The organism is Bacillus sp. FJAT-29937 (genome assembly GCF_001509555.1).
In the GTDB taxonomy this organism is placed as follows: domain Bacteria; phylum Bacillota; class Bacilli; order Bacillales; family Cytobacillaceae; genus Cytobacillus.
Genome location: NZ_LMAS01000012.1, coordinates 1 through 57,671, shown reverse-complemented (window position 1 = coordinate 57,671; position 57,671 = coordinate 1). Strand labels below are relative to the sequence as shown.

Here is a 57,671-nt window from a genome sequence, read left to right as displayed (position 1 = left end):
CACCGTTTAGTGCTGCTGCGAGAGGGGAACTTCGATTCATATTTAGCTAAGGCTCTTGGGGATGGCTGTGATGTGGCCACTTGCTTTGGCACTGTTTTTGTTTCGACTATGTATTGGAAGAATTTCTTTAAGTATCATTCCTTTTCCTACCGGCTGCAAGGGTTGGATGCTGGTGTGCTATTGGGGCAACTGCTGGAAGTATCGAACCGTTTTGGCTTTGCATCAGGGGTTTATTATCAATTTCTTGATCGGGCATTGAATCATCTGCTTGGCCTGCCCGAACAGGAGGAAAGCGTGTATGCAGTTATCCCTTTATCGATAGAACCAACCAATTGGACTTTGAACCTAGGAGAAAAGGATGGGGTAATTACTGCTGAAGAATTGTGCCGAGAGATGCCTGAGATTTATCCTCATCATTTTCAACGATCAAAGCGGCTTGCGGACTATTCAATGTTAACAAGAATAAATGAATTATCTATGATGGAAATAGCACAGTCGTTTCGGAAGATCGAGTCAAGAAATTATGTAGATCGAAACGGTCAAGAAGTGCCTTTGCCGCAAGTCGAACGTTTGTCTTATGACTTAGCTGCAATTTGTAAAAAGCGATATTCACCGGATATGGATTTCATATTAGGAAAAGTTAGCCCCCTTCAACTAGGCAATCTGCTGAAGGAGGCGGCTGCTTCCTTCTCGTATCGAAATGATTTGGATGAAATTCATGTAAGAAACAAGCCACGTGTTTCCTTATATGGCTGCTTTTATAATGTGGAAGGCATTCCAGATGGCGCTTATTATTATGACAGTAATCAACATATACTTCGATCGATAAATCCTGGAGATCACCGCTTCAGGCTGCAAAGCGGATTGACTGGACCCAATATTAATTTGTTTCAAGTGCCACTCTGCCTCCATGTAGTAGGGGATAAAGATCATTTAATTGAGGCAATTGGGTATAGAGGATATCGTATCCAGCAAATGGAAGCAGGTATGTTGGTACAGCGATTACTGATAGCGGCATTAGCCAACGGAATGGGAGGGCACCCGCTTCTCGGTTTTGATGCAAATGCATGTGACGAGATTTACCAGTTGGATTCAATTGGAAAAACCAGCCTTATTCAAATCCCTATTGGCCCCTATCGTGATCGGGCATGGTTAAAAGGAAGTTTGCAAAGTTAAGAAAAAATTAAGAGAAGCTACCCATTCGAATTGGGTAGCTTGTTATTGTTCTTCAACTATTACTAGTTTAACTTTGAGGATTCATTGTGACAAATTTACTAAAATCAACTGGCAAGGAAAGGCACTTAAAATAAAAAATTCTAACTGCGTATAAATTTAACATAAACCTATGACAATAGTTCTGTTTTGTCGTTTTAAATAGAATTCTCAAATGCATCATGTATAATAATAAGTTGCAAGAACACATTTAGGTAAGGGAGGTATAGAATGATGGGATGGGCATTAGCCATTTTATTTATTGCAGCAATTGTGCTGCTCATTTTATCGTTTTATAAATCAAAGCAATCATCAACAAGACTTGAACAACAAATAGATCATCTTACCTTTTCATTAATGGAAGAAGTGTATCAGCTTCAGCAGCAAATTAAAAGTCTTGAAATCGACGCTGAAATTACAGCAAAAGAAGCTGGTAATGAAACTATTCCTTATGAGAAAAGACTGTTGCTTCGAGAACTGATCGACTTACATAGGCGCGGGTATTCTTATGAAAGCATTGCTGAGGAAAATCAAATGAGTATAGATGAGGCCGAAAGCCTGCTAGCTCCCTTTATAAAGCAAAAAGAGGAAAGGGGCAAGGTCGACAATGACAGCTAAATCGATGCGCAGCTTTGCAGGTGGACTATTAGCAGCGGCGACCTTGTGCGGTATTGTGTACTTTAATGGTCCTGCCGAAGCGACTACAAATAATAAAGTTGAAAAACTATCGAATGAAGAGATGAAGGACAAGCTTACATCTGAAGGCTATGTGATTTATACAGAAAAAGAATGGGATCAGCTTGCAAATCAAGCAGAAAAAAAGGAACCCGCAGAAACTGAAAAAGATAACGGCAATAAAGAGGAAAAGGTTGTTTATCGCACAGTATTGAACGTTTCTTCAGGTATGACAAGCATTGATGTCGGAAGAAGTTTGGAAAGAGCAAAAATCATCGATCGTGCTAGAACATTTTCAAATGAAGTGGAAAAGCGGGGATTATCAAACAAGTTGAAGCCTGGAATCTATGAAGTCGAATCTGGAATGAATATGGATAAAATTCTATCTATAATTTTTCCTAAATAAACCTATTAAGATGCACCTTATGCAAGGATGCATTTTTTTTTCTGTTTCAAAACTAAATTGTCGTTGGATTTATTGAACAAGCCTTGATGTACGAAGAAATCACCAGCGCAGAGAAATGAAGCCAACGACATTACACTCTAGACTTCAATGTTTCGAACCATTTATAACAATCAATTTTTGACGAATTTTCAGAATAATTATTGTTTGTTTTGTCGAAATGTGTTATTTTAATAAAGTAATAAAAATGAAGTATAAACTTCATAATTTTTTCAAAATTAAGTCTACACTTCATTTTTAAGGGGAAAAACATGGAACTGAAAAAGATTATCCTTGCAAACTATAATAAGCTCTCAAAGGGACAGCAAAAAGTCGCTAATTATCTTCTTAAAGTGCCAAAGGACTTTGCTTTGAAATCTGCAAATGAAATCGGTTCCATTGTTGGAGTCAGTGAAACGACAGTTATTCGATTTTGTTATGCGATAACATTATCCGGCTATTCCGATTTGCAAAAGAAGGTCAGGGAACAGCTGCTTTATCAGGAGAGCAGCCTTGGGACATATCACACAACAAAGCTGCAGTTAGCCGAGGAGCCCAACTTTTTCTCAAAGGTTATGGAAAAGGATCGGGAGCGCATTAAAGAATTGATGTCGCTCGTCAATGAAGATGAAATGTCCCGAATGGTCGATCAGCTTGTAAATGCGGAAGCTATCTATATTTCAGGAATGGGAACATCATTCCCGGCAGCATATTGGCTGTCTTTTACACTTAGTTTAGTGAAGGATCGGGTTAAATTAGTACGTTCAGATTCAGATGATATTGTATTCACGTTAAGTGGAATGAATAGTCAATCTGTCATGATGGCCATCTCTTTTCACCGTTATTTAAAAGAGACGATCCAAATTGCAAAATTGGCAAAGCAGCAGGGTGCAACTATTATCGGGATTACAGATTCCCCTCAATCACCGATAAGTGAATTTTCCGACATGCTATTTCCGATTTTTCCTTTTAATAAATCTAGCATAGATACGTCAACAGCCCTATTTTCTTTCTTAAATGCTGTTGTTGCCGGTGTAACAGTAAAAAATTCAAATCGCTTTCAAAAACGCAAAGAGCAATATGAAGAACTATTTAAAGATTATTTCTTTATTGATGGAGGGGAAGTTACTTGAAAGAACACTTAGCACAACTTAAACCAACTATTAACTCCCTATTTGATTATTTTCATCAACATCCAGAGATTAGCTGGGAAGAGTACAAAACGACTGAATATATCCAAACATTTCTTGAGGAGCAAGGCTTTCATGTACAAACCTTTGATGATTGTACAGGTCTAGTTGCCGAAGTCGGAAGCGGAGATTTTTGTGTGGGATTGCGAACAGATATTGACGCTCTATGGCAGGAAGTGAATGGAACCTTTAAAGCAAACCATTCGTGCGGGCATGACTCTCATATGACGATGATCATTGGAACGATGCTGCTGCTTAAGAAAATCAACTTTCAGAACAAGGGAAAGCTTAAATTTATTTTCCAGCCTGCTGAAGAAAAAGGGACAGGGGCATTGAAATTGATCGAGAATCATGTGGTAGACGATGTTGACTATCTTTACGGTGTTCATCTAAGACCTGTTCAGGAGCTTGAAGATGGGTATGCGGTACCTGCCGTTTATCATGGAGCGGCTAAGTTTATTACCGGTGAAATAATTGGTGAAGATGCTCATGGAGCAAGGCCGCATCTAGGTCAAAATGCCATTGAAATTGGCGCCGCGATCGTTAGTGAAATAAAAGGCATTCATTTAAATCCAATGGTTCCGTATTCGGCGAAAATGACTAAATTCCATGCCGGCGGCGATTCAGGCAATATTATACCTGGTAAAGCATCCTTTAGCCTTGATGTACGAGCGCAATCGAATCAAGTAATGGACGAGCTTACGGAGAAAATCGAAAATATTTTTAAGCAAATAAGTTTATTGTATGGAGTAGACATTTCATACGAAACAAAAGCAAGTGTAGCTGCGGCAGAGGTTGATTTGGAAGCAGTGGAGTTTATGAAGCAGGCTATTATCGATACGCTAGGTGAAAAAGGGCTGAAAGAGCCGATTATTTCTTCTGGCGGAGAAGATTTTCACTTTTATACTTTAATGAGACCAAACATAAAAGCAACAATGCTAGGACTTGGCTGCGGATTAACGCCTGGCCTCCATCATCCGAACATGACATTTAATCATGAAGCGATGTTCTCAGGAATTGAAATTCTTACGAGAACCATTATGAACACATTTGCAGACAACTAAGAAGGTGATTATCTTGAATGGAAATTTTGAAATCCGGACTTTACACAGCAGCAATGAAATGAAGCTTGTTCAGAAGCTAGAAGAAGAAGTATGGAATATTAGTGCCATTCCAATTCATCAAACAGTTACGGCTGCAAAAAATGGCGGTATTATGTTAGGTGCTTTCGACCAAGAAGAACTAGTTGGATTCAGCTACGGATTTGCTGGATTTGATCAAAAGCAATCCTATCTCTGCTCTCATATGCTCGGAATCCACCCGGAGTATCAGGAAAAAGGGATTGGTGCACAATTAAAATGGGAACAAAAAAGAGTAGCTGCCGAAAAGGGATACGAATTGATCATTTGGACATTCGACCCGCTTGAAAGCAGGAATGCCTACCTCAATATGAATAAGCTTCGCGGCATCTGTTGCACCTATATTGAAAATTGCTACGGTGAAATGGAGGACGGACTGAATAGCGGGCTGCCGTCTGATCGGTTTCAAATAGATTGGTGGATTAATAGTGAGCATGTCGCAGACAATCAAAGTTTGAATGACGTTCAGTCCAGCGAAGGAATCCATTTGATTGAATGGGAGACAACAAGCAATGGCCAGCCAAAATTAGGAGATTTAGATCAAGAAATGATGACTAATTTAACTAATATCGATCACCCGCTGCTCGTACCAGTACCTGCAAATTTTCAAGAGTTGAAAAAAACTGATCATGAGCTTGCCATTGACTGGCGATTTAAGACAAGAAATGTTTTTCAGCAACTCTTTGAGTCAGGTTATGCTGTAGTTTCTCTGCAAAAAACAACAAATGAACCAGTTCATTATTATGTTTTAACGAAGCTTAGAAATCTAAGTATTAAATAGGGAAAAGGTGGATTCCAATGAAATTAAAAGAAATTACTTTGCGTCAATTAAAGATGAGAATGAAATCTCCTTTTACAACAAGCTTTGGAACAATGCAAGACAGGGATTTTATATTGCTTGAAGCAAAGGATGAAAATGGTAATAGCGGCTGGGGCGAATCGGTTGCCTTCCATTCGCCTTGGTACAGTGAAGAAACGCTAAAGACTAATTGGCATATGTTAGAGGATTTTCTTATACCAGAATTATTAAATAAAGAAATTAAACATCCCGACGAGGTATCGGAAATCTTTTCTTACATTCGGAAAAATAATATGGCAAAATCTACCCTTGAGGGAGCCGTTTGGGATCTTTATACTCAAGAACAAGGAATTTCACTAGCGAAAGCACTCGGCGGAGAAAAATCAAAGATTGAAGTTGGCATCAGTATTGGCATCCAAAATACAGTTGATGACCTTCTGAAATTGATTGATGAGTATGTAACGGAAGGCTATAAGCGGATGAAAGTGAAAATCAAGCCAGGCTGGGATGTAGATGTGATGAGGGAAGTCAGAAAGCATTTCCCTAATGTTCCGTTAATGGCTGATGCTAACTCGGCATACCGCTTAGAAGATATCGATCATCTGCGTGCCTTGGATGAATTTGATCTTATGATGATTGAACAGCCATTAGCATCTGATGATATTATCGATCATGCCACACTTCAGAAACAAATTAATACGCCAGTTTGCTTAGATGAAAGTATTCATTCATATGAAGATACTCGTAAAGCAATAGAATTAGGAAGCTGCAAAATTATAAATATTAAAATTGGCCGTGTTGGTGGATTGACAGAGTCAAAACAAATCCATGACCTATGTAAGCAGCATGATATTCCAGTTTGGTGTGGAGGAATGCTTGAATCGGGAATCGGCAGAGCACATAATATTGCACTCACAACTTTAGATAATTTCATACTGCCAGGGGATACGGCTGGATCTTCTCGTTATTGGGACAAAGACATCATTGATCCAGAAGTAGTTGTAAAGGATGGTTTTATCACAGTTCCTGATACACCTGGAATTGGATATAAGCCAAACAGAGATACAATCAAACAATATACAATTGCTGAAAAAGTTTTTTCCTAATTATTTTTAAAAAGGGTTGAAGGCAAAGGAACGCCTTCTGCTCCTTTATAAAATAAGTTTTCAAAAAATTCAATTATACGGGGGCCTTTATGAAAAAGAGTATTCAGATGGCAGGTGCATACATTGGTACAGTAGTCGGAGCCGGGTTTGCTTCTGGACAAGAGGTATTGCAGTTCTTTACTAGCTTTGGATGGTTAGGTTTTTTTGGAGCAATCTTGGCAACCTTACTATTTGCGTTTTTAGGAATGAATATTATTCAAATTGGGAGCCGTCTGCAAACAGATTCCCATAAAAACGTCGTATATAGTATTTGTGGAAAATATTTAGGAATTGCAGTCGACTTTATCATTACGTTCTTCTTATTTGGAGTAGCTGTAATTATGTTCGCTGGTGCTGGTTCAACATTCCAACAGCAATTTGGCATTCCAAGCGCAATCGGAAGTTTAATTATGGTGATTTTAACGATCGTAACTTGCTTCTTTAATGTGGAAAAGGTTCTTAATATTATTGGAAGTATTACTCCTGCATTAATTGTGTTAGTTTTAGTAATTGCTGCTTATGCGTTATTCACAATGGATACAAGCTTTGCAGAGCTAAATATAATCGCTGAAGGGCAGGATTCTGCTGCCTCAAACTGGTTCCTTTCAGGCTTATTGTATGTTTCTTTTAATATCACATGTGCGATTCCAATGCTTGCCGTTATGGGTGGTACGACAAAGAATTTGAAGATCTCAGGAATGGGCGGTATTCTTGGCGGAGTCGGTCTAGGTCTTATGCTAATTCTAATTAATGTCGGCATGTATACAAGACTGGACGATATTGGCGGTTTAGACATTCCAATGCTTTACTTGGCAAATGAAATTTCACCAATTGTCGGAATTTTGATGTCAATTGTCCTGTTAGCGATGATTTTTAATACGGCAGTAGGTATGCTTTATGGCTTCGCCGTACGCGTAATGAAGCCAGGCACAATGAAATTTAAAGGATTTGTCACAGCAATTGGATTTGCCGGATTTGCAGCAAGCTTCGTAGGATTTACTAAATTGGTTGGAACATTATATCCAATTACTGGTTATCTTGGCTTTGCTTTAATTGCAGCAGTTATTGTTTATTGGGTAAGAGGGAAAAAAAATAATAATCAGCAAGCGGAAAAAATCGCTTCTTAAAACAGGAGAACCCTTTGACATTACTAAACGTAATCTCAAGGGGTTCTTTCCTTTTTCAGAGGTGATTAAATTTTAGGCAATGAAACAAGCGTTTCATTAGAAATACACATATAGTAAGTAAAATGATGAAGGTGTGATGGTCATTGCCAATAGATTCTAGAAGAAATAAATGGGACAAGCATCAGCTTTTATTGCAATGTGAGGATTTGGCTCAATATTTGCCTGAAACCTATATATTTTCGATTAATCGATTTTGGGAGATGATGAATGCTTATAAAGAGGTCGTCATTAAGCCTTCCGGCGGAACTGCGGGCAGGGGGTTGATGAAGGTAATGGAAGCTAGTACAAATAAGTATATAGTCCATGTCGAGAATCGTGAAATCATCATCGAAGGAAAAAGCAAGCTTGAGCGATTTTTACAAAAAAGACGAATTGGGCGAAACTCACTTGTACAGTACTGCATCCCCCTAGCAAAAATTGACGGAAAACCAATTGATTTTCGCTATATTGTTCAAAGAAAACAAGAGGAAACTGAGTGGGTGATTACAGGGAAAAATGGAAAGGTGGCACAAAGTGGTTATTTTGTGACTAATTTAATGCAGGGGGCAGAGTTTCTTGCGGTTGATGAGACGCTATTAAATTCAAATATTCAAAACCTAGACTTAGTAAAAACGATGGCTGATTTAGATCATCTGGCCATAGCTGTCTCGAATTGTCTTCTGCACACATATAAAGATCAAGCTATTTGGGGGCATGATTTGGCGGTGGACGAATTCGGACGTGTTTGGTTTATTGAGGCTAATTGGGCACCGTACCTGGGCGGATTCAGCCGTTTTAGAGATTCGTCGATGTATAACAAGATTATCTCGTATAAGAACTATAATCGAAGGTTGAGAAGAAAAAGTAAGATTAGACCACAGGATTAAATATCAGTTGAGGAAATATGTTAAAAAAAGAGCCTAGTGCAGTCCATAAGGATTGGTTTAGGCTCATCTTCATGTTTCCAGCAGGATTATCGTCTGGACCCTAATTTTGCCGAAATACGCTTTCCGGTTTCAATCACTTTATTGATTAAAAAATCATGCCGGTTTTTAGATGCATTGAAATTAACATATCCAATACTGACGGCACCTATTAAATCATTCCATTGGTTGAAAACCGGTGCTGCTACAGATGATGTACCTTCCGTTCTTTCTCCATGGCTAATTCCGTAGCCTTGAGATCTGATTTGTTTGAGCATATTTAAGAAGCTCATCTTTTCTTCTTCTTTCACGATCATATTTACGATATTCATCATTTCCTCAGCAGGCATATGTGCAAGCATCGTTTTATTGGCAGCTCCGATATTCATCGGGATCCGTATTCCTAATTGATCATTAATACGAATCGGGTTGGTTGGGCAATCAATTCGTTCAACAACAATCGATTCCACTCCAATTGATTTACTATAATAAATACTCTCTTCTGCCTCTAGCATTAATTTCTCCATTTCTGGACGAATTAAATTAACAAAATCAAAACTGTCATATAGCTGCAACCCATATTCAAGCCAAGTGTTACCTAAAGAATATAGTTTTGAATCGGGATCTTGCTGAACAAGTCCGTGTTTTTTCATTGCTTGTAAAAGTCTGTGCATTGTACTTGCTGGCAAATCACACTCTTTTGATAAATCTGTTATGGACAGCCACATTTTATCCTGACTATTTGCTAAGGCGCTCGTTACTTGCATAGCACGGTCAATCGTTTGCATAATTTTGTTCTCCCATTCCATTTATATATTTCTATTATATATAAAATATTGAAAATTAAAAGATTCCTTCAATTCGAAAAATATTGACATGTTCCTTTTTCTACTATAATATCAGAAATATACAATTCCTAACAGAGGAATTAAATTCCGATAGGTGGAAAAAGGAGGGGTTCGAGTGGATTACTGTCAATCTATGTACAAACAACTTAGATCCGTAGTAGTAAAACACCCAAACGATGCTTTCATTAGCCAAGAAAACTTAAGTAAGGAATGGGAGAGATTTAATTACATAGAGGAACCCAATTTTGCCGAGGCACAGAAGGAATATGAAGAATTCCTTTCCATCCTTAGCAAGCATGTCGAAAATATTGAATATTTACCTGCTTCAGGTCAAGTTGGCCTAGACTCCATTTATGCCCATGATCCAGTCAAATTTACAGGTAAGGGTGCAATTATTTTAAAATCAGGGAAAAAACTCCGTCAAAGTGAAGCACTGGTCTATAAACAATTCCTTCAGGAAAAGAACATACCAATTATTGGGGAGCTAACAGGGAATGCAATGGCAGACGGAGGAGACATTGTCTGGTTAGATGACCGTACACTTGTTGTAGGCCGTGGCTACAGAACGAATGATGAGGCCATACGCCAGATTAAAGAAATGACGAAGGATTTGGTAGATGACTTCATTGTTGTTCAACTCCCGCATGATCAGGGGGAAGCAGAGTGTCTGCACCTTATGTCTTTTATAAGCATGGTAGATGCCAACTTAGCTGTAGTTTATTCAAGATTAATGCCGGTATTCTTTAGACAATTGCTTATCGAGAAAGGTATTCAATTAATTGAAGTTCCTGAAGAGGAATATCATAACCTTGGCTGCAACGTGTTAGCATTAGCACCTAGAGTTTGTATGATGGTTTCTGGAAACCCTTCCACGAAGCAACAATTAATTGATGCCGGAGCAACAGTTTATGAATACAAAGGCCGTGAAATCTCTTACTTAGGTACAGGCGGACCAACTTGTCTAACTGGCCCTGTTATCCGTAACTAACCGACTTTTAGGAGGAAAAATGATGTTTAAAAATACAATCGTAAAAACACCTGGTGAAACGTATGTAAATGGCTTAACCACTTCAGATTTAGGTACACCAATCTATGAAAAAGCGTTGGAACAGCATGAAGCTTATATAGAAGCGTTAAAAAAATGTAATGTGGAAGTACATGTCATGCCAAAGAATGCTGATTTTCCGGATTCAACATTTGTAGAGGATACAGCTGTTTTAACACAAGAATTTGCTGTAATTTCAAATCCGGGCGCACCAACAAGAAACGGCGAGATTATCGAAATGGAGCCTGCTGTTAAGTCTTATTATGAAAAGCTTTATTATATTAAAGCGCCAGGTACGTTAGATGGCGGTGATGTCCTTCAAGCAGAGGATCATTTTTATATCGGTCTTTCTGAACGCACAAATTTAGAGGGTGCTGAGCAATTAAAGGCAATCTTTGAATCTGAAAACTACAAAGCTACCATTATTCAACTGGAAAAGTTCTTCCATTTGAAAACCGGTATTTCTTATTTAGGAAACGAGACAATGGTTCTAGCAGGAGAGTTTATCAACCATCCTGACTTTGCTTCTTACAAGAAAATCATTGTGCCGGCTGAGGAAGAATATGCGGCAAACTGCATCCGCGTTAATGACTATGTTATTATCCCAGCTGGCTATCCAAAAACAAAGCAAATGATTAATGAAGCTGGGTATCAAACGATTGAGCTTGATATGTCTGAATTCCGTAAATTAGATGGTGGTTTAAGCTGCTTATCATTACGATTCTAGAAGGAATGATGAAATAGAAGAAGCTGAAAAATAGCAGAGACGATTACGGCTTATTTCAGCTTCTACTCACCCTAAAACTTACACCAAGATTCAACATTCTTAAATATGTAAGGGCTAACAATTATTTGAAAATTCTACAAAGATATTAGGAAAATCTATTTTGAAGGGTGTGAGTCGTGTGGTAAATAAGGAATTACAAGATAACCAGTTGAATCGTTCGATGAAGAGGCGGCATTTATTCATGCTTTCTCTTGGAGGGGTTATCGGAACGGGATTGTTTCTTAATGTAGGTTATACAATCAACCAATCAGGGGCTGGCGGCGCATTAATCGGGTATTTATTTGGGGGATTAATTTTATACCTCGTTATGGTTTGTCTAGGGGAGCTTGCCGTCTATATGCCTGTTACCGGTTCTTTCCAAGCATATGCAACAAAATTTATTAATCCTTCAGCTGGCTTTGCATTAGGATGGATGTATTTCATCGGTTCAGCAACAACCGCCGGGGTTGAGTTTACCGCAGCAGGAATTATCATGCAACGCTGGTTTCCGGATGTCTCTATTTGGATATGGTGCGCCATTTTCATCGTCTTGTTATTTTCACTTAATGCCCTTACAACAAAAGGGTTTGCGGAATCAGAATATTGGTTTGCTGGTATTAAAGTAGTCGCAGTTATATTCTTTATTATTATTGGAGCGGCGGCTGTCTTTGGAATTATCCCACTGGCTGATCGTCCAGCACCACATTTTCAAAATTTAGCTCCGTCGGGATTATTCCCAGCTGGGATTGCGATCCTGTTTGTTACTATGATGAATGTCATCTTTTCCTATCAAGGTTCTGAACTAATTGGAATTGCAGCGGGAGAGAGTGAAGAGCCTGAGAAGAATATCCCACGTGCGATTCGAAATGTACTTGTTAGAATTATTGTATTCTATATTTCTTCTATTGTAGTATTATCAGCTATTTTCCCATCTGCAGAATTAGGATTACTGGAAAGCCCATTTGTTACTTTGATGGATCTAGCTGGTATCCCATTCGCACCAGACATTATGAACTTTGTTATCTTGACTGCTATTTTGTCAGTTGGAAACTCTTGTTTATACGCTTCAACTCGTTTGCTTTGGGCAATGGCACATGAGGGGATGGCGCCGAAGCGATTTGGCAAGCTATCTAAACGGAAAGTTCCTTTTACAGCACTAGTGTTCACAATGCTTTTTTCCTTATTATCCTTGTTAACTAGCTTTATTGCTGCCGATACCGTTTTCGTCTTATTAATGTCCATAGCGGGAATTTCAGTTACCATCTCATGGATGGGAATCGCCCTTTCACAGTTTATGTTTAGACGAAAATATTTACAGGCTGGCGGAAAAATAGAGGATTTAAAATATAAAGTTCCATTCTATCCGTTAGTGCCGATCATTTGTATCGTATTTTGTTTAGCCATCCTGATTTTCTTAGCATTTGATCCAACACAGCTTGTAGGATTATTAGTTGGAATAGGCTTCCTTGTAGCATGTATCTTATTCTATCGATTTAAACTAGCAAAGAATGAAAAGGCTGATGAAGATACAGATATAAATGGGACTGCTTGAAAATGACTTCAACACATTTTAAGGATTTGTGATATTTTGAATAAGAGGGAAATCAAAGGGGGTTTTGAAGGATGACACAACTTAAATGGGGAGAACCAGTTGCGTTACGTGAATTATTATGTGAGGTTGTAAGCTGGAAAAGCATGACCCTTACAGAAGGAGAACGTGAATTTCCTGTTAAACTTCTAGCTAAGCTCCAAGAACTAGATTATTTTACTCATCATCCTGATGATTTAAGACTAGATGATGCAGATTTGGGCCGCCGATTTCTTACTGCACTGTATAAGCATCCGGAAGCTAGTGAAACGATTGTGTTAATTAGCCATTTTGATACGGTCAATACGGAAGAATATGGGGATATTGAACCCCTTGCCTATCAGCCGGAAGCATTGACTAAATTACTTTATGAAAGAATTCATGATCTGCCTGAGGATGCGAAACAAGATTTATTATCTGGTGAGTATTTATTCGGCAGAGGCACAATGGATATGAAAATGGGCCTTGTAATGCATATGGGCTTGATCGAAAAAGCATCGGTCGAGCAATGGCCAATTAATCTGCTATTACTAACCGTTCCGGATGAAGAGGTAAATTCGACGGGAATGCGTGCTGCTGTTAACAAGCTGTTGGATCTAAAGGAAGAACATAAATTGACTTATAAGCTTTTCTTAAATGGAGAGCCAGTATTTACCCAAGAGCCTGGGGATCGAAAATACTATGTGTATTCTGGCACGATCGGAAAAATTATGCCGTCCGCTTTATTTTACGGAAAAGAAACACATGTGGGGGAACCATTGAGTGGTATCACAGCTCCGTATATCGCGTCATTTTTGACACAGCGGATGGAATGGAATCCTGCTTTTCAGGAAACTGTCTTGGGAGAAAAGACGCCACTTCCAGTGACCCTTCAGCAAAAGGATTTGAAATTGGAATATTCAACACAAACTCCATATCGTGCTGCAGCCTTGTATAATGTATTTTTAATGAAAAAGAATGCATCTGAAATTATGGATATGTTTGAAGAAGTTGCACAGGAGGCAGCCGTGGCTTGTAATGAAGCATACAAAAAGGTGTGTTTAGGTCAAGGTGCAGCTCCTGTTGGGGAAGTGCGTGTGCTTCGCTATGAAGAGCTATTAAAGCATGCTATAGGAAAAATTGGTTCAGACCATGTAGAGGAAATCAAGAAGAATATACTTGCCAACAAAGAGTGGGATGACCGTGAAAAGTCATTTCGCATTGCTGATGCTTTGATCATTCAATGTCAGGAACTAACACCTGCAATGGTTTTACTTTATGCACCGCCCTATTATCCAGCAATCAATTCTTCAGAAGATGAGCTTATCCAAAAATGTATCGGTTATGTGAAAGAGAAAGGGCTTCAGAAGTTTAACTTACCTGTTCACCAAATCCACTACTTTAATGGAATCTGCGATTTAAGCTACGTGAATTATAAGGATGAAGGGGAAGGTTGGACCGCGTTTGTCACAAACACGCCTGTTTGGGGGGAAAGCTACAGCATCCCATTTGAAGGAATGAAACTGCTTGATGCGCCTGTATTAAATGTCGGGCCATTCGGGAAAGATGCTCACAAAAGAACCGAACGCGTTCATATGAAGAGCGCTTTTGAAGAGGTTCCTTCACTTGTTGAAGGGATGATTAAGATGATGGTGAATGGGAAAGTTAATGCTTAAATTTTGAAAAAATTAAGAGACATCTCCTTATATTTGGGGGATGTCTCTTTTTGTTTTGGGCGGTTAAGAAGTTTTTTTCTGCTGTTCACTTTTTTCAATGAGAGACCCTTTTTTTATCCAATATTGGAAATTGTCCAATGGAAAGACCCCTCTGCAATCAGGGTTATTCATTTGCACAACGACACTCCTTGGGTTTATCTCTATAATCCTTAGTGATTCTGACTTTGCGATATTTGGAATAAAACAGCTTTTCATTTCAAATTCCATATTATTTTGTATATTCATCTTTCTCACTTCCTTTAACTGATGATATCCGCTTCATTATTATGTTCCCCAATGGATTCCTTCTTATCCAAAAATTGGACAAGTTTACTTTGAAAAAATAGATTGAATTATCTAATAATTACTGCTAAAATAGAAAAAAGGTCGAGGAGTTGGTTAACGATGGAAAAACATTTATTGAATTCAGCTCAACAACATGAAGAGAATATGGATGAAATTCTTGCAGAGCAATTTTTAAACAACACCTTACTGACATTTCGGAGAGCACGGCTCAAATTGGAAATTGATAAAACCCTTACTGAACGGAACAAAGAAGAATTTATGCGCTTAACGGAAGAATTAAAGAGCATTTCATAAAGAAAATCAAAGGCTGCCATCTTAAGATGAGCAGCCTAAATTTTTGAGGGGGATTACGTTATGATAACACCACCAGTATATATTTCGGATGAAGCATTGGAGAAGCTTAGGAAATTGCTTGAAGATCATTTAGATCAATTTGTGCGGTTGAAAGCCTATCCTACAGGGGAGTGCTGAGGAAATGTTGAATTTATGTTGTCCCTGGATGGGGCAAAGGATATGGATATTCAGTTTTTGGTTGATGAAATTCCATTTGTGATGGATAGGCATTCAGCGGTTTTTGTATTTAAGGTATTGTGTATTTCTTTTGAACAAAACGATGGATTTGTTGTTGTTGATCGATTCTTGTAAAAAAGGATGTAAATGGATATGATTAATTGAGAGCTATAATAATTTAGCTGAAAAGTTGTAATAGATAAAGTGTAATTAATTATTTAACTTATAAGGATGTGAGAGAAATCATTATTAGGGCACGCCAGGAACCAGAAGAGTTAAAGTTGTTAAAATGCCTAAGCCCGAGGAAGGATTTATCAGAAAAAGAGTTGAACACTCTTAGAAATCTCGAAAGGGGCTTTGAAGGGGAGCTGCTTTTTGATAATTGGGTAGAGGATCTTTCAAACGGTTGGATTATCCTCAATGATATATTGCTTGAATACAATCAAACTGAATTTCAGATAGATTCCTTATTTATCTCCTCAGAGTTAATTTATTTATTTGAGGTAAAATATTTCGATGGTGATTTTTATATCGATGGCGATGGATTTTATACCCAATCAGGAAAAGAAATTAATAACCCGCTGCTTCAATTGGAACGCAGTGAATCCTTATTTCGAAGACTACTTCAAGATTTCGGCATCAAAACTCCGATTAAATCCTTCGTATGTTTCGTCCACCCAGAATTCCACTTATACGAAGCCCCACGAAACCACCCTATTATTTTTCCAACACAGCTTCCTCGATTTGTTAAAAAATTGCAAATGAACCCTCCAACAATACAAAAGGCATCCTTAAGGCTTGCAGAAAAAATAGTAGCGGCCCACATTAATGAATCCCGACATAAGCGGGTTTATGAGTATCAATTTGAGGAATTGAAAAAAGGAGTTCGCTGCTATAATTGTGTTTCGTTTATGGACGACTATAGTCCCGAATACTTAATCTGTAATAAATGTGGAATAAAAGAGAAAGCGGTAACGGCGATATTGCGTAATGTTGAGGAGTTTATCTTTCTTTTTCCAAAGAAGAGGATATTCACAAATACTATTTACGAATGGTGTAATGGAATAAGGTCTAAGAAAACCATTCGTAGGATTTTGATGTTAAAATATACACCCGTTGGAATCAGTAAAGACAGTTATTTTGTTAAGGTAGCGAGCTCTGATCATTAAACAGTGTGATTTGGACAGGTTAATGAAAAACCACCGCAACCTGTCCAGAAAGCCAGTAGATTTGGACAGGTTAATGATAAAACGCCGCAACCTGTCCAGAAAGCCAGTAGATTTGGACAGGTTAATGAGAAACCGCCGAAACCTGTCCAGAAAGCCAGTAGATTTGGACAGGTTAATGAAAAACCACCGCAACCTGTCCAGAAAGCCAGTAGATTTGGACAGGTTAATGAAAAACCGCCGCAACCTGTCCAGAAAGCCAGTAGATTTAGACAGGTTAGTGAAAAACCGCAGCAACCTGTCCAAATAACAACGGGAATGATGATTGTAACCATGGGGGTGAAGCATATATTGAACTAAGGAATCCAGAAGAGACTGAGGGGGGAATTAGAATGTTAGGGTTCAATTATAAGGATTTCGATGGACTTGGTTTAGCAGAACTAGTACAGAAAAAAGAGGTGAAGCCGATTGAGTTGGTGGAGGAGGCGATTCGCTTAATTGAATCTTTAAATCCGAAGATTAATGCGGTTATTCATAGAATGTATGAACAAGCAAGGAAAAATGCGGACAACGTACATCCCGGTTTGTTTGCAGGAGTCCCAATGCTGTTGAAGGATATCAGTCAAGACATTAAAGGAGAGCCTATTACATTAGGATCGAAAGCTTTCAAAGACTTTCGGGCTGAAAAGGACTCGTTGTATGTATCGCAAGTAAGAAAAACAGGAGCTGTATTTTTGGGTCAAACGAATGTTCCAGAGTTTGCATTGGTGGCTATAACCGAACCTGAGCATTATGGAGTCACACGGAATCCATGGAATGAGTACTTTACTCCGGGCGGTTCTAGCGGCGGATCAGGCGCGGCAGTTGCTTCGGGAATGGTCCCCATTGCTGGTGCAAATGATGGGGGCGGATCCATTCGTATTCCTGCTGCTTATTGCGGGTTATTTGGATTAAAACCAACAAGGGGAAGAACGCCGGTGGGGCCAAAGATAGGAAGGAGCTGGCAGGGGGCCTCAGTAGAGCATGTGTTAACTCGATCGGTTAGGGATAGCGCAGCCATGTTGGATGAGTTATCAATATATGAAAAAACAGCTGCTTTCCATGCTCCTCTATTTAGCAGGAATTATCTCCAAGCCGCACAAACACCTATTGAAAATCAGCTTCGCATTGCGGTTTCTCTACAGTCTCCTATTGGAACTAAAGTACATGCGGACTGTAAAGAGGCAGTTTGGAAAGCAGTTAAAGCGCTAGAATCAATGGGGCATAGTATAGAAGAAATAGATGCTCCCGTTGATGGAAAGAAAATCGCAAAAAGCTATTTAACTATGTATTTTGGTGAAACGGCCGCAATCCTAGCTTCCCTAGAAGAAATCCTTGGAAGAAAAGCGACAATTCAAGATGTTGAACCGACTACATGGTTATTAGGACTGCTAGGTAAAGCTACAACTGCAGAAGAATTTGTCCTAAGTTTAAGAGAATGGGATTTGGCAGCTTACAAAATGGAAACCTTTCATGAAACCTATGATTTATATATAACACCAACTACAGCCTTTCCACCAGCAAAAATTGGTGAGCTAGATCCGACATCTTCTGAGAAACTACTAATAAACATCGCAGGAAGATTAGGTGCTGGCGGGATATTGAAGAAAGTAGGAATTGTAGATAAAATTGCTGAGGAAAACCTCATGCGAACACCTTTTACCCAGCTTGCAAACCTCACAGGCCAGCCTGCTATATCCATGCCTCTACATCTTACGACAGATGGCCTGCCAGTAGGAGTACAGGTGATGGCAGCTAAGGGCAGGGAAGATTTACTTTTACAATTAGCGGGGATGTTTGAGCAAATGGAGATTTGGCAGGATGTACGATTAAACCCAAAGTTCAATCATAATAGATAATCTTAATTCATATTAAAAACAAACATAATTGCACATATCGCTTTATTAAGTATATTCTAATCATAATTAATTCTTATGAACTTCCATAAATAACTTTGAATTTATTTATCACCTAAATGGCACTATACTTAATTTAGGGGTGGTAAATGATGGAATATGTTATTCTGTTTTTTATTGGAATTTGTGCTACGACATTGGGGACACTGGCTGGCGGCGGCGGATTAATTAGTCTGCCAGTCATGCTGATCATGGGGATCCCTGTACATTCGGCGATTGCGGCAAATAAAGTATCAAATACCGTTAGTTCGTTTTCAAGCTTTTTCTACTTGCTCAAGAAGAAGGAAATCTCCCTAAAGGAATGCTATTGGATTATTCCAGTGAGTATTTGCGGGGGAATCACTGGGGGAGTTATTGCATCATGGATTTCGGGGAAAAACATGTATATTGTTGCAATTGTTCTCCTAATATTTGCTTTTATCGTTTCATTTATAGGAAAAGGAAATTTTACCGGTGAGAAGCCTTTAATATTTAATAAAATTAGTGCGCCGGGACTTTACAGTATTGGAATCTATGATGGTCTATTCGGCCCTGGTCAAGGGACATTGATGCTTTATTTATTTGGCTTTTTAAATATCGCATATATTCGTGCAGTCGGAATGGTCCGCCTAGCTACTTTTTCAAGTTGCTTTGGGGCAGCCATTACCTATATCGCCACTGGAAAAGTCATTTGGCCGGTTACATTGGCGCTGCTATTAGGATCTCTAACGGGTGCACAAATTGGTGTTAGGATTGCTCAAAAACTAAAACCACAATATGTAAAACCGATTTTAAGAATTGTAACAGCAGCACTCATTGTTCAAATATTTATTGAAAATGTTTTATAATTCGGCAACGGTTGGAGAATTGAGTTTAATGAGTATTGGGAATCCCTAAGACAATGGTTTTTAGGCACTGGGACAAAGCAGAGTGAATTAGAAGTTTTACAATGGCAAACGAAAGAAACGACCCGACGGATGACAAGATATGTACAGTGTATCGGAGAAAGACAGCAGCATTTTCGGAGCAGAAAAAATGATTATCTTCATTTAGCAAAATGGTTTGCAAATTGTCCATCATTAGACGAGGCACATAAACTTTCTTCCGTCGCTTTCTTGTTAAGTCCGCAATATTTGAACCCTACTGGTTAATCTCTCAAAATCTATCGGACTCCCATTCCGCTATTTACTTAAAATCCACTATTTTCATATTTTTACGGACACCAGTTCCGCTAAACGATGAAAATCATACGAAATTACCCAGCTTGACCCCTATTAGCGGAACCTAAGTCCGATAACACTATGAAATATAGGTTATTTTGTGAAATAACGGAACCACATTCCGCAAATTTCTCACAACCTGAAGAATTCAGATCATCGAGTCTTCTCCTTCACCTAACTTGTATGCTTCTTCCAATATCCTTAATCCATCCCTATAACTTAATAGAAAATTAGTAAAGGGATGAATCAATCTTTTAATACCCTTCAGGTAATTTCTCCAGCACCTTCTCAATCGGAATGGCAAGTCCTATTTGATCCTTGGTAGTTAATGCAAAAACAACTCCAATGACTCTTCCTTCTAAATTTATGACAGGACTACCGCTGTTTCCGTTATAGATCGGGGATGAGAGCATAAGAACCTCATTTTTATCAGAACCCTCTAGTATTTCTCCATCAATTTCATTTGCAACAACAAATAATTGAATTATCTAAATAATAAGTTACAATATAAGGTGTCAACATATGTTTGAACTGAATAAAGCTATACTTACTATTATTGAACTATAGAAAATCAGTCAGACTTGTCCATATTGGAAAGAGCTGTCTGATTATTTTAGGTAGTCACTTACCATTAGTTAATAGGGGCAGATGGCTAATGTGGAAATCGAAAGTGTTAGATAAGGGAGGACACAACGGTTGAACTTTGAAAATCTTAAAGTGTTTCATATGGCAGCAAAGAAAAAAAACTTTTCTGAAACAGCCAAAGCACTACATATGTCCCAACCGAGTATAAGTTTGCAAATTCGGCAGCTTGAAGAATCACTTAATGTTAAACTTTTTAAGCGGACGACAAGAAAAGTCGATTTGACCCCAGCAGGACTAATTCTATTAGATTCTGCGGAGAAAATATTCAGAATCATTCATCAGACAGAACAGGAGATTGCCCTTCTATCAGATTCGCATTATGGAGTTCTAAACATCGGAGCCAGCATAACTATTGGAGAGCATATCCTGCCTCATGCTTTAGGAAAATACAAAAAGGATTATCCAAATGTAACGATCATCTTAGAAATCTACAATTCAGACCAAGTTATTGAGAAACTAGTAAATGACGAAATCCATCTTGCTTTTGTCCAATCGATGATAACTTACCCAAAATATCGTCAGCGTCCTTTTTTTGAGGATGAGCTAATCCTTATCGCATCGAATGAATCTACCCATCCACATTTGGATCATCAGCAACAATGCATCAGCTTGGATCATATATTCTCTCTTCCCTTAATATTGCGGGAAGCAGGTTCAGGCACAAGACAGGTCATTGAGGAACAGCTGCGGCACAACAAGCTAAACCCTGAAAAGCTTCAGATCATACTTGAACTTGACAACACCCAGTCTATTAAATCAGCAGTCGAATCAGGTATGGGTTTTTCCATTATTTCTAAAGCTTCTGTCCAACACGAACTTCGTTTGAAAACACTTAGGCAATTTTCGATTGTGGGAATGAATTTAAAACGAAATTTTTATACTGTTTATGACGAGAAAAAGCTAACATCTACTAGTAAATCCTTTCTTACATTTCTTCATAACTATTACGGTATGAAAGGCGAGACATCCCAATTGTAAAAGAAATAAAAACGGACATTCAGGTGTCTGTTTTTTTTATGAATTGAAAAAGCTTATAGATCCGGGAAGGGTTGGATTCATAAATATATTTTATAAATGTAATAAATTATCAAAATATATTAAATATTTGAAATATATTGAAAAATATAAGGTAATTGAATTACCATAAGGAGGCAGGCTTCCAAAATATTTAAGTCTGAAGACCTTATGAAGACATTGGATGGAGATTTAATAGGAAAATGAAAGGGATGGAGGGTAAAGTATGACAAAGAATATAAAAGATTATGTGCAAAACGCAGATGTAGCCGATGTGAAGGAAGTTATTTCAGACATGATGCAAAAAGCCAGGGCAGCGATGAAAACATTCAATGAGTATAGCCAGGAACAAGTGGATGAAGTGGTTCAAGCAGTTGCCTGGGCAATCTACAAACCAGGCCATGCAGAGGCATTAGCAGAACTGGCACTAAAGGAAACAGGCTTGGGTTGTTATGAGGACAAAGTAACGAAAAAGCGGCGTAAAACGCTTGGAACTCTTCGTGATTTAAAAGGGGTCAAATCAGTAGGCGTTATAAACGTTGACGTTGCTAAAGGAATCACCGAAATAGCAAAGCCTGTAGGAGTTGTCGCAGCTGTTGTCCCTTCCACAAATCCTGGTGCTACACCAGCCAATATCGCCATGATGGCTCTAAAAGGCCGAAATGCGATTATCATTGCCCCCTCACCAAAAGGATTAACTACAAGTCAATTGCTGATGCAATATATTCATAAAGAATTTGAAAAAATCGGTGCTCCTCTTGACCTTTTTCAAGTTTTGCCGCCGCCAGTCAACAAAGCCATTACAAAAGAACTAATGAGCCAGGCTGATTTCATCACGGTAACAGGGTCTGCCAATAATGTGTACAACGGCCAAACTTCCGGGAAACCTAATGCGTGTGTCGGAGCTGGAAACGTTGTATCGATTGTTGACGCAACGGCCAATATTGAAGAAGCAGCCCGGAAAATTTATTTAAGTAAAACCTTTGATAATGCAACTAGCTGTTCCAATGATAACTCGTTAGTGATTGAAGCCGCTGTTTATGACGACATGATCGCCGCATTGCAAAAAGAGGGAGGCTACCTCTGTAACGAAAAAGAGAAAACGCTGCTTCAAGATGCCATGTGGATAGACGGAAAACGAAATAGCAAAACGGTGGCGAAAGATCCTTACGTATTGGCGCAAGAGGCTGGCCTGGAAAGTGTCGAATCGAAAAATGCAAAGTTTTTTATGGTGAAAGAAACGGGTATCGGGAAAGAGTTTCCTTTCTCTGGAGAAAAACTAGCAGTCGTCTTAACAGTTTATAAGGCTGCTAATTTTAGTGAAGCATTAGAGCTGACAAAAGAAATCCTTCAATACCAAGGTAGAGGCCACTCTTGCGGGCTGCATACGACTGATGAATCCCATATAGAGCAGATTGGTTTGGAGATTGATGTGTGTCGATTGTTAATTAACCAAGTGCAAGTATATGGGAACGGAGGAAGCTTCAATAACGGCCTTAATTTTACCCTATCAATGGGTGGCGGCTCATGGGCCGGAAATAATATCGGGGATAACTTATCTTATAAGCATTTCTTGAATATCACAAAGGTTTCACGTGTTATTCCAGAAGTGGTACCTACTGATGAAGAACTGTGGAGTACGTATTGGCAAAAATATGGCCGTTAAAGAGGAGGGATACTGATTATGAAATTATTTGAGTACCAAGCTAAAGACATATTTGAAGAAAGCTCAATTCCTGTTCCGAACAGGACGTTAATTGAGAATAAAGAGGAAGCTGAAAATGCGGTAAAAGCAGTAGGCCTTCCTTGCGTATTAAAAGCACAGGTTCTTCATGGAGGAAGAGGGAAAGCAGGGTTAATTAAGCTTGTAACAGAGCAGGATGCGATTCAAGAGAATGCTGAGGGAATATTCTCACGGGCGAAAAACATGCCGTACTTATTAATTGAAGAGGCGATTAACATTGAGAAAGAACTGTATGTGTCGATCACTGCAGATCCCTTAACAGGATTTGCGATGATCATGGCTTGTGCAGAAGGCGGAATTGATATCGAAGAAATTGCAAGAACGATGCCTGAGCAAATCAAAAAGACATTCGTAGACCCATCCGTTGGACTTTTACCCTATCAAGCTAGAAGTCTGCTATACGATTTGGGCATCCAGCAGGAAATGATTGGGCAAGGAACAAAGATTCTATTAAACTTATACGATGTTTTTCAAAAATATGAATTGGAATTGGTGGAAATTAACCCTTTGATGATTACAAAGGAAGGAAGTTTCATAGCGGGTGACGGAAAAGTAAGCATTGATGACAATGCATTGTTTCGACACCCACAGTTTTCTATGACTAGGGAGTATTTTGAAAACGATGCTCAATATGAAGCGGCACAGGAAGGAATCCCTTATCTCCAGTTCGATGGCAATATCGGCTTGATGTGTGCAGGAGCTGGATTAACAAACACGGTCTTTGACCTTGTAAATGATTATGGCGGGAGTGTCGCTAATTATCTCGAATTTGGCGGTCCTAATTACCATAAGGCACAGAAGGCCATGGAGATTATGATGAAAAATGACATTAAAGTCTTGCTGATTGTCACATTTGGTACAATTGCCAGAGCCGATGTGATGGCAAAAGGGGTTGTTGATGCAATTAAAGAGTTAAAGCCAGACTTTCCAATTATTACGGCGATTCGAGGGACGGGAGAAGAAGAAGCTCATGAACTTCTTCGGAGCGCGGGGCTAAATCCGCTAACGGATACGGAAGAAGCTGTAATCACAGCAATAGCATTAGCTGGAGGTGGAAAGAATTGAGCATTATTTTAGATGGGTGTACACGAGTATTGGTGCAGGGAATTACGGGGAAGGAAGGTGCATTTTGGACACAGCATATGATTGATTACGGAACAAATGTGGTTGCAGGTGTAACACCAGGCAGGGAAGGGCAATATGCAGCAGGAGTCCCTGTATACCATACAGTTGGCCGTGCTGTAGCTGATATTCCAGTAGATGCTTCACTCTTATTTGTTCCTCCTAGATTTGCTAAGGATGCATTAATGGAAGCGCTTGATGCAGGAATTAAGAAAGTAGTTATTTTATGTGATGGGATTCCATTGCATGATGCTATGCAGATGAGGAGAGCTGCCCGACTGGCTGGTGCCATGGTGATTGGCGGCAATACATCAGGCATTATTTCCATGGGTCAGGCAATGATGGGCTTTTTCCCGTATTGGCTAGAACGTGTTTATCGTCCTGGCCGCATAGGGATTATGACAAGGAGCGGTTCATTAACAAATGAAGTAACAGCTGAGGTCGTTCGAGCAGGATTTGGTTGCTCATCATTAATTGGAATCGGGGGGGATCCTGTTCCAATGACTAGATTTGCTGAAGTTCTGCCATTATATCAGGAAGACCCGGAAACAGATGCGGTTGTGATGATTGGTGAACTCGGTGGAACGATGGAAGAAGAAGTGGCTGAAGCAATTGAGAATAAAGTCTTTACGAAGCCGCTCGTTGCCTTTTTAGGTGGGAGGACCGCACCAGAAGGAATGAAGATGGGGCATGCCGGAGCCATTGTAACGGCAGGAAAAGGAACAGTGAAAGATAAAATTGCTGCACTAAAAAAAGCAGGTGCATTTATTGCAGAACGTCCAAGAAATGTCGGAAAGCTTCTTGACTCCATTTTAGTTAGCAACAAGCTTTGAGCCGATTATTGAAAATGAAAAAAAACGATCATTATAATGTAAGCGCTTAAATTTATTTTGATACGATTTAGTCAATCTGAATGATAAAAAGTTCCGAAAAAGCTGAGCGGATCCCTGCCGATAATGAGGCAGGGGTCCGAATTAAAAAGAGTTAATATGTGATCTGGAAGATTAGAAGCATAAACAAGACTTAGGGAGGCAAGGGGATGAAGAAAAAAATCACTGTTGGAAACAAAGTGTTATTTCTTCTATGTGCTATGTATTTTATCACATATATTGATAGAGTCAATATTGCCACGGCTGCTCCGTTTATTCAAAAAGATCTCCAGCTATCCACGACTGAAATGGGAATCATATTATCTGCGTTTGCTTATCCTTATGCATTTTTACAGATTTTTGGCGGATGGATCGGGGATAAGGTAGGTCCTCGTAAAACATTGACCTTCGTTGGAGCGATTTGGTCATTGACGACCCTATTTACAGGAATGATCACAGGAATGTTCACTGCCATTTTGGCACGAGTTGGTCTTGGTCTTGGGGAAGGAGCCGCATTTCCTACAGCAACGAGAGCGATGGCTCAATGGCTGCCTAAAGAAAAGTTCGGATATGCGCAGGGAATTGTTCATTCTGCTTCCCGGCTCGGAAATGCAGTAGCACCGCCCCTTATTGCTTTATTGATCGTAGCCTTTGGCTGGCGTGAATCGTTTGTCATAATGGGTATTATCAGTCTTGTGTGGATGGTTGTGTGGATGTGGTATTTTCGAGACAATCCGAAAGATCACCCAAAGATGACATCGGAGGAGCTTGAAAAACTGCCTGCCTATGTGACGAAAAGTGAAAAGGCAAAAATCAAGGTACCATGGAAAAAACTGTCCAAAAGAATTCTTCCCGTTACATTTGTTGACTTTTGCTATGGATGGACATTATGGGTGTATTTAACTTGGCTGCCTTCCTTTCTATACACAGCTTACGGCTTAAATATTAAAGCTTCAGCGCTATTTGCAGCTGGAATCCTAATGTCTGGAGTAATCGGAGATACGTTGGGAGGCGTCATATCAGATCGAATTTATCGTAAGACGAATAATTTGAAATTGGCACGCCGATCGTTATTAATCGTCGGATTATCAGGTTCATTCATCTTCCTATTACCTACCTTATTTGTGCACAATCTGACTTTTATAGCCATTTCGATGAGTCTTGCTTTCTTTTTCCTGGAATTGTGTAATGCTGTTTTATGGGCGATTCCAATGGATATTGCCCCTAAACACTCAGGCACAGCTAGTGGAATGATGAATACAGGCTTTGGTGTGGCAGGGATGCTGTCACCGGTTGCATTCGGTTTCTTAATTGCGGTCTCAGGAAACTGGCAGGTACCTTTTATCATGTCTATCGTCTTGCTTGTTGCGGGAATTATTGTCACATTTAGGATTGATCCTTCTAAGCAGCTAGAGGATGACACGGACATCCCAATCGATCCACTAAATCCAGATGTAAAAAGTGTATAATGTAAATTGATCACTATCTGAAATATATTTGAATAATTATTGGAATGTTAATATGATTAATTATGGAAAGATTACAATATTGGAAATTGAAAAAGGATTGGGCACTCAGATTATGGAGTAGTCCAATCCTATTAATATCTATGAGAAAAAACTGAACAATGAAAAAAATAGCAACCATCTTAGCAAAATTCGATTAATCCAATTTTTACTTTTCCCTGATAGGGTTGCCGTAAAAATTCAATATCCTTCTGGTAGCTTCTCCAGCACCTTTTCAATAGGAATAGCAAGTCCTATTTGATCCTTCGTAGTTATCGCAAAAACAACTCCAATTACATTTCCTTCTAAATTGATAACAGGACTTCCGCTGTTTCCGTTATAAATAGGTGATGAAAGCCTAAGATCTTCATTTTTATCTGAACCCTCAAGTATTTCTCCATCAATAGCAATTTGATTGTGCAAAAGCGGATTGCCAATCACATAAATTTGATCAGAAACAATCCATGTATCAGGTTGACTTAAGGAAAGTGCGGGTAAGTGTTTACCCTCTATATGTAAAAAAGCAAGATCGATGTCGGGATATGATTGTAAAATGGTTGCTTGGAAAATTTCTCCGTTTGGGAACGTGACTGTTATTGGATACATGTTATCAACAACATGGTGGTTCGTAATGATTAACCCATTTTCAGATATATTAAATCCGGTTCCTCGGGAATTCTGGTCGTTAACTGTAACAACGGCTTCTTTATATTTCTGAATATCTTCCTGTTTTGAAAGCTCAGCTGATTTCTGTAAAAAATTTATCGATGACAGATTAAAAAGTTGCGGCCAAATTTGAAGTAGGCTTACTAATAAAGCAATCGCCACACCGACCGAAATCGTTCTTTTTACAAATAAATTTCGCCTTTTCTGCCTTTCTCTTAGCCATTCATCCTCTTCATTTGGCAAGAAATCCTCTATTGGCGGTTCTTCGAATTGATCCTCGATTTCGTCTTTATCAAACTGATTCATTCCGAAAATCCTCCCGTTATGTATTCGGACTTTATTATAAATATAAATCTACTATACAATTGCCAAAACAAAATTGCTAATAATAAAACGTTTACATAAAGCTTGCCTTATGGTTTAGTAATCTAATACGGAAAATGATTTTTCAGAATGATTACCGAAAAATGTAAAAGAATAGTGAATAGGAGGAATGTAAATGCAAACATTGGAAAAAATTAGTAATCGGTTTTGGTATCAAACACCTGTTTCGGAGACTGATCGGCCTATTTTAGGTGTGGTCATTGGAGACAAACGGACTTTGATGATCGACGCTGGCAATTCCGAAGCACATGCGAGGTATTTTCTTAGCGAGTTAGAAAAAAATAATATTCCAGAGCCAAGTTTAGTAGTGCTTACACATTGGCATTGGGATCATATTTTTGGACTGTCCGCATTAGACATGATTTCTATTGCTTCCAAACAAACGAAAGATGAGATGGAAAAGCTTGTTTCGTTCGAATGGACTGATGAAGCGTTAGATGAACGGGTGAAGTCGGGTGTGGAGATTGAATTTTGCTCAACTGCTATAAAGAAAGAGTTTGGAAGTGAGAGGAATATTACGATAACCCTGCCAGAAGTAACTTTTGATAAAAGAATAGACATTGACCTGGGGGAAGTGACTTGTCAAATTGAGCATGTTGGCGGAGATCATGCCCAAGACTCTGTGATTGTGTATATAAAAGAAGAAAAAATATTGTTTTTAGCGGATGCGATTTACGCTAACCTTTATTCTAGTAAAAACAATCTGACCGTAAAAGGAACACTTCAGCTTTTAGATAAACTTGACCAATTCGATGCAGAAACCTACGTCCTTTCTCATTGGAAACCAGTATCGAAGGACGAATATCAGCAAGAAGCCAAAATGTTAAGGAATTTTGCTAATTTAACTGAACAATTCGAAGGCCGATTTGATGATATTAAGGCAGCCTATCAAACGATTGTCAATCGAGACTTGAATGAGGATGAGCTTGAAACGTTGGGGTATTTTGTGAATGGATTTGAACTTGAAAACTAAATTCAAGTTTGGAAGGGATGAAACACCCAGTTTGAGGGGTTCTAACTTATTTTCAATGCAAATAGAAAGGAGCTGTTATTACCACAGCTCCTTTCGGGGGAAAATTACTTTCCAGGTGTAAATTTGATCTTCATCGCTTCTCCCATTAAGACAGGCAGATCAGTATTTTCATGAAGTCCTCTAAATAAATCAGAGCCTGGTCCAAATGCATATAACGGAACATCTGTACCAGTGTGACCAGTGCTTGACCATCCAACGATTGCACGCTCGGAAACGATTTGGTTTATTGCCATTGATGGACTTTTTGCTGTTTTAATTCTTCCGGCTTCCGCATCAGTTAGGTCAAGGTTCGTATATTGTTTAACGATTTCTTTAACATTACTCCGGTCAGCATTTAGTTTGCTTTCCATAAAATCGCCAGTTGCTGTAACTTGGCGCAGCACCTCTAGCTTTGCATCACCCTTGCCATAACCGCCGACTGACATGCCGCCAGTATCATGATCTCCTGCAACGACTACTAATGTGTTGCCATCTTTTTTCGCAAATTCAACCGCTTTTTCAACTGCCTTTTCAAACGCTTCGCTGTCCTTCATTGCCCAAGCAGCATCATTATCATGACCTGCCCAATCAATTTGGCTGCCTTCAACCATTAAGAAGAAACCGTCCTTATCATTCTTAAGTACATCTAAAGCTGATCCTGTCATCTCAGATAGGATTGGTTGATCAGTCTCATCACGATCCAGCTCTGGTGCCATGCCATCTTCAGCGAAAAGCCCGATTAGCTTGTTTGATTTTTTCACTTTCGCAAGGTCTTCCTTATTTGAAGCGAATTGATATCCCTTTGCTTTAGCTTCATTTAATAAGGACTCTGGAAAATACTTTTTCCCGCCCCCAAGAATGACATCAACATCATTTTCCAGCAATTGAGGTGCGATGTCCGCTTCATTTGCACGTGAAGCAACGTGGGAAGCAAATACAGCAGGAGTTGCATGAGTAATTGTTGAAGTAGCGACTAAGCCAGATGCTTTACCAGCCTCTTCAACCATTAAGTACCTGTCCCCCGGTGCTTTAAATTCCTGAGGGACAGGCGACCGAGAATTATTTTCCCTTGCTTGGCCTTATGGATTCCTGAATTGTTAACAAAGTAGTGGGAATAACTAGTAAACTCTTACCCCAAATCTGCTAGGGAATTAATCATTCTTTATCTCATTTCCCGAATATGCCAGCCAATAGAAGCTGCCGACGAAAATCGCTCCGCCGATTGCATTCCCGAGAAAAACGGCAAAAAAATTTTCCACATACATGAGCCAATTAAAAGACCCTGCAAAGATCGCGGCGGGAATGATAAACATATTGGCGACAACGTGCTGAAATCCGATTGCAACGAATGCCATGATTGGAAACCAAATGCCAAGGATTTTACCCGCTGTGTCTTTTGCTGCATAAGCAAGCCAGACTGCAAGACAGACGAGCCAGTTAGCACCAATCCCGGAAATAAAAGCTAGATGGAAAGGTTCGTTAATTTTACTCTCTGCAACGGATATGGTCTGTGAAAGATATGGTTCTGTCTCTGTTAAACCAAGAAAGTGGCCAAATAGATAGGCAATGAAAATCGCGCCGATAAAATTGCTGAAGGTAATGATTGTCCAATTTTTTGCAATCTGCCAGGTTGTTATTTTTCCAGCGAGCCAGGCGGTTGTTACAGCCATGATGTTCCCAGTAAGGAGTTCCCCACCTGCAACGAGGACAAGGATCAAACCAAGCGGAAACAGTGCTGCCCCAATAAATCCCGGAATCGAGCCCCATATTTGCAGTGAAAATCCCGCTGTAACCCTAATATATAGGAGAAAACCGAATGCTATATATGCGCCAGCCAAAAAACCTAGGATCAGGATGCTGGGGAGCGGTAAATTTACCTTTTTAACACCTGAATCTCTTACAATATTAACTATTCTTTCTGGAGGATAGAATGCCATGTTGTAAGCTCACCTCATTTATGAGAAATAGTATTTCCATTACTTATTGAGTCGGAACTTGTCATTATTAAAAAAAATTTCCTTCTATTATTATATGATTGGTTTCTAGATTATAGAATTGGGACGAGAGGCAGGGGCATTCCAACCGTTTCCATTCACACAGGAGAACCCTACCATAAGCTTCCACAGGCTATTTCTCATTAAAAGTAACCATCTCAAGGGAATATTGCTATAATAGTCATGATTTTGTTTCTATTTGCGTTCAGATTCAATTTAGTGTTCAAAACACATTAAAGCTCAAGTATGATAAAAATCAAATTCAACAATGTCTCATTATTCTATTTAAGAATGCCATTGAATCCATGAGAGAGACTGGCGGCATCCTTACCATCGATGTAAACGAGGAAAAGAAGGCATGAACCTTTTACATGAACCTTTTAAAGGAAACAGTAATTAAAAGAGCCTAATCTGCCAATTGACAGTTTAGGCTCTTTTTTCATTCAATCAACTAGTTCCTCGTAAACTCTCTTTCATCCCCAAAAGAAAGATCGATCACTTCCGTTTTCGAATAATCCTTTAATAATTCAGCTAATTCCTTGCCTGTATCCACCATATACCCGACAATTGGAAAAATCTTTGTTAGCTTAGTATAAGAGTCTAAGTTGGTTGCGGTCTTTTCGGTTGGAAAGTTATGGCTTGGGATAACATATTTCACATCTAATAAATGTTGAACGGCATAGGCAGCCTCTTTCGGTCCCATTGTAAATTGGCCAGATGAAGAGAGGATGGCGATATCAGGCTGATAGAAATCTTGTATCAGCTTCATATCAAGCATTAAGCCTGTATCTCCAGAGTGATAAACGGTATAATCCTCTTTAAAATCAAAAATATAGCCGGCCGCCTCCCCACCATACACAGGTAATCCCTCTGTTTCGCCATAGGATGAAGTATGCATAGCCTGAACCATTGCTACCTGAACATCATCTAGCGAAATGCCCCCGCCGATATTAATCGGAAAAACATTTTTCATTCCCTTTTGAAGGAGTATCATGGCTAAATCATATTGAGCGACAATCATGATATCTGGCTTACATTGAACTAATTTAGACAAACCACTCGTATGATCAAAATGACCATGGGTCAAAAAAACGGCATCAATAGATTCATAAAAAGTATCATTATCTAATTTTGTTGCAAAACCAGGATTCAAATCGAAAAACGGGTCAATCAGATAATTTTTTCCTGCGTTGCTTTTCAATACATACATTGCATGACCTAAACGCAATATTTTCATTTATAGCCTCCTCGTAAAGCGGATTATTATCCTCTATGAATAAATTTATGAAGACTGTGAGATTTTGATGTATCTTTTGCTTCATTCTTCAAAATGAACATAACCTGCTACTATTCTCCCTATTCAAAAAAATATTGGCCCGCCTTTTTGTATTTTGTTGTCCTTTTATAGGACCGTTAGGATTAAGAAGATCAGAAAAAGGTTCTGTCCCATTACAAAGCGAGTATACATGCTATATAAGCGATTTGATCTCATTTGACTATGAACGGTAGAAACTGAGTTTGCGTTGGTTAAGGTTTCCATCAACCGAATCTGAGATCTAAAACCAATTTTTGACAGCGTTTACATTTATTCTAATCAATGGTTTAGAGGGTGAACAAAATCGCTTAGGAAGTAGATTATGCAATTGATTTAGTTATTCAAGACTTCGTTCGATTGTGGCACTTTGATCAGCTTGTTCAATTTGCCATCATCTGTTAATGGCGAGGTAGTCTTTGCCGGCTTTATTGTGTAATTAAAAGTAGAAAGGGAGTGTTATCATTGCAAAAAAGATTAATGTCACAAATGACTTGGATGGAGGTTAGGGATGCTGTTGATAATGGATATGGAGTCATTCTACCGATTGGTGCCACGGAACAGCATGGCCCGCATATGCCTCTATGTACAGATGCACTTCTATCGGAGAGAATGGCTGTTGACGTGGCAAAGGAAACAAACTTGATCGTTGCACCTACTGTGAGCTATGGGTTTCGCTCGCGTCCGTGCACTGGTGGCGGGCAGACCTTCCCAGGTACTACATCAGTTAGTGGGTCAACCTTAACCGCAGTCATTATGGACGTTGTGAAGGAATTTATCAGAACAGGCTTTAGAAAAATAGTCCTGTTTAATTGGCATTTTGAGAATTCCAATTTTATCTATGACGCTGCTTACAATGTGTATGAAGATAGAAAAAATGATTATCCCGATTTAAAGTTGCTTATTATTGAAACTCCTTTTAGTGATTTAAAGCCTGAGACAATGGAGTATGTATTTGAGGGACAATTTCCTGGGTGGGGGATTGAACATGCTTCAATTTTTGAAACATCTGTGATGATGTATGTGGCACCTGAGTTAGTCGATTTTTCGAAGGCAAAAGATGATAAAGCAGAATACTACCCATTTTATGACATGCTGCCTATACCAAAAAGAATAACGGCAGAGAGCGGTGTACTGTGGAAGGCATCTTTAGCAACTAAGGACAAGGGCGAAGTGGTATGGAAAGAGATTTCTCAAAATTTGGTGGAATCTGTAAATATGGAATTTTCAAGGTGGGAAAAGGAGAACTAGGCAGATTCTATGAAGGTGAGCGTGACCTTGATGTTGGTGGCACAATGCTAGACCGACATCAAGGGCTCATACACTGGTGGCAACGGAAGATCTGATGTTTTTCGAAAACAATTTCGGGAGGGAAATATTATGATAGATTTTCAGGCAAAATCTGAACATGACCTCTATAGCAAATCGTTGGCTCCAGTAGAGTATTCCAAAAGAACGATTGGTCCATTTGGAATCGGTATGATTTGGTTCGGAATCGCGGTACAAGTGACAAGCTTTCTAGTTATGACCCCTTTAGTTCAGTATTATACAATTGGAGAACTTGTCTGGATTAATCTGATTGGTCAGATACTAGTGTGTTTAGCCTGCTTTGCCACACAGGAGATTGGACTGAAATATGGTGTTTCCTTCGCCACCACCATAACTGCGGTAGCGGGACCGCTCGGAGGGAAGATTGTTGGACTTGTGCGAGCAATGCCTGCGATCATTTTTGTTGGATTAAACGGTTTTATTGGTGCAACTGCAGTAAACATGTTTATGACAGCAGTATTTGGGTTCAATAACATGTTAGTTGCCATCATTATTAATGCATCGCTGCTCATATTAGTAACCATATCCGGTGCGAAAGGCATTGAACGATTTACGACTTTTGCGGCGCCACTGATGATCGTAATTGGTATCATTATGTTTTATGTATTGATGAAAACTCATAATGCTACTTTGATGAGTGTTTGGGATCTTGGCCGTACAGCGGGAACAAGTAAAAGCTGGCTTTACGGCTTTGGTGTTTGTTTAGGTGGCTATGCAGCTGTTGCTATGGGGTTCAACGATTTTACTAAGGACTGTAAGATAAAAAATGGCAATTTGAAAAAATCTGCAAGAGCGCACTTGTTTTCGTACACTATTTGGTCCGCGCCTGCATTTATGTTTTTTACAATGATTGGCATAATTACCGTTGTTCTAGTGCCCGGCATGACAGGTTCAGAAGTGCTTCCGTACCTTACGGATCTAGTCGCCGGAGGAAATAATTTAATAATCGCCATATTAGCGTTGTTTGTATTTGTAGCACAATTATCAACCAATACTGCCGCAAATCTATTCCCTTCAGTGTATGTAATATGCGCTCTTGCTCCTAAAAAAATTAATTTCAAAACCGCCACTGTCATTGTGGGTGTGCTTGCGTTTGTTTTACAGCCGTGGAAGTTTGGTCCAATTTTAGACGTGTTTTTAGCTGTATTCGGTGCTGCGGGTGGCCCTGCGCTAGGAATCATAATAGTAGATTATTTCTACTTCAGAAAAAGAAAATACAGTCTTGGGGATCTATTTAACAGCAAGGGGAAATATTCCTACTGGTACGGCATAAATCCTGTTTCCCTATCTTGTTATGTATTAGGTATAATAATTGGCTTAATGTTCCTGGATTATAATTACTTTGTTTCCCTAGGTGCTACATCATTGCTTTACATGTTAGCAGGCAATTTGTTCGCGAAAAAGTTCCCAGTTATGGTTACCGAAACGGCTGAGGATCTTACGGACTTTACTGTTAATGATAATCCCAAAATGACCATGTAATTTAGCACTTTTTGGGCAACGAAATGTAGAGGGAAAATCCTAAAAAGATGAGGTTGTGGAACCTTGAATGTTCTAGTTGATAATAAATGGCTCATCTTAGTAATCCTCGAGGTGCTTGCATGGGCTTCAATCTTTTTCCTGCTATATGCTAGGTACAGCTTAAAATCAGACTTCTGGTTCAAGGTTGCCGCAGTTTTAGTTGCCATTACGGGTGTAATTCCCCAAGTACTGATGGGCATCGTTAATTTCATTTTCACAAGAAAAGTGGATCTATTTACCCTGATCATATTGTTGTTGATTTTGTACGGTTTTACTATTGGAAAAAAACATGTGAAAAAGCTGGATGCCTGGGCACAGGTGAAATTTTCAAATAAGGGATCTTCTAACTAATAAATATGGGGAATTCTTCGTGGTACTTTAAGTTATCTTGATGGATTGCACCCTTCGGTAGTTACATCCCTTTTGGAAAATAACAAGGATCACTTGGATACACTCTCACTTTAATGCCTATGACCTACTGTTACTAGAAGGTCATAGGCATTAACTTCTTAACTGCGATGGTGGACTCATTTAGTACACTCCTCGTATACGTGCGAGAACTGCCTATAGGTGTGACAAAATTTGCTTACTGTGAAAAGGGAGGAATCATTATTAAATAGAGTACTTCATTTAACAATGAATAAATTATTCTAGTTTTCTATCGGTTTCCTTTTCAAGGACAATTCCAAGATTACTTTTTTTCCTCATTAAAGTGGATATCCCAATTTCTAACTTGTTTGCACATTCTTTTAAAGTTGGGGATGTCTTAATTGCATCTGAAATATAATTTCTTTCAAAAATGGCAACTGCTTCTTTTAAGGGAAGATTTGGCTCAATTTGATCTAAGCTCCTAAAATGTGTTTGGTGATGAATACACTGATCCTGTATAGATTGGGGAAGGTGATCCAATGTAATGATCTTTGTTTCACTCATATGGTACATTCGTTCTACAACATTGTTTAACTCACGTACATTTCCTGGCCAATGATAGGCAAGAAGCCATTCTAGGACATTTTTTTCAATATGCTTTTTTTCCTTATATTTTTTTTCTAGATTATTAAAAAAATAAAGAGTCAGTGCAATGATATCCTCCTTTCTCTCTCGAAGAGGAGGTATTGTTATAGATAAAACATTTAAACGATAGTACAGGTCTTTTCTAAATTCATTACGCTCAATCATCGATTGTAGATCAAGATTAGTAGCTGCAATCACTCGCATATCTATATGCTGTGTTTTAGTGCCGCCAATTTTTCTAATTTTTTTATCCTGTAAAACGTTTAATATTTTAACTTGTAATTCATATGGCATATCTCCAATTTCATCAAGAAAAATGGTTCCTCCTTTAGCCAATTCAAACAGTCCTACCTTAGTGTTACCTGCCCCAGTAAAAGCTCCCTTTTCATGTCCAAAAAGTTCTGACTCTAGCAAATGTGCTGGAATAGCACCGCAATTTACTCTCACAAAGTCTCCGGTTCTTTGGCTCATTTTATGGATGTATTGAGCAATGACGTCTTTTCCGACTCCTGATTCACCCAATAGTAAGATGGGCGATTCGTTTTTTGCAATCCTAAAAGCCAGTGAAATTAAGTTTTTCATTTTTTTACTTTGATAAACAAGATTAGAATCAAAAAGAAGCTGTTCATTTTGATATAAAAGTCTTTGATATTCGTTATTTCTTCGGTTTGCTTCTTCAAGTTTTTCTTGCAAATTTTTTAATTCTGTTATGTCTCTTACATTTGATACTACACAAAAAATTTCATTATTCTCATCAAAAACAGGTGTGGAAGACACGATCGCCTTTTTACCATTGAAATAGTCAATGACCATGTTATATTTTCTTTTGTTTTTTAATGTTTGGTAGGCACAAGTGTTGGGAATAATATTTTTTTTCACCAATTCTTTAAGAGTGTGACTATAATACTGTTCTTTAGAAATGTTAGTTATTTCAATTAATGCATCATTAATTAGCAATGTATTGCCGTTCTTATCACATACATAAATACCATCCTGTGACATTGCTATTGTGGATTCGAGCAATTTAACCATGCTTGAATATTCCTTACTATGTTCTAAGTTTATATTCATCTAACTAGTCACCTTCCTTTATTAAAAATTATATTAATATCAATCTGTTATTTCAAATATTATGAATTATCAGATATGGGAGTATATCAAAAATGAGATGCCCAAAAGTGAGATACAAAAAGTAAATACAACTCCTTTTTACAGAAAAATAGCTTAAAAGCTTTATTTATTTTGGCGCGTTTTTTGCATTAATAAGGATAAGCAGGTGTATAGTAAGGCTTTTCCGGTAAGGCAGAAAAAATCAAGGGCAAATACGGTCTATAAATACTGAATATATCCATAATAATGATCATTGGAGTTTGGGCACTAAACTTGCAACAAAAAAGGTGAGTACTATGCAAAGGGAATGGGGGGAATTTCATTGGATGTAGGTTTTATTACAAGAAAAATGGCAAATGATTTAAATCCATTGAATCAAAGAAAAATAGCCATACGGGAAGAAACGGGAAAATCATGGACGTATTCGGATCTGCACCATATATCAAACGCTTATGCCAATAAGCTTAGCGAACTAGGGGTACGAAAAGGAGACCGTGTTGGTATTTTGCTCTATAACTGTCTCGAATATTTCGGACTCTATTTTGCTGCTGCAAAAATTGGAGCTATTGCCGTAAGGCTTAATTTTCGGCTTTCAAGTGCCGAGCTCGAATATGCATTAAATGATTCGCAGACGAAAATATTATGCTTTCATTCAAATTTATCCCAAAAGCTGGAATCAGTACTTCATCAAATATCTGTTGAGCATTATATTTGTCTCGAAAATAGTAAAAAAGTGATTCCGAGTTGGTCAGCGCCTTGGAGTATTTTAGAAAGCGGTTCAGCAGATGAAGTCAAGGTCAATCACATAAAGCTAAACGATCCAGTTATGCTGATGTATACATCAGGGACAACCGGCAGACCTAAAGCTGCAATTTGGACCCATGATACAACATACTGGTTTTCAGCTATACAGGCATTAAAATGGAAGTTTACTGGGGAAGAAATTGGGATGACTACTGGACCTCTCTATCATGTTGGAGCGATGGAAGATATTGCACTTCCCATCTTGATGATGGGCGGATCTGTCATCATTACTAAAAGCCACGGCTTCGAGATTGGAAGAATTCTTTCTGTAATTGAACGCGAAAATGTAACTGATTGCTTTTTATTCCCATTTATGATTTATGAGATGCTAAATAATCCTGAGCTGGATAAATATCAGCTAAAGTCGTTAAAAACGATTTATTCCGGCGGTGACCCGTTAATGCCATGGGCACTTGAACAGTTAAAAATGAAGTATCCACATCTTGGGGTTGTTCAAGTTTACGGTTTAACTGAAGGTCAGCCCATTGCGGCTGCGCTTGATTCAGAGGATGCTTTTACGAAAGGCCATACAGTTGGAAAGCCAATGCCTCTTACAGAGATTAATATTATTGATGATAATGGAATGTCTCTTCCTATTGGAGAAATTGGAGAAATTGCCATTAAAAGTCCGGGCGTTTCAGAAGGGTATTGGAGGAAGCCGGATGCAACAATGGAAACATTTGTGGATGGCTGGTGTAAAACAGGAGATTTGGGAGTATTCGATCAAGATGGTTATCTATCAATTGTAGGCAGAAAAAAGGACATGATTCGAAGTGGCGGTGAGAACATTTATGCAGCAGAGATTGAAGATGTAATATATCGTCATCAGGATGTGAAGGAAGTTTCTATAATTGGTATTCCTGACCCGAAATATATAGAAGCTGTATGCGCTGTTATTATTAAGAAAGAAGGGTCAAATCTGACAGAAGAGGATGTTATTGATTTCTGTAAACAACACTTGGCTAGCTATAAAAAGCCTAGAGAAGTAAGATTTGTTGATGAAATACCTCGTACTCCATCCGGAAAGGTGCAAAAGTATATTTTACGAAATCAGTTTAGCTAAGTGAATTAAATAACCCTTCTCTTTAAAGTATTTACCATCTTAATGGCAGTTAAATTCTTTCTAATCAGAAAGTTGAGGAGAAATCCAATGAATAAAGTTCAAGTAGTTTCGTGGTCAAAGCAGAGCCAAATCGCAAAAATTGTGATTGATAATCCGCCTGTAAACGTACTTAGTGCTGGCGTTTTAGAACAATTGAATTTTGTGATTGATGAAATTGAATGCGATTCTGAAATTACAGCCGTGATTATTACTGGTGAAGGCGATAAAGCTTTTGTAGCTGGAGGAGATATTAAGGGATTCCCGGAATGGATGGGAAAAGGAATGGAGGAAGCGAAGCAAAAGTCACTTTGGCTTCAGGAAACACTTAACAAAATTGAAAGTTTGTCACGGCCAACGATTGTCGCCTTAAACGGAGTGGCATTAGGCGGAGGATGTGAACTGGCTTTATGCTGTGATATTCGAATAGCAGAAGAACAAATTATGATTGGTCTACCCGAAATAAAATTAGGTTTATTCCCAGGTGCTGGGGGCACACAAAGGCTTCCGCGTCTAGTTGGCAAAGCGAAAGCAAAAGAAATGATCTTCACTGGTGAGCCTTTAACTGCAGAAGAAGCCAAAGAAATTGGGCTAGTCAATCACGTCGTTCCTAGAGGGAAATCTTTTGAAAAGGCGCTGGAACTCGCAAAGTCTATTAGTAGCTTTTCTTTACCTGCTCTTACTTTTGCTAAACGTTCTATTGACATTGGCTGCGAACAACCGCTTCATGAAGGTTTAGTTACGGAAGCTGAATATTTTGGTCATGTATTTCAAACGAACGATGTAAAAGAAGGCGTTGAAGCCTTTATCCAAAAGAGGGAACCTAAATTTACCAATAAGTAAACTAAAATATATTGATTTGTTGTCGAAGAGCAACTGAATGTGGCGGTATTATCCAAACTGCAACCTATGCCAATATCTCGTACGGCTATGGCTTATATGGTGAGGTAATGCAAAATGGAAATATTTCGCTCATGCGAATTTTGCCACTTGCTTTTATTGACTGTGACGAGGATGCCATCAAGGATTTATGTTTGTTTTAAATGGGGAAAGAGTCAGTCATGATACAATGGAGAAAATATCGTCGTAAACTGAAGGAACAAAAGTTGAAACAATTGCCATGACTAATGATGTTGTCTGCTGCAGATTCCAAAAATAAAAAGATTGATCATGAAATTTTAATGGAATTGGAGGATATCGGAGAATGCATTAATTCCATTAAATATTGAGTGCGCTGCTTTTAAAAAGACAGTGCACTTTTTAATATAAAGAATTGTTTTAAATAGGAGGCTATTATGAAAAAGGATATATACGTTGTTGGTGCGGTAATCATTGATAATGGCAAGATTCTGTGTGCTCAAAGGGGGAACGATAAAATCCTGCCTAATAAATGGGAATTTCCCGGTGGAAAGATCGAAGACAATGAAACACCGCAAGAAGCATAAATACGTGAAATTAAAGAAGAAATGCAATGCCAAATTGAAATTAGTGAGCAAATCGATCATACCGTTTATGAGTATGATTTTGGTATTGTTCATTTAACAACATTCGCCTGCGAGTTGAAGGAAGGAGAGCCATGGCTCACTGAACATAAGGAAATTAGGTGGGCCAAGCCTAAAGAACTAAATACTTTGGATTGGGCGCCAGCTGACATCCCGACGGTAGAAAAATTAGAAAAAATGAATTTAAGTAATGAATAACAGCTATCTTGTCGTTTGAATAAAATTTTGATTATCCAAGATTTTCCCAACGAAAAATTAAATTGCAGAGTTTTTGCCAAAGGATTACAATGAGGGTAATTGGAAATGACTGGATAGACTATAACTTAAAGCATAAGTGAGGAACAGTCCGTGCTTAAACAAGGAATCTATGAAGAAATCATAAATCATAAGTTGAAGGACGAGCTAGCAAAGCTTGACTCAAGTGCCTTTAATATTGGAAAAGAAGCAATCGACGTAGAGGAAGCAAGGAAGCTATTATCCTCTTACATTTCGTTAGTGACAAGAAAAGCATTGAAGTTTGTTCGTGATCAGGAGAGTGATGATAAGCAAGCTTTAATTAACCAAATTAAAACCTGTAATGAGATTATCACAACTTTGAGTAAGCAGCTTGATGAGGATGAATTCAGATAGCTTCGGATTGAAGAGGATGGCGAAGTTCTTACCTCTATTTATTCACGTATGAATTCAATTAGAAGCTTACAGAATGAAGAGGTGATCAGGCCTGTTACTCCACTATCTCAAAGCTCGCTGTTCACAGGTTCGAGTTATGAGCCGAATATGCTTGGTGAGCTGAAGAAGGAGATACTTACGGCTGATTCTATCGACATGCTCGTTTCTTTTATTAAATGGAGTGGACTCCGATGTATTATCGAAGAACTGCGGACGTTTACAGCAAATCCAAATAATTAGCTCCGGGTAATTACTACTTCATACATGGAGGCAACGGATTATAAGGCCATTCAAGAGGTGAGTGCCCTACCAAATACGGAGATTAAGATTTCCTATGATGTGGAGCGCACGAGGCTTCATGCAAAAGCCTATCTTTTTAATAGAGAAACAGGCTTCAGCACAGCATATATTGGATCTTCTAATCTCTCGAACCCAGCACTCACATCCGGCCTAGAGTGGAATATTAAGGTGACGGAAAAGGATTCCTTTGATATCGTTCGAAAATTTGAGGCTACTTTTGAAAGCTATTGGAATGATCATGAATTTAAAATGTATCAGCCGGAGTCGATACAAGACCAAGAACTGTTAAAGCGTGCATTATCTAAGAGCAAGGTTAAAGAGGATCAGGAGAGTTATTTCATATTTGATATTCAACCCTATTTTTATCAAAAAGAAATCTTAGAAAAGCTGCAGGTAGAGCGTGAGGTTTTCGGCCGTATGAAAAACCTACTTGTTGCTGCGACAGGTGTTGGAAAAACAGTCATCTCCGCATTCGATTACAAACGGTTTAAGCTGAAGAATAAATCTGCGAAATTATTATTTGTTGCACATCGAGAGGAAATCTTAAAGCAAAGTCTCGACACGTTTCGGGCCATTTTAAAAGATCCGAATTTTGGAGATATGTTAGTCGGCAACAGCCAGCCAACCTCGCTTGAACACTTATTCGTAAGTATTCAAAGCTTTAATAGTAAAAGATTACATGAAACAACAACACCTGATTTCTATGATTTTATTATCGTGGATGAATTTCACCACGCAGCAGCAGATTCTTATCAAAAATTATTAGCTCATTATCAGCCGACCATTCTTCTTGGGTTAACTGCAACTCCAGAACGGATGGATGGCAAGGATATTCTAACTCATTTTGATGACAAAATTTCTGCAGAAATGAGGTTAACCGAGGCGATCAATCGAAAGCTATTAAGTCCGTTCCAATACTTTTGTGTAAGTGATTCGGTCGATCTTTCAAAATTGAAATGGAGTCGGAAAGGATACGAAATTAAGGAATTAGAAAATGTCTACACACACAACGATCACAGAAGCAGTCAGATCGTCAAAAGCATTTATAAATATGTTACCGATATCGATCAAGTGAAAGGGCTTGGCTTCTGTGTTTCGATTGAGCACGCCAAATATATGGCAGCATTTTTTGAAAAAGTAGGAATTCCTTCTATCGCTCTTTATGGAAATGTAGATTGAAAGACTAGAAGAGAAGCTCAAGCTAGACTTGTCCAAGGAGAAATCAAATTCATTTTTGTTGTGGACCTTTATAATGAAGGGATCGATATTCCAGAAGTGAATACGATTCTATTTTTGCGACCAACTGAAAGCTTAACCGTCTTTCTGCAGCAATTAGGACGTGGTCTGCGGCTCTCCGAAGGCAAGGAATGCTTGACAGTACTAGACTACGTGGGACAAGCACATCAAAACTATCCATTTGAAGAAAAGTTCCGGGCCTTGCTTGGAAAAACAAAACATTCCGTTCGCCATTATGTTGAAAATGGATTCTTCCATTTACCGAAAGGATGCTTTGTTCAGTTAGAAAAACAGGCGAAGGAATATATATTGAGGAATATTAAATCTACCTCACACACTCGTGCTAACTTAGTTGCCAAGATAAAATATTTTGAAGAAGATGCAGGCATGTCATTAACCCTAGCAAACTTCCTAAACTTTCACCATCTTACTATTTATGATCTTTACGGTAAAAGTGGAGATCGAAGCTTTAAAAGGATGCTCGTGGAAGCAGGGCTAGCAGAAGACTTTCAAAGTGAATTAGAGAAAACGTTCATGAAAAGGCTGCCTAATTTGTTTCACTTTAATTCGCCAAAGCTTCTACAATTCTTACTGACTTATATTGGAAATCAAGTAGTTCAAAATGAAGAAGATCGACTAATGGAAGCCATATTCTATTATTCGTTTTACAAGGCTCATCCCGCTAAAGAAGGTTTTCGCACAATGCAGGAGGGGATTAGACAATTTCTGTCTGTCCCCGAAATGAAGGAAGAAATACAAGAGATACTATCCTATCTTTACCAATCATTAGAGACTATGGAATTGGATCATGATTTAAATTTCCCATGTCCATTAGGTGTTCATAGCCGCTACAATACCTCACAAGTGCTTGCTTCACTAGGCTATTATAACGAAACAAGCAGTCCGGCATATCGTGAAGGGGTTAAATATTTTGAGGATAAACAGCTGGATATCTTTTTCATCACATTAAATAAATCCGAAAAAGACTTTTCTCCATCAACACTGTACGACGATTATGCAATAAACGAACGTTTATTGCATTGGCAAACGCAAAGCCAGGTCGGTGAAGGAAGTAAAACAGCAGAGCGGTACATCCATCACAAAAAGCATAATCACAAAATTGCCCTATTCGTACGCGAATATAAAAAGGAGAATGGCTATACATCACCGTTTGTCTTCTTGGGAACAGCCGATTACGTAAGTCATAGCGGTAATAAACCAATGAGCTTTATCTGGCGGTTGAAAGAGGAAATGCCATCGTATTTGGTACCGAGGGCGAATAAGAATGTACTTTAAAAATAGATTGTAGGCATAATACAGAGGCAGCCCCCTGGCCAAAGAAAATTATTCGGCTAAGGGACTGTCTTCATTATTTTTATTTAAAAAGGAAAGAATTATAAAAGGTGAACCATTTACGAACTTGGAAAAACCTAAATTATACTCTTACCAATGATGAAAAACACCCAAAGCACAAAATCGAAAAGAGCATATGAACACAAAACACTTACAGAGTATCAAGATGAAGATATCGCATATTATCTTATCGGTTCTATGGCTGCGGTCAATTATAGTCATTTAGAAGAACCAGAGAAAGCAAAAATACTGGAGGTGCTTAAAATGGCAAAACCATTCGATGAACTTTATAGGAAATTTGAATTAATTGGAGAGGAAAGAGGGAGAAAAGAAGGGAAAGAAGAAGGAAGACATGAGGGACGGAAGGAAGAAAGAGTGGAAATTGCCAAAAAGCTCTTTAAGAAGGGTACGAATGTAGGGGTCATTGCAGAGATAACGGGATTAACGGAACATGAAATTCGTGAATTAATCAAACAATAATGGTTAAAAACGGGAAACAGAAATCCAGCGCTAAATATAATAAAGATCCTATTAAAAGGGTTATAAATAGGATGTAGAGAATAAATATTTAATATGAGCTTGGTTCCTATTGAACAATAGTTAACCAAGCTCTCATTTTTTGAAAAATATATCACTTTAAAATGCTCGGTAAAAACATCGTAATCTCCTCGATATAAGTAACTAATAAAAGTGTGATTAGTGAAAGTAGAATAAACGGAATAACCCCAGAAATAATTCTAGCTACAGGTACTTTGGAAATCCCCGAGGCTACAAAAAGATTTAGGCCGAACGGAGGTGTAAACATTCCAATAGCTCCGTTTAGAATCATAATCACACCTAAATGTACTGGATTTATGCCGAAATGAAGAGCTATAGGTAAAAATAGTGGAGCTAAGATAATTGTAAAAGAAGCTGAATCGATAAACATTCCCGCCACTAGCATAATTAGATTCATCATCAACAATATGGCAATCTTTGAATCACTAATAGAAACCATTAATTCCGCTAAACCTTGTGGCACCTGGAACCTTGTTAATAACCAAGCAAAGATCGAAGCAGAAGCCAGAAGTATCATAATTTGTGCGGTTCCTACTCCTGATTCGATAGATGCACGCATTAACCCTTTAAAATCAAGTTCTTTATATACGAATAGAGAAATAAAAATGGCATAAATGGATGCAACGGCAGCAGATTCGGTTGGTGTAAAAATTCCACCGTAAATGCCAACGACTATAACTACAGGAATACCTAGAGCCCATATTGCATTCTTAAATGCCGAAAATAATTCGTTTTTCGAGGCTGTTTCGTTAACTGGAATTTGATTTTTCCTAGCATAGTAGTAACTATAAACGATAAAAATTAATCCGTAGAGGATTCCGGGCAAAATTCCTGCGATAAATAGATCTCCTACAGATGTCCCAGTTACCGCCCCATATACAATTAACCCAATACTCGGAGGAATAATAACGGCAACTGCAGAAGTTGAAGTAATCAGCCCAGTTGAGAACTTCTCATGATAACCAGCTTTCATTAGGGCTGGTAGCATTAATCCGCCAATTGCTACCACCGTAGCTGGGCTAGACCCAGAAACTGCTCCAAAAAACATACTTGCAACGACAACAGAAATAGCAAGTCCACCTCGTAGATGCCCAACAAGTGCATTAGCAAGCCTTAATATGCGTGCAGATATCCCTCCAGTTTGCATAACATTAGCTGCAAGTATGAAAAAGGGGATGGCCATAAGGGAGAATTTATCAATTCCTGCATACATTCTTTGGGGAATGACTTCCATTGGCAGGGTAGTAAAAAAGTAGAGTGCTATGACGGATGCAAGTGATAATGCAATATAGATAGGGGCACTAGTCAAAAGTAAAACGAATAAGACAACAAAGAGAGTAACAATCATAATAGTTTCCCCTTTTTACGTACCATATTCCATAACTGAGCCCCATAATTAATGGCCATTAAAATTCCGCTAAATGGCATGACCCCATAGATCATATAAATAGGCACCCCAATTGTAGAGCTAACTTGACCAGTTTCAGCTACTTTTAAAGTAATCGTAAGTGATAATACAACAAAGATAATTGAAAAAATGACGCAGATGACAAGAACAATGGAACTCATGAAACGAGCCCCTTTTTCAGAAAGCATTGACAATAAGGAATCTATACCCAAGTGAGCACCTTTATAAATACAGACGCTAGCACCGATAAAAGTGATCCAAACTATACCGTAGCGAGTAAATTCTTCAGCCCATTCGATAGATGATCCAAAAAGGTATCTCAGAATTACGTTTATAAATAGAATGAGAGCAATAATTAATAATCCCACTCCAATAAACCATTCTTGAATTTTCTTTCCCCATTCTGATAGTGAGGCCAAATTTATCATCTCCTTTTATGCGAAGGAGGGATGATGGATAGATATCCAACACCCCTTATTTGTATTAGTTCCCTATTGAAGAATGTACCTTATCTAATAAATCTGATCCGAATTCAGCTTTATATAATTCATGAACTGACTTAGTTGCATCTCTAAGTTCGGCTTTACTAACTTCTGATAATTCAATAACCTCAGTACCGTGTTTTTTTATTTCCTCTAAGTATTGAGATTCCTCTTTTTGTACTTCAGCCCTTTGCCACGCTGCTAACTCTTTACCAGTCTCTTCTAAAATTTGTTGCAATTCATTAGGTAAGGAATCAAACCAAGCCTGACTAAACATCAAAACATGGCCTAAATATCCATGACCGCTTAGAATCACATAATCCTGAACCTCATAGAATTTCATGTTCTTAATTGTTACAAGTGGATTTTCTTGTCCATCCACTACACCTTGCTGGAGAGAATTGTATAGTTCCGTAAAGTCTATTGGAGTGGGGTTAGCCCCTAACTTTTTAAATTGCTCCATAATAATTGGACTTTCCATTGTACGAAACTTTAGTCCGTTAAAATCTTTTAACCCTTCTATTTTAGAATTAGCGGTAAAATGTTTAAAACCATCCTCATAGAATGCAACACCTTTAACCTTTTGTGCGGTAAGCTTTCCTAGCAGTTCTTTCCCAACATCTCCATCCATGAGCTCATAGGCTTTCTCTCGACTTGGAAATAAGAATGGAAGATCAAAAAGCTGCAATTCAGGGACAAATCCGCTAATCCTCGCAGTAGGTAAAAGAGCTACTTGCTGAGTGCCAATTTGTAATCCTTCAAACTGTTCTCGTGCACTCCCAAGTTGATCGGAAGGAAAAATATTAACAACCAATTTCCCATCAGATTTTTCCTCCACCATCTCCTTAAACTTTAATGCCGATTGATGGTGTGGGGTTTCTGGCATAAATCCATGGCCAAAGCTAACTTCGATTACATCAGAGCTTTTAGGTGTATCAGATGTTGGAGTATCTACTTTTGCTGGCTCAGCAGCGGGTCTTCCGCAGCCTATAAGGAGAATACTGGCACAGAGAAACAATAAAAAATACTTGCTTGTTTTCTTTAACAAACAAACACCCCCTTGTTTACTTACCAAATGGTATTATAGTAATAGGGAATATATGACAGTAATTCAAAAATTTACACAAGGTTGATTAATAAAATTCTATGAAAAATAATTACTAAGAAAGATTGAATACTAAGTGAATCTTAATGAAGCAATCATTTTAGCCCTAAATAGTTTAGGAGGAGAAGGAACTATCGAAAAGGTGGCAAATTGGGTAGAAAAAGAATATCCAAATAGATGGAAAGATATTGGAACAGCATTGGCGGATATGGTACCTGAATCCCTAGGTGGAAATTCTACTTCTAATACAAAAGAGGAGTTTAGGATTCTAGAAAAAGTTTCACGTGGGAGATTTAGGTTAATTAGAAATAATGTAAACAATCATTAATAGTATGTCTTCTAAAATCTATTAACCATATGATATGATTTTCCTATAAACCTACAAGCTCTCAATTATTCATGTTTAAGAAGAGTTGATGGCAATAAATAATTTTATGCAAAAGATTTAATTTATGTAAATAGAATATTTAAGAAATTTTTTTTAAGTCTTAGTTGGGAATTGGAGGAGAAGGTTGAAGCAAAGCAAAGACGTACTGAGGTTATTATGTGCGTTCTAAGTAGAGATAATAATTGAAATTGATAGAACTTAAAAATAGAAAACAAAAATAGTTGGTGGAAAAATGATTAAAGAAGTCCGAAGTTGGTCAAAACCTCAAGTATCAAATTTAATAGCAAGAAAAAAGGTAGATTGGTCTATTTTTGAATATGGAACTCAAATACCATTTGAGTTTCATCAGGATTTTGCTATTGCGAATGCTAACCATTATTTAAATATTGGTGAAAAAGTTTCAATAGAATTAATTATTAATGAGCAAATATATAAAGTCAATTTGATAAATTTTAAGCGTAAAGATTCGAATACAGGATCACTACAACTCCGATATGATCAGAATAGTTCTTTAAAAGAATTATTAAAGGGAGTTTTTGATACAAGTTATCAATATTTAAGCGAAAATCGTGAAGAAAAGTCAAAAAAACCAGTACATACTCCTGAAGAAATGTCGGAGTATATTGACTTTTATCAGACCGAAAACCCATTTATATATAAAGTAAAGCTTTTATCAAAACAGAAACAGCTGTCCAGACCATCATTTTGGTGGGTGAATCAGGGTCAAACCTATAAACAAGAAAAAAGTGGTAGTTATCTATGGGCTCCCCAAAAATCTAAACAAGGAATACCTCTTCCACATCATGTAAGACTTTTGGAACCTGTAATAGGGGATATTGTATTCTGTTATTCCGCAAGGGAGCTAAGGTCCATCGGGGTTGTAAAGAATACTGCTGTTAAAGCACCAAAACCAATAGCAATTACTAGTGATGCTTGGCAAGAAGATGGATATTTGTTGGCATTGTCATATTTTCAATTAGAACCAACCATTAGAAAAGAAGAAATCCCTGAGGAGTGGAGATTAAAGGAAAGCGGTCCTTTCGATGTAAATGGGGATCTTAAACAAGGGTATTTCTTTGGATTGACTGAGGAATTTGCAAAGAATTTATACAAATTATTTAATTATAGATTTCCCTCGGAGGTTAGGTTGAAATTGGAAGAATATGAAACAAGTAAAGAGCAGAAAAATATTAAAGAAATTCCCCAAACATATTTATCCAATAAGAAGCTTATCGATCACATCTATGGTTACATAAGATCCAAAGGCTTTTTCTTCAAAAAAGAAGAGGTTATAAACCTTTTCCTTTCTTTAAAAACCAAACCGTTTGTAATACTTTCTGGTATATCGGGTACAGGTAAAACTAAAATGGTTCAATGGTTTGCTGAAAGTTTGGGTGCAACTGAGGAAAACGGTCAATTCGCCTTGATTCCTATCCGTCCAGACTGGAATGATGGTTCAGATTTACTTGGGTATGTTGATATAAAAGGAGAGTTTAGAGAAGGACCTCTGACGAAGGTGATCAAAAGGGCGCTGGACCATCCTAAATTGCCTCATTTTGTATTATTGGATGAAATGAATTTGGCTAGAGTGGAATATTATTTTAGTGATATTCTTTCCGTGATGGAAAGTCGAAAGTGGAAGGAAGGCAAGATCGTTTCTACGTATTTATTAACCGAAGAGACGGCGGGTGTGAATCTAAAGCTACCGAATAACCTTTATGTCATTGGGACCGTTAATATGGACGAGACAACACATCCTTTTAGTAAAAAGGTTTTGGATCGAGCGAATACAATTGAATTTAACCGAGTTGACCTTGGAAATCTTACCTTTTTACATGAACTTGAGCAAGTGGAACCTGTTGTTGTAGGACAAGCTTCCTTAGCGGCAAAGTATCTTCATTTAAAAGACGTTTATCGGCAGAAGCAAGATTTAGTGGAAAGGGTAACTCTTGAACTAGTAAAAATGAATGAATTACTTCAGTTGATAAATGCTCATTTCGGTTATCGCGTTCGTGATGAAATCTGTTTTTACATGGCTTATGCAGAAGAAAATGATTTAATGAAGTTCGATGAAGCACTAGATCATTGTATTCTGCAAAAAATCTTGCCGCGAATTTCTGGCAGTGATTCTCGGGTGGATGAATTACTAAGGAAATTGTTTCAACTCTTTACCAATAAACAGTATGAGGATAGTGTTGACATAGCTGATCTTGATTTATCAGGTACTACATTGTATCCTCAAAGCACAAAAAAGGTAGCGGAAATGCTAAGGAGGTTGGAGGATGGCTTCACTTCCTTCTGGATCTCGTGAGGATGTTGAATTAGTACAGATTGAAACAGCGAATCTTTCGCTAATCCTTAAGGGAAAACCGTACCATGAACGGTACGAGGGATTAAAACAATACCGCAGCATGGATTTTCACGATATCATGAAATTTTCTTATGATGGTGACGATGTTCAAGAGGTAAAAGTTTATGATATTAATCAGAATAAACTTGTAAATCCAAAAGACCTAAGACCAATCTTCTTTGAAAATGGGATGTACCAGCTGATCGTGGTTCCTAAAGAAGAGCAGGATTTATCCTTTTATCATGAGCATCCGCTATTAAGACAAGCAATCTCGTCTGTGAAAATTGGCGGACAAGCAGTATTGATGGGAAACCTTCAATTCCAAAATGAAGTTGGTTTTACTACTTTTGAAATACGAAGAGAAGGTGAGCCTATTTTAGAAGTGACACTTGAAGTTTTTCCATCAAAGCTGGATTATAAAAACGATTATAATAGGTTATTAGATGAAGTCAATGATGAGATATACAATCTAGCTTACCATTTTATTCGGAAAACCTATTTAGGAGCTCGTTTAAAACTTGAGGGTAAACCTTCAAGATCTGAGTTCTTTCGCTTAATAAGTGAACATTTTCACCATTTTCTTCAAGCGATTATCCGGATTGAACAGCAGCCTCATCATAAGCTGCATAGCACTTACGAAAAGGCTAGAGGAGATCAATTAAGAAAGCTTGATTCGACCAGCAGAAGTTATTTACGGAAACGCTCAAATGTATTTGTAGAGGTAGAAAGAGGTATCCCAGTTTATAGCAAATGTCTGATGCCGATGGAAGGATTGCGAATTAAGAAGGAACTTACATATGATACTCTTGAAAATAGATACGTGAAATGGATGATGGAAAGATTAATTCATAAGCTTCAAGATTTATTAGAATCTGTTAACTATTCCATGAAACGATCTTTAAAAGAACCAGATCAAGATTTAGTTGAGAAAATTGAAAAGATGATTTATCAATTTCAACTACGTTTGAAAAATCCTTTTTGGAATACGATCGGGATGCTTGACCGTTCGATAATGAGCCTTGTCCTTCAAATGGCCCCTGGGTACAGAGATGCTTTTCAAATATTTCTAACGGTTTCAAAAGGATTAATTCTACAGGGGAAAATCTATAAAATGTCCGTAAAAGATGTGGCTGTTTTATACGAGTATTGGACATTTCTTAAGCTTGGACAAATACTTGGGCGAAAGTACACGCTTATGAGTCAGGACATTATTCAAGTCAACAGAGATGGCTTATATATAAATTTAGTGGCTAATAAAAAAGCGACTAGGGTGTATAAACATCCAATTACGAATGAGAAAATTGTATTGACTTATCAGAAATATGAAGGGCCAATGCCAACTGTTTCACAGAGACCTGATACAATGCTTAGTATTAAGAAGAAGGGGAAGGATTATAGCTATAAATTTATTTTTGATGCAAAATATCGAATAGACTACGCACAGGAAGATAGTTACTATCGAAAACAATATCAAAGTCCTGGACCAATGGAGGACGATATCAACACTATGCACAGGTATAGGGATTCCATCGTATCTTCCAATGATGGTCCTTATGCACGAACTGCCTTTGGAGCCTATGTATTGTTTCCTTGGTATGATGAACAAACATATCAGAATCATCAATTCTATAACAGCATTGAAAAAGTAAACATTGGTGGAATACCATTTCTACCGAATGCGACTACTCTAGTCGAGCGATTTGTGGAAAATTTAATCGATAAAAGTCCAGAGGAAATCCAAAAGGAAGGGATTCTCCCACGAGGAACCTTGGAGGATTGGAAATCAAATATGCATGAATTTGTTTTTGTGGGACTTGTATCAAATCGTGAAGACTTTGATCGTTTTGTCAGAGATAGATGTTATTTAATACCTGTTGAAAATCTGAAAAAAGGCTGGCAGAAAGCCAAATATGTCGCATTGTACGTAAAAAAAGGAATTGAGAGAGAAAACGGTGTGTTGATTTACGGTAAGGTAGAGGAAATTAATCCAATCAGAATTAATGAGTTGGAACTAATAATGTTAAAGGTTGATTTCTGGATCAATCTTAATCCTGTTATTAAGCCTGTAAATTACGGTATTTCGAATTACATAATGACGACATTTAATCAATTAAAAGAATCTAGAGAACTCCCTGAATTATTTATGAAGTCCAAGGAAGAATTAACTTTATGGCGTATGCTTAGAAGGGTGTCTGATCAAATAAAGCTAGACTTAGATGAGATAAATATTGATCAAGCAACGCGAGTGAAGGAGTATAAGATAAAAGATATAAGTGTAAAAATGGACTTAGACGAAAGAGAAATTGTTTTTGTTAAGGCTACTGTTAGAAAGGTAGTATTAATTGATGAATTAGAGAAAAATCCAGCGGGAGTATTTAGAATTTTAAAGTCATTAGTGTAAAAATTAGTAACTAATAAGTACCAGGATTAGCATCTAATGGTGAGTTCTGGTACTTTTTGTTGGTCCAATTTGTTGAATCTAGTAAAATAGTAGGGGAGATTCGAAAACAAATTAAAGGTAAGCCGTCTTTATCTGGTATTATTTGGTTAAATTTGTAACTGGCCAACTCAGCAGTTTAATGTAAGAGGAGGTGTCCTTAATTGAAGCTTATAACAGTAGTATTCATTTTTACAATATTGCCGGGGGTTTTAACTATATTAAGTTACTTTATTCCCTCATTAGCATACCCTCTTAAGATCATAGTCCCCTTATCCATAACCGTACTTTATTTTATTGGGCTAGCAATATTTTTACAAATCAAACTTAACAAGGAACAATCTAATAGTGGTACCTTAAATTATGAATTAGATAAATTAAACCATGAAAAAGTCCGCCTAGATAATAAAATAGTAAATTATGATAAGTTTGTACATAAAAGAGAGCTATTTATTAATCACGATTTAGTGGAATTAGGTACATTGATAACTGAGTACGAAGGGTATGTAAAAAACTCCTACAGAGGACAAAAACACCAAGAAATGAGAGATGAAGCAGGAAGTGTAAAAAAGAGAACCATAGAAATTATTAATAAAGAAAAGAGGGAATTTGATGAGCAGTTATATAACGTTCAAAGTTATAAAGATAATTGATGAATATAGTCTAGTGATTAACGGAGGAATTAATGATGATATTTCTTTAGGGGATAATATTGAGATATTTTTAGAAGGTGATGAAATAATAGACCCATTTAATGAAGATGAAAAGCTTGGAACACTAGATTTTATAAAAGAAAAATTAGAAGTTACAGAAATATATTCAAATTTTGCGGTGTGTAAAAAGATAATAACAGAAAAAATATTTCATCCATCTGCAATGCAAAGAGCCTTTAGTAGTATTGCTACCAACGGTTTGGGTGGAACTACGGAAACAAGGACTATAGTAGAAAAAATTAATGTTGATAAGTCCGAAATCACTGGTAGAAAAACCGGAGAGAAAGTTATTAAGATTGGTGATTTAGCAAGGATTGCTCTCAGTGAATAAAGAACCTCCAATGTAAAAAAGTCAGTTTTTATGCTATCAAGTTAATGATGTTGGAAAACCGCATAATGACAAAACTCAGTATTAGATCCGCCGTGACTGTCTTGATAAGTGGAGCAACCAAGTTAGACTTCTAATTACTTTGAGGCCGAGGAGCTGGATTCCGGCGAGATGTCACATGTGTCTATCAGGATTTCCCAGATTTCTTTGGCTTTTTCTTGCCGCTAGCCGGGATCACGACCGTTAAGCAGGTACGCGACAGTTTTTTCGATATCCGGGTACGAGCCGGTTGAACAGGCTCTAGTCGAGCTATTGAAAGGCAACCCACAATAGGGTACGGACGAACGGCACCACGAGATCAACCACTTCATGGAGCGGCTGATCTTTTGCTCCTTTGCAGAGAACACCGGAATTCTCAGCGGGAAAAATCTGTTCAGTGACACTATGGAGCAGATGAGCGCGCGTATGCCTCGAATATGCATGAAGTGATCAGTGAAATCTTCCGCGCTATGAACACGAAAATTCTTGACTGCTTGAAAGCAAAATTACCACGCTGGGCCAATGCGTTCCCTTACGTGAACGGCAACTCTTCTCAGACAGTGTAGATTGTTCCAAGAGGTTCAGCAAGATCGCGCGCTTTTACCTGCTGCACATCGGTAATCTGGACTGGACTAATTCTAGTAAATTAACTTTATAATCAATAATTAACTTTATGGGTGGCCTAAAAAAGTTATTCTTAGTCCAATATTTGTAAAATTCCCCCTCCTTTTGTAGTATAATGTAAGAAAACCTCAGATTGTGAGTGGGTAGAGTGGCTTTTACAATTCCTGAATCGATTCGTTCGACTGCAACGGCCGGTGAGAGGCTGCTATTTCGAACGTTGAAGACATATTTGCCTGATGACTATATTGTGTATTATGAGCCTGAGATACATGGGAAGCGGCCGGATTTTGTGATTATTGGCCCTGATCTCGGGTTATTAGTATTGGAAGTAAAAGATTATACAAAGAATACATTGTTTCAAATAAATCAAGATGAATGGACCCTGATTACTTCTTCAGGGGAACAGACGAAAACGAAAAGTCCATTAAAGCAAGCTCGCGAGAATACGTTCCATATCGTAGATGCATTGAAGAAAGATCGAACTCTGGTTCAACTAGAAGGGAAGTATCAATTCCAGCTAAAGTTCCCTTATGGGTTTGGGACGGTGTTCACTCGGCTTTATCAGAAAGACTTTATTGAAAACGGGCTGTATTCAGTGGTTGAGCCGTCCCTTTGTTTAACCCGGGATGAGATTGATCCAGACAAGGAAGCTTTTTCAGAAGAAAATTTATTTGATAAAATCTGTAATATGTTCATTGTCCCTTATCGTTTACGCACCCCATTAGGGAAGGAAGAACTGGATGCAATCCGCTACCACTTATTTCCGGAGGTACGTATTAGTGCTGAGTTTAGGCAACCAGTTCCATACCAAGACCAGTTGCTTTTGTCATTGCATGATATTAAGGCAATGGACCTTCATCAAGAAATGCTGGCAAAGCAAATTGGGGATAAAAATCGTCTGATTCGCGGAGTGGCTGGAAGCGGAAAAACATTGATACTTGCCAGTCGGGCAAAGATGCTGGCAAAGGATCATCCGGATTGGAAGATTTTAATATTATGCTATAATATTTCTCTTGCCCGAAGTATTGAGCAAATGATTCATCATATGATGAATGAGCCTGATAACCTATTTGATTTTGATTTTTCAGCGGTAGAACAAGAAGTACACTCAAAAATACATAATATAGAAGTCCGTAATTTCCACGCATGGCTAAAGAATGATTTAAGGATCACAGAGGATGCTATCCCATCCATGATTGAAAAACTTGAAATCGGGCAAGCTATTTTACCGATGTATGATGCTATATTAATAGATGAGGGCCAGGACTTCCAAGGAGATTGGTTTGGTCTTGTTAGTCAATTGCTGAATCCAGATACAAAATCCCTCTTATTGGTTGAGGATAGGGCACAAACCATATACAAGCGGAAACGCAGTTATGTGCAGGACACGGGGCTGAGCTTTCAAGGAAGATCTAAGGTATTAAGCATTAATTATCGTAACACAGCTCAGATTGTGAAATTTGCTTGGGATTTTTATCAAAAGCATTCTGCTCTTAAAAATAAGGTCGTTAGTAAGGAGTACGAAGGGGAAGTCATTGCACCTCAAAGTACTAGAAGAAAAGGTGTAGAACCAGCCATTGTTAAAACTGACAGTTTTTTTAAAGAGGCAAAAATTGTTGTACGGCAAATTCAAAAGCTGCATGAGCAATACAAAGTTCCTTTTTCTGAAATGCTGATTCTTTATCGGGTGAAAAAGACATACCAGATGAATTACATCGATGTGTTAAAGCGAGCCCTTGATCAGGAGGGTATTAGGTATTACTGGCTAACTGAAAATAGTGAGACCAAGCGGAGGTTTGAACGAGAAGAAGATTCCGTGAAAATTAGCACAATTGACAGCAGCAAAGGCTTAGATTTTCAGGCAGTTTTTATTGTGAATATAGATAACATGCCGTTTGCTTTAGAAGATGATAAAGAGCGGGAAGCATCTTTGTTATATATTGGAATGACAAGGGCGAAAGAATACCTTTGCCTATCCTATTCCGGAGAATCGGAGTATACGAAATATTTTGATGATATTAATATGGAACGACAGGCTGTTAAGAAGTCCGGAGAAAAGACTAGTTAGTATGAATATTCCTTCTGTTGTAAAGGGGAGGGGCGTGGTGAAAATGGATCGGAATGAATTAATTAATCGATTAAATCAATTATCGATTTGGAAAAAAGGAGATCAACGTGCTCCACATAAACCTCTCTTGATTTTGTATGCAATTGGGGATTTGCAAAAAGAGAGTCACCGTCTTATCCCATATAATAAAGCGAGAGAAAAATTAAAGGAGCTATTAGTAGAATTTGGTCCTCTTAGAAGTTCTTATCATCCGGAACAGCCATTTGTGAGATTAGTAAATGATGGTATTTGGGACCTCTCAGAGCCAATAAATACAAGTAAATTCACGAATAAACAACTAATCGATAATCAAATTTCTGCAGGCTTTAAAACAGAGATATATAATCTATTAAAAAATGATATACAGTTACAAAGGGAAGTGGCTGAAACAGTCCTTTATGCTCACTTCCCGGAAACCTTGCATGAAGACATTCTTGATGCTATTGGGCTAGATTTTACGATTGGGAAAAAAAGCAGTCGAGATCCTAAGTTCAGAGAACGAGTGCTCAAAGCTTATGAATACCGGTGTGCAGTTTGTGGTTTCAATGTACGATTAGGGAATCAATTAGTGGGGATAGAGGCAGCTCATATTAAGTGGCACCAGGCTGGCGGACCAGATACAGAAGAGAATGGTATTGCACTTTGTTCTTTGCATCATAAGCTATTCGATCGTGGTATTTTTACAATAAACCACGAAAGAAAATTCCTAGTCTCCGAATATGCAAATGGCGGTGATGGTTTTGACGAATGGGTCATGAAATATCATGGGCAATCAGTACACAATCCTGTTCAACATTACTATGTTCCGAATGATTCATTTATTGGATGGCATGTCAGAGAGGTCTTTAAAGGGCCATCACGGTATGTAGTCAATTGAGATTACATTTCACATTTATGTAAAAGGATCTTATTTCCAGCTTGCCTGATAATATTAAATCCTTTACTGGAATGCTTAAATCCCCTGGAATCCTAACCAGGGGATTTTTTTGAAGGCTAAGCTTTTTTTAAAACACCATTTTTTACTAGATTAATTAGTGTCCCCTTATTCCCATACCTTTGATAGGCGTAAGCGTCAAACTATACCCACATTTTAACGGAAAATATATTATGAGATAATCTCCTCATAAATGATTCGGAGGAGGATCTCTTTGGAAAAAACA

The 57,671-nt window shown here is 38.2% G+C and carries 50 protein-coding genes and 3 pseudogenes (1 of these 53 running past the window's edge); 43 read left to right on the top strand and 10 right to left on the bottom strand.

Features of this window, described 5'->3' with window-relative positions:
* The 9 genes from AR328_RS19580 to AR328_RS19540 form a co-directional block, all read left to right on the top strand.
* Window positions 1-1,176: the 3' portion of a SagB family peptide dehydrogenase gene (locus AR328_RS19580; protein WP_066300395.1), read on the top strand. It extends 402 nt beyond the left edge of the window; 1,176 of the gene's 1,578 nt are visible here — the last part of the coding sequence; its start codon lies off the left edge, out of view; the stop codon is at window positions 1,174-1,176.
* Between the two features lie 267 nt (window positions 1,177-1,443).
* On the top strand, window positions 1,444-1,830 hold the full coding sequence (locus tag AR328_RS19575; protein WP_231735033.1) for a hypothetical protein: 387 nt from the start codon (window positions 1,444-1,446) through the stop codon (window positions 1,828-1,830).
* Window positions 1,820-2,293, top strand: coding sequence for a hypothetical protein (locus AR328_RS19570; RefSeq protein ID WP_066300386.1), 474 nt, complete (start codon window positions 1,820-1,822; stop codon window positions 2,291-2,293). The genes AR328_RS19575 and AR328_RS19570 overlap by 11 nt, the downstream gene beginning before the upstream one ends.
* Before the next feature lie 308 nt (window positions 2,294-2,601).
* On the top strand, window positions 2,602-3,462 hold the full coding sequence (locus AR328_RS19565; protein ID WP_066300384.1) for a MurR/RpiR family transcriptional regulator: 861 nt from the start codon (window positions 2,602-2,604) through the stop codon (window positions 3,460-3,462).
* Window positions 3,459-4,583 (top strand): M20 peptidase aminoacylase family protein, encoded by a 1,125-nt coding sequence (locus AR328_RS19560; protein ID WP_066300383.1) that lies wholly within the window; start codon window positions 3,459-3,461, stop codon window positions 4,581-4,583. The genes AR328_RS19565 and AR328_RS19560 overlap by 4 nt, the downstream gene beginning before the upstream one ends.
* Before the next feature lie 13 nt (window positions 4,584-4,596).
* On the top strand, window positions 4,597-5,439 hold the full coding sequence (locus AR328_RS19555) for a GNAT family N-acetyltransferase (RefSeq protein ID WP_231735031.1): 843 nt from the start codon (window positions 4,597-4,599) through the stop codon (window positions 5,437-5,439).
* A gap of 17 nt (window positions 5,440-5,456) precedes the next feature.
* A complete protein-coding gene (gene menC, locus AR328_RS19550) occupies window positions 5,457-6,563 on the top strand; it encodes an o-succinylbenzoate synthase (protein ID WP_066300382.1) in 1,107 nt (368 codons plus the stop codon).
* A gap of 89 nt (window positions 6,564-6,652) precedes the next feature.
* Window positions 6,653-7,729: a YkvI family membrane protein gene (locus AR328_RS19545; RefSeq protein WP_066300377.1), complete on the top strand. Its 1,077-nt coding sequence runs from the start codon at window positions 6,653-6,655 to the stop codon at window positions 7,727-7,729.
* Window positions 7,730-7,872: 143 nt separating this feature from the next.
* Window positions 7,873-8,655 (top strand): YheC/YheD family protein, encoded by a 783-nt coding sequence (locus AR328_RS19540; protein ID WP_066300375.1) that lies wholly within the window; start codon window positions 7,873-7,875, stop codon window positions 8,653-8,655.
* 86 nt (window positions 8,656-8,741) lie between these two features.
* On the opposite strand, the gene AR328_RS19535 is transcribed toward AR328_RS19540, so the two are convergent.
* Entirely contained in the window at window positions 8,742-9,479 is a 738-nt protein-coding gene (locus AR328_RS19535) for an IclR family transcriptional regulator (RefSeq protein WP_066300373.1), read from the bottom strand.
* Between the two features lie 193 nt (window positions 9,480-9,672).
* Here AR328_RS19535 and AR328_RS19530 point away from each other — a divergent pair, with 193 nt between their 5' ends.
* The 11 genes and pseudogenes from AR328_RS19530 to AR328_RS22390 form a co-directional block, all read left to right on the top strand.
* The gene (locus AR328_RS19530) at window positions 9,673-10,527 is read left to right on the top strand and encodes a dimethylarginine dimethylaminohydrolase family protein (RefSeq protein WP_066300461.1); all 855 of its coding nucleotides are present in this window, start codon (window positions 9,673-9,675) and stop codon (window positions 10,525-10,527) included.
* Between the two features lie 22 nt (window positions 10,528-10,549).
* Window positions 10,550-11,311: a dimethylarginine dimethylaminohydrolase family protein gene (locus AR328_RS19525; RefSeq protein ID WP_082677328.1), complete on the top strand. Its 762-nt coding sequence runs from the start codon at window positions 10,550-10,552 to the stop codon at window positions 11,309-11,311.
* 220 nt (window positions 11,312-11,531) lie between these two features.
* Window positions 11,532-12,902 (top strand): amino acid permease, encoded by a 1,371-nt coding sequence (locus tag AR328_RS19520; RefSeq protein WP_442854469.1) that lies wholly within the window; start codon window positions 11,532-11,534, stop codon window positions 12,900-12,902.
* Window positions 12,903-12,973: 71 nt separating this feature from the next.
* Window positions 12,974-14,593, top strand: coding sequence for a M20/M25/M40 family metallo-hydrolase (locus AR328_RS19515; protein ID WP_066300366.1), 1,620 nt, complete (start codon window positions 12,974-12,976; stop codon window positions 14,591-14,593).
* A gap of 444 nt (window positions 14,594-15,037) precedes the next feature.
* Entirely contained in the window at window positions 15,038-15,232 is a 195-nt protein-coding gene (locus AR328_RS19505; RefSeq protein WP_066300352.1) for an IDEAL domain-containing protein, read from the top strand.
* 219 nt (window positions 15,233-15,451) lie between these two features.
* On the top strand, window positions 15,452-15,583 hold the full coding sequence (locus AR328_RS23355; protein ID WP_269433531.1) for a hypothetical protein: 132 nt from the start codon (window positions 15,452-15,454) through the stop codon (window positions 15,581-15,583).
* A 146-nt stretch (window positions 15,584-15,729) separates the two neighbouring features.
* Entirely contained in the window at window positions 15,730-16,617 is an 888-nt protein-coding gene (locus AR328_RS19500) for a nuclease-related domain-containing protein (protein WP_066300349.1), read from the top strand.
* Window positions 16,618-16,639: 22 nt separating this feature from the next.
* Window positions 16,640-16,924, top strand: coding sequence for a hypothetical protein (locus tag AR328_RS23190; RefSeq protein WP_231735028.1), 285 nt, complete (start codon window positions 16,640-16,642; stop codon window positions 16,922-16,924).
* An 82-nt stretch (window positions 16,925-17,006) separates the two neighbouring features.
* On the top strand, window positions 17,007-18,512 hold the full coding sequence (locus AR328_RS19495; RefSeq protein WP_066300346.1) for an amidase family protein: 1,506 nt from the start codon (window positions 17,007-17,009) through the stop codon (window positions 18,510-18,512).
* A 149-nt stretch (window positions 18,513-18,661) separates the two neighbouring features.
* Window positions 18,662-19,396 (top strand): sulfite exporter TauE/SafE family protein, encoded by a 735-nt coding sequence (locus AR328_RS19490; protein ID WP_066300343.1) that lies wholly within the window; start codon window positions 18,662-18,664, stop codon window positions 19,394-19,396.
* Window positions 19,397-19,408: 12 nt separating this feature from the next.
* Window positions 19,409-19,663: pseudogene (locus AR328_RS22390) on the top strand (DUF2397 family protein); the annotation flags it as partial.
* 359 nt (window positions 19,664-20,022) lie between these two features.
* Here AR328_RS22390 and AR328_RS22705 read toward each other — a convergent pair.
* Window positions 20,023-20,214: a trypsin-like peptidase domain-containing protein gene (locus AR328_RS22705; RefSeq protein ID WP_331457203.1), complete on the bottom strand. Its 192-nt coding sequence runs from the start codon at window positions 20,212-20,214 to the stop codon at window positions 20,023-20,025.
* 250 nt (window positions 20,215-20,464) lie between these two features.
* On the opposite strand from AR328_RS22705, the gene AR328_RS19485 reads away from it, so the two are divergent.
* The 5 genes from AR328_RS19485 to AR328_RS19465 all read left to right on the top strand — a co-directional run bounded on the left by AR328_RS19485 (window position 20,465) and on the right by AR328_RS19465 (window position 26,631).
* Entirely contained in the window at window positions 20,465-21,391 is a 927-nt protein-coding gene (locus AR328_RS19485; protein WP_066300340.1) for a selenium metabolism-associated LysR family transcriptional regulator, read from the top strand.
* A gap of 262 nt (window positions 21,392-21,653) precedes the next feature.
* Window positions 21,654-23,093, top strand: coding sequence for an acylating sulfoacetaldehyde dehydrogenase (gene sauS, locus AR328_RS19480; protein ID WP_066300331.1), 1,440 nt, complete (start codon window positions 21,654-21,656; stop codon window positions 23,091-23,093).
* 18 nt (window positions 23,094-23,111) lie between these two features.
* Window positions 23,112-24,236, top strand: a complete 1,125-nt coding sequence (locus AR328_RS19475) for a succinate--CoA ligase subunit beta (RefSeq protein WP_066300329.1) — start codon at window positions 23,112-23,114, stop codon at window positions 24,234-24,236.
* A complete protein-coding gene (locus AR328_RS19470) occupies window positions 24,233-25,126 on the top strand; it encodes a succinate--CoA ligase subunit alpha (RefSeq protein ID WP_066300327.1) in 894 nt (297 codons plus the stop codon). Before AR328_RS19475 ends, AR328_RS19470 begins: the two co-directional genes overlap by 4 nt.
* Before the next feature lie 206 nt (window positions 25,127-25,332).
* Complete coding sequence (locus AR328_RS19465; RefSeq protein ID WP_066300325.1) at window positions 25,333-26,631, top strand: MFS transporter; 1,299 nt, start codon at window positions 25,333-25,335, stop codon at window positions 26,629-26,631.
* Between the two features lie 237 nt (window positions 26,632-26,868).
* Here AR328_RS19465 and AR328_RS19460 read toward each other — a convergent pair whose 3' ends face one another.
* Window positions 26,869-27,639 carry a S1C family serine protease gene (locus tag AR328_RS19460; protein WP_066300323.1) on the bottom strand — a complete coding sequence of 257 codons (771 nt, stop codon included), beginning with the start codon at window positions 27,637-27,639 and terminating at the stop codon, window positions 26,869-26,871.
* Window positions 27,640-27,832: 193 nt separating this feature from the next.
* Here AR328_RS19460 and AR328_RS19455 point away from each other — a divergent pair, with 193 nt between their 5' ends.
* Window positions 27,833-28,690, top strand: a complete 858-nt coding sequence (locus tag AR328_RS19455) for an MBL fold metallo-hydrolase (protein WP_066300321.1) — start codon at window positions 27,833-27,835, stop codon at window positions 28,688-28,690.
* Between the two features lie 104 nt (window positions 28,691-28,794).
* Here the strand turns inward: AR328_RS19455 and AR328_RS19450 are convergent, their stop codons facing one another.
* The 3 genes from AR328_RS19450 to AR328_RS19440 form a co-directional block, all read right to left on the bottom strand.
* Window positions 28,795-29,736, bottom strand: coding sequence for an alkaline phosphatase (locus AR328_RS19450; RefSeq protein WP_066300319.1), 942 nt, complete (start codon window positions 29,734-29,736; stop codon window positions 28,795-28,797).
* Between the two features lie 144 nt (window positions 29,737-29,880).
* Complete coding sequence (locus AR328_RS19445; protein ID WP_066300316.1) at window positions 29,881-30,666, bottom strand: formate/nitrite transporter family protein; 786 nt, start codon at window positions 30,664-30,666, stop codon at window positions 29,881-29,883.
* Between the two features lie 508 nt (window positions 30,667-31,174).
* Window positions 31,175-31,960, bottom strand: a complete 786-nt coding sequence (locus AR328_RS19440) for a metal-dependent hydrolase (protein WP_066300302.1) — start codon at window positions 31,958-31,960, stop codon at window positions 31,175-31,177.
* Window positions 31,961-32,500: 540 nt separating this feature from the next.
* Here AR328_RS19440 and AR328_RS19435 point away from each other — a divergent pair.
* The 3 genes from AR328_RS19435 (at window position 32,501) to AR328_RS19425 (ending at window position 35,236) form a co-directional block, all read left to right on the top strand.
* Complete coding sequence (locus AR328_RS19435) at window positions 32,501-33,286, top strand: creatininase (RefSeq protein WP_066300295.1); 786 nt, start codon at window positions 32,501-32,503, stop codon at window positions 33,284-33,286.
* 129 nt (window positions 33,287-33,415) lie between these two features.
* On the top strand, window positions 33,416-34,846 hold the full coding sequence (locus AR328_RS19430) for a cytosine permease (protein WP_066300285.1): 1,431 nt from the start codon (window positions 33,416-33,418) through the stop codon (window positions 34,844-34,846).
* A 63-nt stretch (window positions 34,847-34,909) separates the two neighbouring features.
* A complete protein-coding gene (locus tag AR328_RS19425) occupies window positions 34,910-35,236 on the top strand; it encodes a hypothetical protein (RefSeq protein WP_066300282.1) in 327 nt (108 codons plus the stop codon).
* Window positions 35,237-35,530: 294 nt separating this feature from the next.
* On the opposite strand, the gene AR328_RS19420 is transcribed toward AR328_RS19425, so the two are convergent.
* A complete protein-coding gene (locus AR328_RS19420) occupies window positions 35,531-36,970 on the bottom strand; it encodes a sigma-54 interaction domain-containing protein (RefSeq protein ID WP_066300279.1) in 1,440 nt (479 codons plus the stop codon).
* 361 nt (window positions 36,971-37,331) lie between these two features.
* Between AR328_RS19420 and AR328_RS19415 the strand changes: the two genes are divergently transcribed.
* The 5 genes and pseudogenes from AR328_RS19415 to AR328_RS22700 all read left to right on the top strand — a co-directional run bounded on the left by AR328_RS19415 (window position 37,332) and on the right by AR328_RS22700 (window position 44,452).
* Window positions 37,332-38,876: an acyl-CoA synthetase gene (locus tag AR328_RS19415; protein WP_066300276.1), complete on the top strand. Its 1,545-nt coding sequence runs from the start codon at window positions 37,332-37,334 to the stop codon at window positions 38,874-38,876.
* A gap of 87 nt (window positions 38,877-38,963) precedes the next feature.
* Entirely contained in the window at window positions 38,964-39,755 is a 792-nt protein-coding gene (locus tag AR328_RS19410; RefSeq protein ID WP_066300270.1) for an enoyl-CoA hydratase, read from the top strand.
* A gap of 452 nt (window positions 39,756-40,207) precedes the next feature.
* Window positions 40,208-40,612, top strand: a pseudogene (locus tag AR328_RS19405) ((deoxy)nucleoside triphosphate pyrophosphohydrolase).
* Window positions 40,613-40,762: 150 nt separating this feature from the next.
* Window positions 40,763-43,915, top strand: a pseudogene (locus AR328_RS19400) (DUF3427 domain-containing protein).
* Between the two features lie 321 nt (window positions 43,916-44,236).
* Entirely contained in the window at window positions 44,237-44,452 is a 216-nt protein-coding gene (locus AR328_RS22700; RefSeq protein WP_156422752.1) for a hypothetical protein, read from the top strand.
* 151 nt (window positions 44,453-44,603) lie between these two features.
* Here the strand turns inward: AR328_RS22700 and AR328_RS19390 are convergent, their stop codons facing one another.
* From AR328_RS19390 to AR328_RS19380, 3 genes are all read right to left on the bottom strand, one after another.
* On the bottom strand, window positions 44,604-45,878 hold the full coding sequence (locus tag AR328_RS19390) for a TRAP transporter large permease (RefSeq protein ID WP_066300262.1): 1,275 nt from the start codon (window positions 45,876-45,878) through the stop codon (window positions 44,604-44,606).
* Complete coding sequence (locus AR328_RS19385; protein WP_066300260.1) at window positions 45,875-46,357, bottom strand: TRAP transporter small permease; 483 nt, start codon at window positions 46,355-46,357, stop codon at window positions 45,875-45,877. Before AR328_RS19385 ends, AR328_RS19390 begins: the two co-directional genes overlap by 4 nt.
* 64 nt (window positions 46,358-46,421) lie before the next feature.
* Window positions 46,422-47,468 (bottom strand): TRAP transporter substrate-binding protein, encoded by a 1,047-nt coding sequence (locus AR328_RS19380; protein WP_066300258.1) that lies wholly within the window; start codon window positions 47,466-47,468, stop codon window positions 46,422-46,424.
* Between the two features lie 133 nt (window positions 47,469-47,601).
* Between AR328_RS19380 and AR328_RS19375 the strand changes: the two genes are divergently transcribed.
* From AR328_RS19375 to AR328_RS19345, 9 genes are all read left to right on the top strand, one after another.
* Window positions 47,602-47,853: a hypothetical protein gene (locus tag AR328_RS19375; protein ID WP_066300257.1), complete on the top strand. Its 252-nt coding sequence runs from the start codon at window positions 47,602-47,604 to the stop codon at window positions 47,851-47,853.
* Window positions 47,854-48,145: 292 nt separating this feature from the next.
* Complete coding sequence (locus tag AR328_RS19370; RefSeq protein ID WP_066300255.1) at window positions 48,146-50,224, top strand: McrB family protein; 2,079 nt, start codon at window positions 48,146-48,148, stop codon at window positions 50,222-50,224.
* A complete protein-coding gene (locus AR328_RS19365) occupies window positions 50,196-52,664 on the top strand; it encodes a restriction endonuclease-like protein (protein WP_066300245.1) in 2,469 nt (822 codons plus the stop codon). The genes AR328_RS19370 and AR328_RS19365 overlap by 29 nt, the downstream gene beginning before the upstream one ends.
* 200 nt (window positions 52,665-52,864) lie before the next feature.
* Window positions 52,865-53,353, top strand: a complete 489-nt coding sequence (locus AR328_RS19360; RefSeq protein WP_066300242.1) for a hypothetical protein — start codon at window positions 52,865-52,867, stop codon at window positions 53,351-53,353.
* On the top strand, window positions 53,313-53,744 hold the full coding sequence (locus AR328_RS19355; RefSeq protein ID WP_066300235.1) for a hypothetical protein: 432 nt from the start codon (window positions 53,313-53,315) through the stop codon (window positions 53,742-53,744). Before AR328_RS19360 ends, AR328_RS19355 begins: the two co-directional genes overlap by 41 nt.
* Before the next feature lie 354 nt (window positions 53,745-54,098).
* A complete protein-coding gene (locus AR328_RS23585) occupies window positions 54,099-54,230 on the top strand; it encodes a type IIL restriction-modification enzyme MmeI (RefSeq protein ID WP_442854468.1) in 132 nt (43 codons plus the stop codon).
* Window positions 54,218-54,346 carry a type IIL restriction-modification enzyme MmeI gene (locus AR328_RS23580; protein ID WP_442854467.1) on the top strand — a complete coding sequence of 43 codons (129 nt, stop codon included), beginning with the start codon at window positions 54,218-54,220 and terminating at the stop codon, window positions 54,344-54,346. Before AR328_RS23585 ends, AR328_RS23580 begins: the two co-directional genes overlap by 13 nt.
* Before the next feature lie 206 nt (window positions 54,347-54,552).
* Complete coding sequence (locus AR328_RS19350; protein WP_066300228.1) at window positions 54,553-56,472, top strand: 3'-5' exonuclease; 1,920 nt, start codon at window positions 54,553-54,555, stop codon at window positions 56,470-56,472.
* A gap of 43 nt (window positions 56,473-56,515) precedes the next feature.
* Window positions 56,516-57,388: a phosphorothioated DNA-binding restriction endonuclease gene (locus AR328_RS19345; RefSeq protein ID WP_066300458.1), complete on the top strand. Its 873-nt coding sequence runs from the start codon at window positions 56,516-56,518 to the stop codon at window positions 57,386-57,388.
* Window positions 57,389-57,671 lie beyond the last annotated feature (283 nt).

Bases quoted from the DNA above. Each gene is read 5' to 3' on its own strand.
- AR328_RS19460 (WP_066300323.1), bottom strand. From the start codon at position 27,639: ATGAATCAGTTTGATAAAGACGAAATCGAGGATCAATTCGAAGAACCG.
- AR328_RS19475 (WP_066300329.1), top strand. From the start codon at position 23,112: ATGAAATTATTTGAGTACCAAGCTAAAGACATATTTGAAGAAAGCTCA.
- AR328_RS19455 (WP_066300321.1), top strand. From the start codon at position 27,833: ATGCAAACATTGGAAAAAATTAGTAATCGGTTTTGGTATCAAACACCT.
- AR328_RS19530 (WP_066300461.1), top strand. From the start codon at position 9,673: ATGTACAAACAACTTAGATCCGTAGTAGTAAAACACCCAAACGATGCT.
- AR328_RS19450 (WP_066300319.1), bottom strand. From the start codon at position 29,736: ATGGTTGAAGAGGCTGGTAAAGCATCTGGCTTAGTCGCTACTTCAACA.
- AR328_RS19345 (WP_066300458.1), top strand. From the start codon at position 56,516: ATGGATCGGAATGAATTAATTAATCGATTAAATCAATTATCGATTTGG.
- AR328_RS19430 (WP_066300285.1), top strand. From the start codon at position 33,416: ATGATAGATTTTCAGGCAAAATCTGAACATGACCTCTATAGCAAATCG.
- AR328_RS23190 (WP_231735028.1), top strand. From the start codon at position 16,640: ATGAAAAACCACCGCAACCTGTCCAGAAAGCCAGTAGATTTGGACAGG.
- AR328_RS23580 (WP_442854467.1), top strand. From the start codon at position 54,218: ATGCATGAAGTGATCAGTGAAATCTTCCGCGCTATGAACACGAAAATT.
- AR328_RS19565 (WP_066300384.1), top strand. From the start codon at position 2,602: ATGGAACTGAAAAAGATTATCCTTGCAAACTATAATAAGCTCTCAAAG.
- AR328_RS19570 (WP_066300386.1), top strand. From the start codon at position 1,820: ATGACAGCTAAATCGATGCGCAGCTTTGCAGGTGGACTATTAGCAGCG.
- AR328_RS19515 (WP_066300366.1), top strand. From the start codon at position 12,974: ATGACACAACTTAAATGGGGAGAACCAGTTGCGTTACGTGAATTATTA.
- AR328_RS22700 (WP_156422752.1), top strand. From the start codon at position 44,237: ATGGCAAAACCATTCGATGAACTTTATAGGAAATTTGAATTAATTGGA.
- AR328_RS19465 (WP_066300325.1), top strand. From the start codon at position 25,333: ATGAAGAAAAAAATCACTGTTGGAAACAAAGTGTTATTTCTTCTATGT.
- sauS (WP_066300331.1), top strand. From the start codon at position 21,654: ATGACAAAGAATATAAAAGATTATGTGCAAAACGCAGATGTAGCCGAT.
- AR328_RS19440 (WP_066300302.1), bottom strand. From the start codon at position 31,960: ATGAAAATATTGCGTTTAGGTCATGCAATGTATGTATTGAAAAGCAAC.
- AR328_RS19410 (WP_066300270.1), top strand. From the start codon at position 38,964: ATGAATAAAGTTCAAGTAGTTTCGTGGTCAAAGCAGAGCCAAATCGCA.
- AR328_RS19575 (WP_231735033.1), top strand. From the start codon at position 1,444: ATGATGGGATGGGCATTAGCCATTTTATTTATTGCAGCAATTGTGCTG.
- menC (WP_066300382.1), top strand. From the start codon at position 5,457: ATGAAATTAAAAGAAATTACTTTGCGTCAATTAAAGATGAGAATGAAA.
- AR328_RS19495 (WP_066300346.1), top strand. From the start codon at position 17,007: ATGTTAGGGTTCAATTATAAGGATTTCGATGGACTTGGTTTAGCAGAA.
- AR328_RS19520 (WP_442854469.1), top strand. From the start codon at position 11,532: ATGAAGAGGCGGCATTTATTCATGCTTTCTCTTGGAGGGGTTATCGGA.
- AR328_RS19370 (WP_066300255.1), top strand. From the start codon at position 48,146: ATGATTAAAGAAGTCCGAAGTTGGTCAAAACCTCAAGTATCAAATTTA.
- AR328_RS19355 (WP_066300235.1), top strand. From the start codon at position 53,313: ATGAGCAGTTATATAACGTTCAAAGTTATAAAGATAATTGATGAATAT.
- AR328_RS23355 (WP_269433531.1), top strand. From the start codon at position 15,452: ATGGATATTCAGTTTTTGGTTGATGAAATTCCATTTGTGATGGATAGG.
- AR328_RS19525 (WP_082677328.1), top strand. From the start codon at position 10,550: ATGTTTAAAAATACAATCGTAAAAACACCTGGTGAAACGTATGTAAAT.
- AR328_RS19365 (WP_066300245.1), top strand. From the start codon at position 50,196: ATGGCTTCACTTCCTTCTGGATCTCGTGAGGATGTTGAATTAGTACAG.
- AR328_RS19505 (WP_066300352.1), top strand. From the start codon at position 15,038: ATGGAAAAACATTTATTGAATTCAGCTCAACAACATGAAGAGAATATG.
- AR328_RS19390 (WP_066300262.1), bottom strand. From the start codon at position 45,878: ATGATTGTTACTCTCTTTGTTGTCTTATTCGTTTTACTTTTGACTAGT.
- AR328_RS19545 (WP_066300377.1), top strand. From the start codon at position 6,653: ATGAAAAAGAGTATTCAGATGGCAGGTGCATACATTGGTACAGTAGTC.
- AR328_RS19420 (WP_066300279.1), bottom strand. From the start codon at position 36,970: ATGAATATAAACTTAGAACATAGTAAGGAATATTCAAGCATGGTTAAA.
- AR328_RS19445 (WP_066300316.1), bottom strand. From the start codon at position 30,666: ATGGCATTCTATCCTCCAGAAAGAATAGTTAATATTGTAAGAGATTCA.
- AR328_RS19490 (WP_066300343.1), top strand. From the start codon at position 18,662: ATGGAATATGTTATTCTGTTTTTTATTGGAATTTGTGCTACGACATTG.
- AR328_RS19535 (WP_066300373.1), bottom strand. From the start codon at position 9,479: ATGCAAACGATTGACCGTGCTATGCAAGTAACGAGCGCCTTAGCAAAT.